Annotated in this window: 55 protein-coding genes (1 of these 55 running past the window's edge); 12 read left to right on the top strand and 43 right to left on the bottom strand. The window is 70.7% G+C overall.

Features of this window, described 5'->3' with window-relative positions:
- Positions 1-15, bottom strand: the beginning of a protein-coding gene (locus ACFO60_RS11645) for a LysR family transcriptional regulator (protein WP_380840036.1). The gene continues 963 nt to the left of window position 1, outside the view; the window shows 15 of its 978 coding nt (coding positions 1-15); its start codon is at positions 13-15; its stop codon lies beyond the left edge, outside the window.
- A gap of 71 nt (positions 16-86) precedes the next feature.
- Between ACFO60_RS11645 and ACFO60_RS11640 the strand changes: the two genes are divergently transcribed.
- The 3 genes from ACFO60_RS11640 (at position 87) to ACFO60_RS11630 (ending at position 3,629) form a co-directional block, all read left to right on the top strand.
- Positions 87-959 (top strand): dihydrodipicolinate synthase family protein, encoded by an 873-nt coding sequence (locus ACFO60_RS11640; RefSeq protein WP_380840035.1) that lies wholly within the window; start codon positions 87-89, stop codon positions 957-959.
- Positions 960-1,091: 132 nt separating this feature from the next.
- Complete coding sequence (locus ACFO60_RS11635; RefSeq protein ID WP_380840034.1) at positions 1,092-1,895, top strand: purine-nucleoside phosphorylase; 804 nt, start codon at positions 1,092-1,094, stop codon at positions 1,893-1,895.
- 96 nt (positions 1,896-1,991) lie between these two features.
- Positions 1,992-3,629, top strand: a complete 1,638-nt coding sequence (locus ACFO60_RS11630) for a phospho-sugar mutase (protein WP_380840033.1) — start codon at positions 1,992-1,994, stop codon at positions 3,627-3,629.
- A gap of 435 nt (positions 3,630-4,064) precedes the next feature.
- On the opposite strand, the gene ACFO60_RS11625 is transcribed toward ACFO60_RS11630, so the two are convergent.
- The 5 genes from ACFO60_RS11625 to ACFO60_RS11605 form a co-directional block, all read right to left on the bottom strand.
- Positions 4,065-4,685, bottom strand: a complete 621-nt coding sequence (locus ACFO60_RS11625; protein WP_380840032.1) for a PH domain-containing protein — start codon at positions 4,683-4,685, stop codon at positions 4,065-4,067.
- Positions 4,686-4,750: 65 nt separating this feature from the next.
- Entirely contained in the window at positions 4,751-5,830 is a 1,080-nt protein-coding gene (locus tag ACFO60_RS11620) for an adenosine deaminase (RefSeq protein ID WP_380840031.1), read from the bottom strand.
- 37 nt (positions 5,831-5,867) lie between these two features.
- Positions 5,868-6,221, bottom strand: coding sequence for a cupin domain-containing protein (locus ACFO60_RS11615; RefSeq protein ID WP_380840029.1), 354 nt, complete (start codon positions 6,219-6,221; stop codon positions 5,868-5,870).
- Between the two features lie 104 nt (positions 6,222-6,325).
- Positions 6,326-7,024 carry an AMIN-like domain-containing (lipo)protein gene (locus tag ACFO60_RS11610; RefSeq protein WP_380840027.1) on the bottom strand — a complete coding sequence of 233 codons (699 nt, stop codon included), beginning with the start codon at positions 7,022-7,024 and terminating at the stop codon, positions 6,326-6,328.
- Between the two features lie 215 nt (positions 7,025-7,239).
- Positions 7,240-8,691, bottom strand: a complete 1,452-nt coding sequence (locus ACFO60_RS11605) for an MFS transporter (protein ID WP_380840026.1) — start codon at positions 8,689-8,691, stop codon at positions 7,240-7,242.
- Between the two features lie 86 nt (positions 8,692-8,777).
- Here ACFO60_RS11605 and ACFO60_RS11600 point away from each other — a divergent pair, with 86 nt between their 5' ends.
- Complete coding sequence (locus ACFO60_RS11600; RefSeq protein ID WP_380840024.1) at positions 8,778-9,185, top strand: MarR family winged helix-turn-helix transcriptional regulator; 408 nt, start codon at positions 8,778-8,780, stop codon at positions 9,183-9,185.
- Between the two features lie 203 nt (positions 9,186-9,388).
- Here the strand turns inward: ACFO60_RS11600 and ACFO60_RS11595 are convergent, their stop codons facing one another.
- From ACFO60_RS11595 to ACFO60_RS11555, 9 genes are all read right to left on the bottom strand, one after another.
- Entirely contained in the window at positions 9,389-10,666 is a 1,278-nt protein-coding gene (locus ACFO60_RS11595) for a thymidine phosphorylase (RefSeq protein WP_380840022.1), read from the bottom strand.
- A 97-nt stretch (positions 10,667-10,763) separates the two neighbouring features.
- The gene (locus ACFO60_RS11590; RefSeq protein WP_380840020.1) at positions 10,764-11,183 is read right to left on the bottom strand and encodes a cytidine deaminase; all 420 of its coding nucleotides are present in this window, start codon (positions 11,181-11,183) and stop codon (positions 10,764-10,766) included.
- Positions 11,184-11,232: 49 nt separating this feature from the next.
- Positions 11,233-12,504 (bottom strand): ABC transporter permease, encoded by a 1,272-nt coding sequence (locus ACFO60_RS11585; protein ID WP_380840018.1) that lies wholly within the window; start codon positions 12,502-12,504, stop codon positions 11,233-11,235.
- On the bottom strand, positions 12,501-13,637 hold the full coding sequence (locus tag ACFO60_RS11580) for an ABC transporter permease (RefSeq protein ID WP_380840015.1): 1,137 nt from the start codon (positions 13,635-13,637) through the stop codon (positions 12,501-12,503). The genes ACFO60_RS11585 and ACFO60_RS11580 overlap by 4 nt, the downstream gene beginning before the upstream one ends.
- On the bottom strand, positions 13,634-15,370 hold the full coding sequence (locus ACFO60_RS11575) for an ABC transporter ATP-binding protein (RefSeq protein WP_380840297.1): 1,737 nt from the start codon (positions 15,368-15,370) through the stop codon (positions 13,634-13,636). The genes ACFO60_RS11580 and ACFO60_RS11575 overlap by 4 nt, the downstream gene beginning before the upstream one ends.
- Positions 15,371-15,599: 229 nt before the next feature.
- Positions 15,600-16,667, bottom strand: coding sequence for a BMP family lipoprotein (locus ACFO60_RS11570; RefSeq protein ID WP_380840013.1), 1,068 nt, complete (start codon positions 16,665-16,667; stop codon positions 15,600-15,602).
- Positions 16,668-16,891: 224 nt separating this feature from the next.
- Positions 16,892-18,133, bottom strand: a complete 1,242-nt coding sequence (locus ACFO60_RS11565) for a M20 family metallopeptidase (protein ID WP_380840012.1) — start codon at positions 18,131-18,133, stop codon at positions 16,892-16,894.
- Complete coding sequence (locus tag ACFO60_RS11560) at positions 18,120-19,301, bottom strand: glutamate--cysteine ligase (protein ID WP_380840010.1); 1,182 nt, start codon at positions 19,299-19,301, stop codon at positions 18,120-18,122. The genes ACFO60_RS11565 and ACFO60_RS11560 overlap by 14 nt, the downstream gene beginning before the upstream one ends.
- 213 nt (positions 19,302-19,514) lie before the next feature.
- Positions 19,515-19,724 (bottom strand): SCO4848 family membrane protein, encoded by a 210-nt coding sequence (locus ACFO60_RS11555; RefSeq protein WP_380840007.1) that lies wholly within the window; start codon positions 19,722-19,724, stop codon positions 19,515-19,517.
- Positions 19,725-19,835: 111 nt separating this feature from the next.
- On the opposite strand from ACFO60_RS11555, the gene ACFO60_RS11550 reads away from it, so the two are divergent.
- Entirely contained in the window at positions 19,836-20,963 is a 1,128-nt protein-coding gene (locus ACFO60_RS11550; RefSeq protein ID WP_380840005.1) for a D-alanyl-D-alanine carboxypeptidase family protein, read from the top strand.
- Between the two features lie 15 nt (positions 20,964-20,978).
- On the opposite strand, the gene ACFO60_RS11545 is transcribed toward ACFO60_RS11550, so the two are convergent.
- The 3 genes from ACFO60_RS11545 to ACFO60_RS11535 form a co-directional block, all read right to left on the bottom strand.
- A complete protein-coding gene (locus ACFO60_RS11545; RefSeq protein ID WP_380840003.1) occupies positions 20,979-21,920 on the bottom strand; it encodes a YihY/virulence factor BrkB family protein in 942 nt (313 codons plus the stop codon).
- Between the two features lie 270 nt (positions 21,921-22,190).
- On the bottom strand, positions 22,191-23,195 hold the full coding sequence (gene trpS / locus ACFO60_RS11540; protein WP_380840002.1) for a tryptophan--tRNA ligase: 1,005 nt from the start codon (positions 23,193-23,195) through the stop codon (positions 22,191-22,193).
- Positions 23,196-23,260: 65 nt separating this feature from the next.
- Positions 23,261-24,613 (bottom strand): hemolysin family protein, encoded by a 1,353-nt coding sequence (locus tag ACFO60_RS11535; RefSeq protein ID WP_380840000.1) that lies wholly within the window; start codon positions 24,611-24,613, stop codon positions 23,261-23,263.
- Between the two features lie 121 nt (positions 24,614-24,734).
- Here ACFO60_RS11535 and galE point away from each other — a divergent pair, with 121 nt between their 5' ends.
- Together galE and ACFO60_RS11525 are read left to right on the top strand one after the other, a co-directional pair.
- Positions 24,735-25,697 carry a UDP-glucose 4-epimerase GalE gene (galE, locus tag ACFO60_RS11530; protein WP_380839998.1) on the top strand — a complete coding sequence of 321 codons (963 nt, stop codon included), beginning with the start codon at positions 24,735-24,737 and terminating at the stop codon, positions 25,695-25,697.
- 95 nt (positions 25,698-25,792) lie between these two features.
- Complete coding sequence (locus ACFO60_RS11525) at positions 25,793-25,924, top strand: hypothetical protein (protein WP_380839996.1); 132 nt, start codon at positions 25,793-25,795, stop codon at positions 25,922-25,924.
- 15 nt (positions 25,925-25,939) lie between these two features.
- Here ACFO60_RS11525 and ACFO60_RS11520 read toward each other — a convergent pair whose 3' ends face one another.
- From ACFO60_RS11520 to ACFO60_RS11495, 6 genes are all read right to left on the bottom strand, one after another.
- The gene (locus ACFO60_RS11520) at positions 25,940-26,788 is read right to left on the bottom strand and encodes a COG1361 family protein (protein WP_380839994.1); all 849 of its coding nucleotides are present in this window, start codon (positions 26,786-26,788) and stop codon (positions 25,940-25,942) included.
- Positions 26,789-27,010: 222 nt separating this feature from the next.
- The gene (locus tag ACFO60_RS11515; RefSeq protein WP_380839992.1) at positions 27,011-29,014 is read right to left on the bottom strand and encodes a serine/threonine-protein kinase; all 2,004 of its coding nucleotides are present in this window, start codon (positions 29,012-29,014) and stop codon (positions 27,011-27,013) included.
- A gap of 170 nt (positions 29,015-29,184) precedes the next feature.
- The gene (locus ACFO60_RS11510) at positions 29,185-29,805 is read right to left on the bottom strand and encodes a TIGR04222 domain-containing membrane protein (protein ID WP_380839990.1); all 621 of its coding nucleotides are present in this window, start codon (positions 29,803-29,805) and stop codon (positions 29,185-29,187) included.
- 164 nt (positions 29,806-29,969) lie between these two features.
- Positions 29,970-31,187, bottom strand: a complete 1,218-nt coding sequence (locus tag ACFO60_RS11505; RefSeq protein WP_380839988.1) for an NADP-dependent isocitrate dehydrogenase — start codon at positions 31,185-31,187, stop codon at positions 29,970-29,972.
- A gap of 103 nt (positions 31,188-31,290) precedes the next feature.
- On the bottom strand, positions 31,291-31,572 hold the full coding sequence (locus ACFO60_RS11500; protein WP_380839986.1) for a DUF3017 domain-containing protein: 282 nt from the start codon (positions 31,570-31,572) through the stop codon (positions 31,291-31,293).
- Complete coding sequence (locus ACFO60_RS11495) at positions 31,559-32,680, bottom strand: citrate/2-methylcitrate synthase (protein WP_380839984.1); 1,122 nt, start codon at positions 32,678-32,680, stop codon at positions 31,559-31,561. Before ACFO60_RS11495 ends, ACFO60_RS11500 begins: the two co-directional genes overlap by 14 nt.
- 182 nt (positions 32,681-32,862) lie before the next feature.
- On the opposite strand from ACFO60_RS11495, the gene ACFO60_RS11490 reads away from it, so the two are divergent.
- Positions 32,863-33,513 (top strand): FHA domain-containing protein, encoded by a 651-nt coding sequence (locus ACFO60_RS11490; RefSeq protein WP_380839982.1) that lies wholly within the window; start codon positions 32,863-32,865, stop codon positions 33,511-33,513.
- 52 nt (positions 33,514-33,565) lie between these two features.
- Here the strand turns inward: ACFO60_RS11490 and ACFO60_RS11485 are convergent, their stop codons facing one another.
- From ACFO60_RS11485 to purN, 4 genes are all read right to left on the bottom strand, one after another.
- Positions 33,566-34,417 carry a bifunctional methylenetetrahydrofolate dehydrogenase/methenyltetrahydrofolate cyclohydrolase gene (locus ACFO60_RS11485; RefSeq protein WP_380839981.1) on the bottom strand — a complete coding sequence of 284 codons (852 nt, stop codon included), beginning with the start codon at positions 34,415-34,417 and terminating at the stop codon, positions 33,566-33,568.
- A 37-nt stretch (positions 34,418-34,454) separates the two neighbouring features.
- Complete coding sequence (locus tag ACFO60_RS11480) at positions 34,455-35,195, bottom strand: DUF899 domain-containing protein (RefSeq protein ID WP_380839979.1); 741 nt, start codon at positions 35,193-35,195, stop codon at positions 34,455-34,457.
- A 213-nt stretch (positions 35,196-35,408) separates the two neighbouring features.
- A complete protein-coding gene (gene purH / locus ACFO60_RS11475; protein WP_380839977.1) occupies positions 35,409-36,956 on the bottom strand; it encodes a bifunctional phosphoribosylaminoimidazolecarboxamide formyltransferase/IMP cyclohydrolase in 1,548 nt (515 codons plus the stop codon).
- On the bottom strand, positions 36,953-37,576 hold the full coding sequence (gene purN, locus ACFO60_RS11470) for a phosphoribosylglycinamide formyltransferase (RefSeq protein WP_380839975.1): 624 nt from the start codon (positions 37,574-37,576) through the stop codon (positions 36,953-36,955). The genes purH and purN overlap by 4 nt, the downstream gene beginning before the upstream one ends.
- 138 nt (positions 37,577-37,714) lie before the next feature.
- Between purN and ACFO60_RS11465 the strand changes: the two genes are divergently transcribed.
- Positions 37,715-38,122 (top strand): hypothetical protein, encoded by a 408-nt coding sequence (locus ACFO60_RS11465; RefSeq protein ID WP_380839974.1) that lies wholly within the window; start codon positions 37,715-37,717, stop codon positions 38,120-38,122.
- Between the two features lie 129 nt (positions 38,123-38,251).
- Positions 38,252-38,563 (top strand): ubiquitin carboxyl-terminal hydrolase 14, encoded by a 312-nt coding sequence (locus ACFO60_RS11460; RefSeq protein ID WP_380839972.1) that lies wholly within the window; start codon positions 38,252-38,254, stop codon positions 38,561-38,563.
- Between the two features lie 21 nt (positions 38,564-38,584).
- On the opposite strand, the gene ACFO60_RS11455 is transcribed toward ACFO60_RS11460, so the two are convergent.
- The 3 genes from ACFO60_RS11455 to sucC form a co-directional block, all read right to left on the bottom strand.
- Positions 38,585-40,303: a cell division protein PerM gene (locus ACFO60_RS11455; protein WP_417765081.1), complete on the bottom strand. Its 1,719-nt coding sequence runs from the start codon at positions 40,301-40,303 to the stop codon at positions 38,585-38,587.
- 450 nt (positions 40,304-40,753) lie between these two features.
- A complete protein-coding gene (gene sucD / locus ACFO60_RS11450; protein ID WP_380839968.1) occupies positions 40,754-41,641 on the bottom strand; it encodes a succinate--CoA ligase subunit alpha in 888 nt (295 codons plus the stop codon).
- A complete protein-coding gene (sucC, locus tag ACFO60_RS11445; protein ID WP_380839966.1) occupies positions 41,641-42,819 on the bottom strand; it encodes an ADP-forming succinate--CoA ligase subunit beta in 1,179 nt (392 codons plus the stop codon). The genes sucD and sucC overlap by 1 nt, the downstream gene beginning before the upstream one ends.
- A gap of 325 nt (positions 42,820-43,144) precedes the next feature.
- On the opposite strand from sucC, the gene ACFO60_RS11440 reads away from it, so the two are divergent.
- Positions 43,145-44,038, top strand: coding sequence for a hypothetical protein (locus ACFO60_RS11440; protein ID WP_380839963.1), 894 nt, complete (start codon positions 43,145-43,147; stop codon positions 44,036-44,038).
- Between the two features lie 270 nt (positions 44,039-44,308).
- Here the strand turns inward: ACFO60_RS11440 and pcrA are convergent, their stop codons facing one another.
- Positions 44,309-46,555, bottom strand: a complete 2,247-nt coding sequence (gene pcrA, locus ACFO60_RS11435; RefSeq protein WP_380840295.1) for a DNA helicase PcrA — start codon at positions 46,553-46,555, stop codon at positions 44,309-44,311.
- Between the two features lie 183 nt (positions 46,556-46,738).
- Between pcrA and ACFO60_RS11430 the strand changes: the two genes are divergently transcribed.
- Complete coding sequence (locus ACFO60_RS11430) at positions 46,739-47,470, top strand: PIG-L deacetylase family protein (protein ID WP_380840293.1); 732 nt, start codon at positions 46,739-46,741, stop codon at positions 47,468-47,470.
- Positions 47,471-47,475: 5 nt separating this feature from the next.
- On the opposite strand, the gene ACFO60_RS11425 is transcribed toward ACFO60_RS11430, so the two are convergent.
- The 11 genes from ACFO60_RS11425 to ACFO60_RS11375 all read right to left on the bottom strand — a co-directional run bounded on the left by ACFO60_RS11425 (position 47,476) and on the right by ACFO60_RS11375 (position 56,646).
- A complete protein-coding gene (locus ACFO60_RS11425) occupies positions 47,476-48,231 on the bottom strand; it encodes a CPBP family intramembrane glutamic endopeptidase (RefSeq protein ID WP_380839962.1) in 756 nt (251 codons plus the stop codon).
- Between the two features lie 50 nt (positions 48,232-48,281).
- Positions 48,282-48,977 (bottom strand): neutral zinc metallopeptidase, encoded by a 696-nt coding sequence (locus ACFO60_RS11420; RefSeq protein ID WP_380839960.1) that lies wholly within the window; start codon positions 48,975-48,977, stop codon positions 48,282-48,284.
- Between the two features lie 112 nt (positions 48,978-49,089).
- Entirely contained in the window at positions 49,090-49,722 is a 633-nt protein-coding gene (locus ACFO60_RS11415) for a response regulator (protein WP_380839958.1), read from the bottom strand.
- Between the two features lie 37 nt (positions 49,723-49,759).
- Positions 49,760-50,947, bottom strand: coding sequence for an ATP-binding protein (locus tag ACFO60_RS11410; protein WP_380839956.1), 1,188 nt, complete (start codon positions 50,945-50,947; stop codon positions 49,760-49,762).
- 38 nt (positions 50,948-50,985) lie between these two features.
- On the bottom strand, positions 50,986-51,498 hold the full coding sequence (locus ACFO60_RS11405; RefSeq protein ID WP_380839954.1) for a hypothetical protein: 513 nt from the start codon (positions 51,496-51,498) through the stop codon (positions 50,986-50,988).
- A gap of 116 nt (positions 51,499-51,614) precedes the next feature.
- Complete coding sequence (locus tag ACFO60_RS11400; protein ID WP_380839951.1) at positions 51,615-52,457, bottom strand: recombinase family protein; 843 nt, start codon at positions 52,455-52,457, stop codon at positions 51,615-51,617.
- Positions 52,458-52,532: 75 nt separating this feature from the next.
- A complete protein-coding gene (locus tag ACFO60_RS11395; RefSeq protein WP_380839949.1) occupies positions 52,533-52,916 on the bottom strand; it encodes a hypothetical protein in 384 nt (127 codons plus the stop codon).
- Between the two features lie 83 nt (positions 52,917-52,999).
- Positions 53,000-53,224, bottom strand: coding sequence for a hypothetical protein (locus ACFO60_RS11390; protein ID WP_380839947.1), 225 nt, complete (start codon positions 53,222-53,224; stop codon positions 53,000-53,002).
- Between the two features lie 856 nt (positions 53,225-54,080).
- Entirely contained in the window at positions 54,081-56,273 is a 2,193-nt protein-coding gene (locus ACFO60_RS11385) for a bifunctional DNA primase/polymerase (protein WP_380839944.1), read from the bottom strand.
- Positions 56,270-56,404, bottom strand: a complete 135-nt coding sequence (locus tag ACFO60_RS11380) for a hypothetical protein (RefSeq protein WP_380839943.1) — start codon at positions 56,402-56,404, stop codon at positions 56,270-56,272. Before ACFO60_RS11380 ends, ACFO60_RS11385 begins: the two co-directional genes overlap by 4 nt.
- Positions 56,401-56,646: a helix-turn-helix domain-containing protein gene (locus tag ACFO60_RS11375; RefSeq protein WP_380839940.1), complete on the bottom strand. Its 246-nt coding sequence runs from the start codon at positions 56,644-56,646 to the stop codon at positions 56,401-56,403. Before ACFO60_RS11375 ends, ACFO60_RS11380 begins: the two co-directional genes overlap by 4 nt.
- Between the last annotated feature and the right edge of the window lie 179 nt (positions 56,647-56,825).

The following is a 56,825-nucleotide window of genomic DNA, read 5'->3' as shown; positions in this document are numbered from 1 at the left end:
GCGGACATCAAGCATAAGCTCAGCTTACGTATGCCTCCAGGAATCCAAACTGGTGCTTCGTCTTCGCTCAAGCGACGATGATCTCCATGATGCTCAGCGGTCTCTATGTTCCATTGATCACTCCGTTCGAGGCCTCCGGCGAGGTGGCCTTCGGCGCGCTCGAGTCGCTCGCGCGGCGGCTGCTCGCGGACGGTGCCACGGGCCTGGTCGCGCTCGGCACCACGGGGGAACCCGGCGCGCTCACGGACGCGGAGAAGCAGACCGTGGTCGAGGTGGTGGCCCGGGTCTGCCAGGAGCGCTCCGCGCCGCTCGTGGTGGGCGCCGCCACGGCCGAGGCACTGCGGCGGCTGGGCGACCACCCGGAGGTCGTCGCCGCGCTGACGGTCGTGCCCCCGTTCGTCCGCCCCGGCGAGGAGGGCGTTCTCGCGCACTTCGCCCACCTCGCCGAGCTGAGCCCGGTCCCTCTCATCGCCTACGACATTCCGCACCGCACGGGCCAGTACCTGCCGGCCGGGGCGCTGCGGAGGCTCGCCGCGATCCCCGGCATCGCCGGGCTGAAGTTCTCGCCCGGCGCGATCAACGACGACGCCATCGAGCTGCTGGCCGATCCGCCTTCCGGCTTCGCGATCCTCGGCGGCGACGACGCGTACATCTCGCCGCTGCTGGCGCTCGGCGCGCACGGCGGCATCACAGCCTCGGCGCTGGTCGCCACCGCCGACTTCGCGCGGCTCATCGCGGCGTGGCGGGCCGGTGACGTGCCGGAGGCGCGCGCACTCGGGCACCGTCTGGCCCTGCTCTCGCTCCGGCTGTTCGCGGAGCCGAACCCCACGGTGATCAAGGCCGTGCTGCACGCGCGGGGCGACATCCCCACCCCTGCCGTGCGGCTGCCGCTGCTCGCCGCCTCCCCGGACACGGTGGCGGCGGCGCTGGAGTCTCAGACCGAGTCGAAGGCCGCCTGACACCCGCAGGACCGCTGAGCATCAACCCGAGTCACCGGCATGTCCGCCGGCGGGAGGTTCGCCGGTGAAGTGGTGAGATGCACCCCTGGGCCGTGTACTGAAGGGAGCCATCCGGTTGTAGCCTCGGTGAGCGTGAGCAACGACGCTTATTCACTGGCCGCGGAGGCCGCAGGGACGCTGAAGGCCCTCACCGGCGTGGAGTCCTTCGATGTCGCGCTGGTCATGGGGTCCGGGTGGGTTCCGGCCGCCGACGCCATCGGGACGACGATCGCCGAACACGCGGTGACCGACCTGCCGGGGTTCGCCGCGCCGGCCGTGGCCGGGCACTCAGGGAAGATCCGGGCGGTGGAGACCGAGTCGGGCCGGAAGGCCCTCATCTTCCTCGGCCGCACCCACTTGTACGAGGGCCGGGGCGTGGAGCCCGTGGTGCACGGGGTGCGGACGGCCGTCGCGGCCGGGGCGAGCACGGTGGTGCTGACCAACGCGGCCGGCGGGCTGCGGCCCGAGACGCAGGACGTCGGCGACCCGGTGCTGATCAGCGACCACATCAACCTGACCGGCGCCAACCCCATCACCGGCGCGACCTTCATCGACCTGACCGAGGTCTACTCCAAGCGGCTGCGCGCGCTGGCCCGCGAGGCCGACCCGTCGCTCGCCGAGGGCGTCTACGTCGCCTTCCGGGGGCCGACGTACGAGACGCCGGCCGAGATTCGCATGCTGCGCACGCTGGGCGGCGACCTGGTCGGCATGTCCACCGTCCTTGAGGCCATCGCCGCGCGCGAAGCCGGGGCCGAGGTGCTCGGCATCTCGCTGGTGACCAACCCCGGCGCGGGGCTGGCCGGCGAGCCGCTGAACCACGAGGAGGTCCTTGAGGTCGGCAGGGCCACGGCGGCCCGCATGGGCGTCCTGCTGGCCAAGGTCGTCAACAAGCTTTAGCACGCCGAGGCCGGCCCGGTGGCGGTGTCGTCGCGGGGGGTCGGGTACAGCTCCGCGTTAGAGGTATCTGAGCAGAATGCGAAACAAAGGGCTGTGATGTCTGATCTCGTGCGGCGGGCGGAAGAGTGGCTGGCGCAGGATCCCGATCCTGAGACCCGGGACGAGCTGGGAAGGATCCTCGACGCCGGCGACGCCGCGGCGCTCATGGACAGGTTCGGGGCCAAGCTGGAGTTCGGCACGGCCGGGCTGCGCGGCGAGCTCGGCGCGGGGCCCAACCGCATGAACCGCGTGACCGTCATGCGGGCGGCGGCCGGGCTGGCCAGGCGGCTCGGGCCCGGCAAGCACGTGGTGATCGGGTACGACGCCCGGCACAACTCGGACGTCTTCGCCCGCGACTCGGCGGCGGTGCTGAACGGAGCGGGCCTGCGCGTCTCGCTGATGGCGCACCACTGGCCGACGCCCGTGCTGGCCTTCGCCGTACGGCATCTCGGCGCCGACGCGGGCGTCATGGTCACGGCCTCGCACAACCCGCCCCGGGACAACGGCTACAAGGTCTACTGGGGGGACGGCGCCCAGATCGTCCCGCCGCTGGACGCGGAGATCTCGGCGGCGATCGACGCGACCGGGCCGGTGGACCGGCTGCCGCTCGGCGACGAGTGGGAGACGCTGAGCGACGCGGCCATCGTCGAGCCGTACCTGGCGGCCGTGACCGCGCTGCCGACCGGGGACGACCGCGACCTGCGCATCGTCTACACGCCGATGCACGGCGTGGGCGGAGAGATCCTGCTGCGGGCCCTCGCCGCCGCCGGGTTCGCACCGCCCGCCGTGGTGGACGCCCAGTTCACGCCGGACCCCGACTTCCCGACGGTGGCCTTCCCCAACCCGGAGGAGCCGGGTGCGATGGACCTGTCGTTGCGGCTCGCCGAGAAGGTCGGCGCCGACCTGGTGATCGCCAACGACCCGGACGCCGACCGCTGCGCCGTGGGCGTGCCCACGCGGGACGGCGGCTTCCGCATGCTGACCGGCGACGAGGTCGGCGGCCTGCTGGGCGAGTACGTCATCGAGCACACCTCGGCGCCCGGCCGCCTGGTGGCCGAGTCGATCGTGTCCTCATCCCTGCTCGGCAAGATCGCCAAGGCGCACGGGGTGCGGCACGCCGAGACGCTGACCGGCTTCAAGTGGATCGTGAAGGCCGGGGACGGGCTGGTCTACGGGTACGAGGAGGCGCTCGGCCACAGCGTCGGCTCCGACCTCGGCCTGCCCGTGCGCGACAAGGACGGCATCGGCGCGGCCCTCACCGTCGCCGGGATGGCGGCGGCCGCCAAGCGCGAGGGCCGGACGCTGCTGGACCTGCTGGACGAGCAGGCGGAGCGTTATGGCCTGCACGCCACGGCGCAGGCGTCTTTCCGGGTCGCCGACCTTTCTCTGATCACCGCGGCGATGGAACGGCTGCGTTCCCACCCGCCGCAGGCGCTCGGCGGCCGGGCCGTGCGCTCGGTGGACGACCTGAGCGCGGGCGTGGACGGCCTGCCGCCCACGGAAGGGCTGCGCTATCGCCTCGACGGCGACGCCCGCGTGGTGGTCCGCCCCTCGGGCACCGAGCCGAAGCTGAAGTGCTACCTGGAGGTCGTCGTCCCGGTCACCGAGCCGGGCGCGGTCCCTGCCGCCAGGACGAAGGCCGCCGATGACCTGGAGTCCCTCAAAGCCGACCTCACCACCGCCCTCGGCCTCTGAACAGGCGAATCAAGCGGCTGAGTCAGCGCGTACGAGCTGTCGGCACCCTTCCGGGGTGGGGTGACCGGTGCTCCGCCGCACCGAGGCGCCGGAACCGCCGTACCACGACCCGCCGCCTCGGCGCCTGACAAGGCAGGCGACTGGCGGGAGGGAAGGGTGATGGCCGTGGAGAGGCGACGCGGTCCGCTGGGCGCGCGAGGGGGGACAGAGCTGCCGACGAGGCAGGAGACGAGCAGGGGCAGAAGGACTACCGCCCCATCCGCGCCGAACTCGGGACAGAGCTGCCGACGAGACAGGAGACGAGCAGGGGCAGAAGGACTACCGCCCCATCCGCGCCGAACTCGGGACAGGGCTTGCCGACGAATCAGGAGACGAGCAGGGGCAGGAGGACTACCGCTCCGTCCGCGGCTAACTGGGGCAGGGCTTGCCGATGAGTCAGGAGACGATGAGGGCGGCTATCACGAGGATGAGGGCGGCGGCCAGGACGCCGAGGGCCGAGGGGGACCAGGTGGCGGTGGCGGGCTGCTTCTCGCCGGTGGCGCGGGCCTTCTTCTCTGCCAGCTCGGTGAGCTGCTGAGCGACCCAGTCGGCGTGCGTGCGGCCGGCCATGGCCTCGGCGGCCGACTGCTCGGCCTTGGAGACCTGGGGCTGGGTGGCAGGGTAGCGCCCGGCCTTGGCGGGCACGCCGGCGGAGCCGCGCCGTACGGCCTTGGCCCGTTCGCGTGCCGACGCCTGGGGCGTCCAGCAGCGCACGCTGTCGTCGCCCGACTCGATGATGATCGCGTGCGAGACGTGGATGCCGTCCACGGCCTTCCACGGTACGAAGTGGTTGCGCAGCGGGTTGCGCACGAGGATGCCGTCCTCCCTGGCGAGGATCGCGGGGCGCAGGCAGCCGACGAAGACGGCGGCCGTGAGCACCGCGAGCACCGCGCCCGCGACCAGCGCGGTCGGGATCGTGCCGTGGGCGACCAGATCGGCCGTGTTGAGCGCGGCGAAAACAATCCACACCCAGCCGAGCACCCAGGCGATCTTGGACCGGAAGATCTGTGGCTTCACCGCTCGCTCACCGCTACCTCTCCGTTCAGCAGGCGGTCACCACGCTAACGCCTCCCGCGCACTGCTCACGCCTGCCACTTGAGCTGCGCGAAGCCCGGCTTGATGACACCGTTGATCAGCGCCAGCCGTTCGTCGAACGGGATGAACGCCGACTTCATGGCGTTGACCGTGAACCACTGCAGATCGTCCCACCCGTAGTCGAAGGTTTCGACGAGGTTGGCGAATTCCTGGGACACACTGGTGTCACTCATCAACCTGTTGTCGGTGTTGACGGTGACCCGGAAGTACAGGCGGCGCAGCAGGCCGATCGGGTGCTCGGCGAGCGAGGAGGCCGCACCCGTCTGCAGGTTCGACGTCGGGGCCATCTCCAGCGGGATGCGCTTGTCGCGCACGTAGGCGGCGAGACGGCCGAGCTTGGCGGTGCCGTCCTCGGCGACCTGGATGTCGTCGATGATGCGCACGCCGTGGCCGAGCCGGTCGGCGCCGCACCACTGGATGGCCTGCCAGATGGACGGGAGCCCGAACGCCTCGCCGGCGTGGATGGTGAAGTGGGCGTTCTCCCGCTGGAGGTACTCGAAGGCGTCCAGATGGCGGGTGGGAGGGTACCCCGCCTCGGCGCCGGCGATGTCGAAGCCGGCCACGCCGACGTCGCGGTAGCGCACGGCCAGCTCGGCGATCTCCATGGACCTCGCCTGGTGGCGCATCGCGGTGAGCAGCGTGCCGACGCGGATGCCACGTCCTTCGGAGCCGCGCCGGAAGCCTTCGAGGACCGCCTCGACCACCTCGTCGAGGGTGAGCCCGTTGGAGGTGTGCTGCTCCGGCGCGAACCGGACCTCGGCGTAGACGACGCCGTCGTCCGCGAGGTCCTCCGCGCACTCGGCGGCGACCCGCGCCAGGGACTCGCGCGTCTGCATGACGCCGACGGTGTGGTCGAAGGTCTCCAGGTAACGTTCCAGCGACCCGGAGTCGGACGCCTCGCGGAACCAGGTGCGCAGGTTGTCGGCGTCCCCGCTCGGCAGCCTGTCGTAGCCGGTCTCGCGGGCCAGGTCGATGATCGTCTGCGGCCGCAGGCCACCGTCGAGGTGGTCGTGGAGGAGGACCTTGGGGGCCTTGCGGATGCCGTCTCGTGTGGGCTGCTGAGTCATCGCAACATCCTAGGCAGTCGTGCGCCGGAGCCCTGGCTCATTCGTCACGGTTCACGGTTTCCGGTGAGAAGGCGGGCAGGCAGACGGCGACGTACTCGGCGCCCTCCGGGCCCACGGTGTAGCGGATCTTCTCGCCGGGGAGGGTCGTGATCGCCTCGCCGGCGCGCACCTCGGTCGTGCCCTCTTCGTGCTCGACGACGACGGTGCCGCGCAGCACGAGGGTGTACTCGGTGAACTCGGGGGTCTGGGCCGGTTCCTCCCAGCCCGCGGGAGCCGCCATGTGGGCGATGGACACCTGGTCGTCGCCGGTGTTGACCCGCCCGACGTACTCGTCGATGACCTTGCCGCCCGGGACGGGGATGCGGGTCGCGCCCGCGATTTTGCGTACCACATCGGCCAGTCTAGGAGCCGCTCATGAGAAGTATGTCCCGGTTCTCCCAAATCGGCCGCTCCCGGACACCCCGGCAGCCGCAGGGAATGGGCCGGTCGGCGGGTTCAGTGGGCGATGTCGATGACCAGGCGGGTGGGTTCCGACTGCTCCGTGACGCGGAACCCGGCCCGCTCGCGGAGCGCCAAGGCCACGGTGACGACGCCCTCGAAGTCGCCGGTGCGCGCGATGCCGACGAGGTTGGGCAGGCCGGGCCGCAGGACGGGCCTCCTGGGGTAGGTCGGCTTGCCGTCCTCGGTGTGGGCGTTCGCGGGCTTGAGCGTCACCTGCAGGAACGCCCCGCCCTTGAGGTCGACGAGCTTGCCCGAGCCGTCTTCGTACAATTTGCGCACCCAGTCGACGCTGTAGCCCGTCTTCGCGCCCTGGAGGTCGATGACCACCCGGTCGAAACCGGCATGCCCTGCGAACCGCACCCCCTTGACCAGGGGCGGGCGTTCGGGGTCGCGGGCCACCGCGACCCGCCTGGTGCTCGTGGGCAGGGGCGGGTCGCTCGGGCCGGCGGTCGGCGTCCGGGTGACCCACGGCGAGGACGGCGCCGCGCTGCCCTGGCCGGACGGCGTTCCGGCGGGCGAGGGCGCCCCGGAGGACGTGTCGGGCTCCGGAGAGGCGGCCGTGGGGCCGGAAACGGCCGGCGACGCGGAGGACGCCGCGGGGGTGCCGCTCACGGAGGCGCCCGAGCCGGGCGCCGTGCCGCAGGCGGCCGCGAGCAGGGCCAGAGGGACGAGGGCGGCTGCGACTCTCTTCATGGCCTCGGCCCCCTCCACTCGTTCCTATCTCTATTTGACCCGACAATGCCTCACAGGTCCGCCGGGAAACTCGTTAAGCCGAAAATGTGTCCGATGTGTCCCCGTGAGCACACCGGCGGGACGCGGCCGAGGGAGGCGCCGGCACATGAGGAAGCCCTCGGCGCGCGCACGCGCCGAGGGCTGGAGGCGGTCGGCGGAAGGCCGGCCGTCGCGGGTCAGGCGTTTTCGAGGACGGGCAGCTCGTCGCCCTCGCGAGTCGCCGGCTCCGCGGCCGGGGAGGTCGCGCGGCGGGCGAACAGGCCGGTCAGGGCGATGCCCAGCCCGACGAGGGCGATGACGGCGCAGACCACGAACGAGGACCGGATCGCCGGCATGGTGACCGCGCCCCCGTTGGCGGTCACCACGGCGGTCACGATGGCGAGCACGAGGGCCCCGCCGACCTGGCCGGAGGTGTTCAGCAGGCCGGAGGCCAGGCCCTGCTCGTCGTCGGGCACGCCCGCGGTGGCCTGGATGTTCAGCGAGGGGAACATGAGCGCGAACGCGACACCCAGCAGCAGCATCCCCGGGATGATCATCGTGACCAGGCTCGGGTGCTCCCCGGCGCCGAGGAAGAGGCCGTATCCGCCGACCAGGGCCACCGACCCGATGGCGATCAGGCGGGCGGTGCCGAACCGGTCGGCGAAGTCGCCCATCTTGGTGGAGGTGAGCGCGACCAGCAGGCCCGCGGGCAGGAAGGCCAGCGCGGTGTGCAGGGCGGACCAGCCCAGGAGGTTCTGGAAGTACTGCATGGCGACGAACTGGAAGCTGACGTAGGAGCCGAACAGGATCACCAGGCCGAGGTTGGCCCGCACGAGCGGCCCGGAGCGCAGGATGGACAGCCGGACCAGCGGGTGCCTCACCCGCAGCTCGGTGACGATGAACACCGCGAGCAGCGCGGCGGCCACGGCGAGGGTGCCGAGCGTCCGCGCCGAGCTCCAGCCGGCCTCCGGCGCCTGGACGACGGCGAAGACGAACAGCAGCATCGAGAAGGTGATGGTGGCGGCCCCGACGAGATCGTGGCCTCCGTGGCCGCGCTCCTCGCCCGAGTGGCGCGGCAGGAGCTTGAAGCCCGCCGCGAGCGCGATGATCGCGACCGGCACCGGCATCAGGAACGTCCAGCGCCAGCCGAGCTCGGTCAGGAACCCGGACAGGACCAGGCCGAGAGAGAAGCCGCTCGCGCCGCAGGCGGTGAAGATGCTCAGCGCCCTGTTGCGCGCCGGGCCCTCGGCGAAGGTGGTGGTGATGATCGACAGCGCGGCAGGCGCGGTGAACGCGGCGCTGATGCCCTTGATGAACCGGGCGACGATGAGCAGGGAGCCGTTGTCCACCAGGCCGCCGAGCAGCGAGGCGACGGCGAAGACGGCGAGGGCCGTGAGGAAGACCCTGCGGCGGCCGAGCAGGTCGGCGGTGCGCCCGCCGAGCAGGAGCAGTCCGCCGTAGCCGAGGACGTACCCGCTGACGACCCACTGGAGGGTCGAGGTGGACAGGCCGAGGTCGGCCTGGATGGAAGGCAGGGCCACTCCCACCATCGAGACATCGAGGGCATCGAGGAAGATGACGGCGCTGAGCACGGTCAGCGCTCCCCAGAGGCGCGCATCCCAACGCTGGTCATGTGAGGTGAGGGACATGGGACCCGACAGTACATGCACATGCATTCAATGCACAAGCAATAAATTCGCGTGCATTTAATGACCTCGCATGCTATGGTCAGGCCATGGACGACGACGTCGACGGCGATGTCGTGAGCTCATGGCGTGGGCTGCTGGCCTGCCATGCCACGACGTGGTGCGCGCTCGAGCGAGAACTCGGCGACAAGCATGGGCTGGGCGTCAGCGACTTCGAGGTCCTCGACCGCATGGCCGAGTCCGACCACGGCAAGTACCGCGTCCAGGAGCTCGCCGACGCCGTGCACCTCAGTCAGAGCGCTCTGTCGCGCCTGATCTCGCGGCTGGAGAAGGCGGGCCTGGTCTGCCGGAACATGTGCCAGGACGACCGGCGCGGCGTGTTCGTGCAGATCACCGAGGCGGGCGTCGAACGCCACCGCCAGGCGGTGCCCACCCACCGCGCCGTCCTCAACCAGTCGCTCACCCGGCAACCGATCCCTCACGACCTCCCCCGCTGACCGCGGGGAAGCCGAGGGGGCCGCTCGGACGGCGCAAAAGGCGATCACGCCGCTCAGGCGGCGCAAAAGGCGATCACGCCGCTCGGACGGCACCAAGGCGATCACGCCGCTCAGGCGGCGCCCAGGCGGTCGAGCGGTGACCCGGACGGGCCACCACGGGACCCGGCCGGATCAGCACCCGGCCGCCGCCCCGGCCAGGCCGGTCAGGCGGTGATGCGGTCGATGACCAGCGGCAGGAGCGGTTCGGCGAGGGCGCCGGTGACGGTGTAGGCGCCCTCCAGGGCCTCCAGGGCGCGGGCGAAGCGCGCGGGGTCGTCGGCGTGCAGCGTCATCAGCGACTGCCCCTCGCGGACGGCGTCGCCCGGCTTGGCGTGCAGGGTGATCCCCGCGCCGAAGGACACCGCGTCCTCCTTGCGAGCCCTTCCCGCGCCGAGACGCCAGGCCGCGAGCCCGACCCCGTAGGCGTCGAGGGTGGCGAGGACGCCGGAGGACGGCGCCGTCACCTCCAGGGTCTCGGCGGCCGTGGGCAGGGCGGCGTCCGGGTCGCCTCCCTGCGCGCCGATCATGCGCCGCCAGGCGTCCATGGCCGACCCGTCCGTGAGCGCGTCCGCCGGGTCCTTGCCGGTCACCCCGGCCGCGGCCAGCATCTCGCGGGCCAGGAGCACGGTCAGTTCGACCACGTCGGCCGGGCCACCCCCGGCGAGGACCTCCACCGACTCCTGGACCTCCAGCGCGTTGCCGACGGCGCGGCCGAGCGGGCGGTCCATCGCGGTCAGCAGCGCCACCGTGGTGACCCCGTGGTCGGTGCCGAGGTCGACCATCGTGCGGGCCAGCTCGCGGGCCGTCTCGACGCTCTTCATGAACGCGCCCGACCCGACCTTGACGTCGAGGACGAGCGCGCCGGTGCCCTCGGCGATCTTCTTGGACATGATGGACGACGCGATCAGCGGGATCGACTCGACGGTGCCGGTGACGTCGCGCAGCGCGTACAGCTTCTTGTCGGCGGGCGCGAGCCCGTCGCCGGCGGCGCACACGACCGCGCCGGCCTGCCGCAGGACGGCGAGCATCTCGTCGTTGGACAGCGACGCCCGCCAGCCGGGGATGGACTCCAGCTTGTCCAGGGTGCCGCCGGTGTGACCCAGCCCGCGCCCGGACAACTGCGGGACGTACGCCCCACAGGCGGCCACCAGCGGCGCCAACGGCAGCGTGATCTTGTCGCCCACGCCGCCGGTCGAGTGCTTGTCCGTGGTGGGCCGGTCGAGCCCGGACCAGTCCATGCGGGATCCCGACCGGATCATCGCCTCGGTCCACCGGCCGATCTCCCGCCGGTCCATCCCGTTGAGCAGGATCGCCATGGCGAGGGCCGACATCTGCTCGTCGGCGACCTCGCCGCGCGTGTAGGCGTCGACCACCCAGGCGATCTGATCGGCGGACAGCTCGCGGCGCTCCCGCTTGGTGACGATGACGTCGATCGCGTCCATGAAGGTCAGGCTCCCCGGAATGGTGATGGATCCGCCGGCGGCGACCCGGCCGCGGAGGCCGGGCGCCGCGCGCGGCGACGGTGGTGGCGGGCGGAGGTCAGGCGCCGCGGGACAGGTCGTCGGGGCCGAAGGCGTGCGGCAGCACCTCCGCCATCCGCCACGGCCCGTCGGGGGTCTCCACCAGCAGCTCGGGGCCGCCGTGCTCGAACAGCAGCTGGCGGCAGCGCCCGCACGGCATCAGCAGCTCGCCGTGGCCGTCCACGCAGGTGAAGGCCACCAGCCGGCCGCCGCCCGAGGAGTGCAGCGCCGACACAAGGCCGCACTCGGCGCACAGCCCGAGCCCGTAGGAGGCGTTCTCGACGTTGCACCCGGTGACGACGCGGCCGTCGTCCACGAGCGCGGCGGCGCCCACGGGGAACTTGGAGTAGGGCGCGTACGCGTTGGCCATCGCCTCGGTGGCGGCCTCGCGCAGCGCGTCCCAGTCGACGTGGGCGGTGGTGGTCTCGGTGTCGCTCACTTGGTGGTTCCCCCGTGGTGCTGATGGCGTCGATCGGGCCGCGGCGGCCTCACGTGGCCTGGCCCTTGCGGTACGGCAGGCCGTCGGCCGCCGGCATGCGCAGCCGCTGGGAGGCCAGCGACAGCACCAGCAGCGTCGTGAGGTGCGGTGTGAAGGAGGTGAACTGCTCGGGCACGGTGGTGGTGACGGCGAACACCGCGAAGACCAGGACGGCGAAGACGCCGCTGATCAGCGCCGCGCGGTTGCGGTGCTGCCGGACCAGCTGGTAGACGGCGAAGGCGGCGAGCAGCAGCGCGACCACGAGCAGCAGCGCGTGGACGGAGGTGCCGCCCTGGCGCAGTTGGAGGGCGTCGGTGTACCCGAACAGCAGCGCGCCGCCCGCCAGGCCACCGGGCCGCCAGTTGCCGAAGATCATGGCGGCCAGGCCGATGAAGCCGCGACCGCCGGTCTGGCCCTCGCGGTAGATGCCGGCGGCCACGATCGACAGGAACGCGCCGCCGAGCCCGGCCAGCGCGCCGGAGACCACGACGGCGAGGTACTTGTACAGGTACACGTTCACGCCGAGCGACTCGGCCGCCACCGGGCTCTCGCCGCACGAGCGCAGGCGCAGCCCGAAGGCCGTGCGCCAGAGCAGGTAGAAGCTGAGCGGCACGAGCAGGATGGCGAGGATGGTGAACAGCGACACGTTCTGCGTCACGCCGTAGAGCACGCCGGCCAGGTCCGACAGTAGGAACACGTGCGTGTTCGCCAGGTCGCGCAACGGCGCGCCGATGCCGGGAACGCTGATGGCCTCGATGGGCGGGATGCGCGGAGACTGCGTCTCGCCGCCGCCCTTCATGCCGACGAACACCAGCTTGGACAGGTACTGGGTGACGCCCTGGCCGAGCAGGGTGATCGCGACGCCGGAGATGATGTGGTCGACGCCGAAGGTGACGGTCGCGATGGCGTGCAGCAGGCCGCCCAGCGCCCCGCCGACGGCCCCCGCGACGACTCCGGCCCAGGGTGTGCCGAAGGTGATCGCGCCCCACGCTCCGCACCAGGTGCCGAGGATCATCATGCCTTCGAGGCCGATGTTGACCACGCCGGACCGCTCGGACCACAGTCCGCCGAGCGCGGCCAGGCCGATGGGCACGGCCAGGCCGATGGCGGCGCCGATGGTGCCGCCCGAGGTGATGTCGTTGGCGCCGGTGACGACCCGGGCGAGCGACATCATGATCAGCAGGGCCAGGACGCCCAGCAGGGCGATCTGCCAGTTCAGTTTGAACCGGCGGGCGGCCGGGGGCGCGGACGGCGCCTTCGCCGACACGTCGGTGACCGTCATGCGGCCGCTCCTTGGGCCTGCGCGGGGGTTCCGGTGGAGAGCTGCCGGCTGACCCGGCGTTGCTCGGCCGCCGCGCGGTATCGGTGGACCAGCTCGTAGGCGATGATGACCGAGAGCACGATGGTGCCCTGCATGATCGTCACGATCTCCTTGGGGATGCCGTTGAAGTCGAGGATGTCGTTGGAGTTGTCCAGGAAACTCCACAGCAGGGCGCCCACGGCGATGCCGACCGGGTTGTTGCGTCCCATCAGGGCGATCGCGATGCCGGTGAAGCCCAGCCCCGCGGGGAAGTCCAGGCTGTAGGAGTACGACGCGCCGAGCAGCTGCGGGATGCCGACCAGCCCGGCGACCGCGCCGGACAGGATCATCGTGTACAGCACCATCTTCTTGACGTTGATGCCGCTGGCGACGGCCGCCGTCTCCGATCCGCCGGTGGCCCGCAGGTCGAAGCCGAAGCGGGTGCGGTTCAGCAGGACGTGGTAGGCCACGCCGAGCACGGCCGCCACGATGATCATCCCGAACACCTTGGCCTGGGTTCCGGCGATGAGCGCGATGCCGGGGAAGTGCCCGGACGGGCCGATGGGCTTGGTGCCGATGTTGTTGCCGCTCAGGACGGCCAGCCGCTCGGGGGTGAGCAGCCAGGCGCCGAGGCCGGTGGCGATGGCGTTCAGCATGATCGTGGAGATGACCTCGCTGACGCCGCGCGCGGTCTTCAGCACGGCGGCGATCGAGGCCCACAGTCCGCCGACCAGCACCGCGACCAGCATGATCACGCCGATCTGCAGCGGCCCCGGCAGGGTCAGCGCGCCGCCGACCGCCGCGGCGATCAGCGCGGCCAGGCGGTACTGGCCGTCCACGCCGATGTTGAACAGGTTCATCCGGAACCCGATCGCGACGGCGAGCGCGGAGATGTAGTAGGTGGTGGCCCCGTTGAGGATGGTCACCTGCACCTGCGGGTTGGCGCTGAAGTCCAGCAGCAGCCCGAACGTCGGGAGCGGCTGGTTGCCGTTCAGCAGCAGGATGATCGAGGTGATGACGCCGGCGAAGACGATGGCCAGGACGGGGGCGGCCAGGGCGAGGACGCCGCCGAGCCTGACCCTGCCGAGAAGCCTGTCGGTGAAGGACGAACTCATGCTTCCTCCCCCGCCTCGGCCGCTGCCGAGCCGGGTCGCTCAAGGGGCGCGTCGGTGGGGCCGCCCGTCGCGGGCGGCCCGTCCACGGCGCCGGCCGTCACCGGACCCTGCGTACCCGCCGCCGCCGGGCTCTCCGCGACAGCGCCGGCGACGGCCCCGGCCGCCACCGGGCTCTCGGCGCCGGCCGCGGCGCCGGTCATCGCCGAGCCGAGCCGCTCCGGCGTCACGCCGCCGGGGTCCACGTCGGCCACCATGCGGCCGCGCAGGATGACCTTCAAAGAGTCCGACAGGCCGATCAGCTCGTCCAGGTCGGCCGAGATCAGCAGGACGGCCAGGCCCCTGGCGCGCGCGGCGCGCAGGTGGTCCCAGATGGCCGCCTGCGCGCCCACGTCCACGCCCCGCGTGGGGTGGGAGGCGATCAGGACGACCGGGTCGCCGCTCATCTCGCGGCCGACGATCAGCTTCTGCTGGTTGCCGCCGGACAGGGCCAGCGCGTCCACGTCGATGCCGGGCGTGCGCACGTCGTACGCCTTGACGATGCGCTCGGTGTCGGCGCGGGCGCCGGCCCGGTCGATCCACGGCCCCTTGACGTTGGGCCTGCGGGTCTGGTGGCCGAGGATGCGGTTCTCCCAGAGCGGGGAGCCCAGCAGCAGGCCGTGCCGGTGGCGGTCCTCGGGGACGTACCCGATGCCGCCCTCGCGCCTGCGCAGGGTCGGCCAGCCGGAGATGTCGGCGCCGCCGAGGGCGATCGTCCCCTCGGCGGGGCGCATGCCCATGATGGCCTCGACCAGTTCGGCCTGCCCGTTGCCCTCGACGCCCGCGATGCCGAGCACCTCGCCCTTGTGGATGTCGAAGGAGACGTCCTCGACGACCGTCCGCCCGTCGGCGCTGCGCACCGTCAGGCCGCGCACGGACAGCGCCACCTCGTCGGTGACCGTCGACTCGCGCGTCTCGGGGCTCGGCAGTTCGCTGCCCACCATCAGCTCGGCGAGTTGCCTGGCGGTGACGTCCTTGGGGTCGACGCTCGCCACGGTGGTGCCGCGCCGGATGACCGTGATGGCGTCGGCCACCCGGAGCACCTCGTCCAGCTTGTGGGAGATGAAGATGATGGTCAGGCCCTCGCGGACCAGCCCGCGCAGGTTGTCGAACAGCTCGTCGACCTCCTGGGGCACCAGCACGGCGGTCGGCTCGTCCAGGATGAGGATGCGCGCGCCGCGGTAGAGGACCTTGAGGATCTCGACCCGCTGCCGCGCGCCCACACCCAGGTCCTCGACCAGGACGTCGGGCGACACGCCGAGGCCGTAGGCGTCGGAGATCTTCTTGATCTTCCGGCGGGCGGCGGAGAAGTCGATGGCGATGCCGCCCTTGCGCGGCTCGCTGCCGAGCACGATGTTCTCAAGGACGGTGAGGTTGTCCGCGAGCATGAAGTGCTGGTGGACCATGCCGATGCCGGCCCCGATGGCGTCCGCCGGGTTGCGGAACGAGATGGGCGACCCGTTGACGCGGATCACGCCTTCGTCCGGCCGCTGCATGCCGTATAGGATCTTCATGAGCGTGGACTTGCCCGCGCCGTTCTCACCGACGATGGCGTGCACGTGCCCACGGAGCACGCTCAGGCGGATGTCACGGTTGGCGACGACGCCGGGGAACCTCTTGGTGATTCCCTCCAGCTCGACGGCGGGTTCGGTGGCGGTAGCCGAAGAAGTCGAGGTGCTGATGGCGGCCTCCTCCATGCGGACGGCCTCGGTGGCGCGACCGGCGTGCCCGGGGGCACGGCGGCGCGCCTTGTCGGCGGGGTCTGACGGGGTTCTCGTACTCGCGGCGCGCGCCGGGGCGGCGGGGAGCCTGGCCGACACGCTGGCAGGCCCCCGGACGGAACCGCGGGCCTGGGCAGAACGGTGAACCGACAGTAGCCCAAGGGGCCCGGTGCTCTGGCCGCCGGACCCCTCGCGCTTCAGCGGATCACTCGGCCGGAACCTTGATCTCGCCGTCGATGATCTTCTTCTTGTACTCGTCCAGCTTGAGCTTGATGTCGTCGACCTGACCACCGGTCGTCGAGTAGTCGACGCCGCCGGCCTTGAGGTCGTAGGTCGTCGGGCCGGCCTTGACCGTGCCGTCCACGAAGCTCTTGAGGAAGTCGAACACCGCGACGTCGACCTTCTTGAGCATGGAGGTCATGATCACGCCGCGGACGCTCTCGTCGGCCGTGAGGGCCTGGTCGGAGTCGACGCCGATGGCGAGGGCCTTGGACTCCTTGGCCGCCTCGAAGACGCCGCCGCCCGAGCCGCCCGCCGCCTGGTAGACGACGTCGGCCCCGGCGTCGTACATGCCCTGCGCCGCGGTCTTGCCCTTGGCCGGGTCGTTGAACCCGCCGAAGTCCGGCGGCTGGGTGAGGTACTTGACGTCGATCTTGATGTCCGGCTTCACGGCCTGCGCGCCCTTGGTGAAGCCGACCTCGAACTTCTTGATCAGCGGGACCTGCACGCCGCCGACGAAACCGATGTGCTCCTTCTTGGTCTTCAGCGCCGCGGCGGCGCCCACCAGGAACGAGCCCTCGTTCTCGGCGAAGACCAGGTTGGAGATGTTCGGGCCCTGGGCGGCGTCGTCGACGATGGCGAACTTGGTGTCGGGGAACTCGCCCGCGACCTTCTTGATCGCCTCGGAGTAGGCGAAGCCGACCGCGATGACCGGGTTGTAGCCGCTCTGGGCGAGCAGGCGGAGCCGCTGCTCCTTCTGGGCGCCGGTCTCGCCGGACCCGGCCTCGAGCTCCTTGACCTCGCCCAGCTTGAGCTCCGACGTGGCCTTCTCCAGGCCGGCGGCGGCGGCGTCGTTGAACGACTGGTCACCACGCCCGCCGATGTCGTAGGCCAGGCCGACCTTGGCGCCACTCGGCGCCGCGGCGGAGGACGCGCTCGACGCGCCGGGCGTCGCCGTGTCCGTGCCGCTGCTGCCCCCGCATGCCGCGACGGCCATGAGCATGGCGCTCACCGCGGTCGTGGCGGCCAACTTGCTTGCGTGATTGCGGAGCAAGATGACTCCTTCCGTGTTCTTCGCCGTCCAACTTGTGTGCACGCGCGAAGCAGACCGCACGGCAACCCTGCACGGAAGATAGTTGTTTGACCGGTGTTGGCCAAACCGCCGCCCGGCTCCGAAATAGGTCCGTTATGCAGCTCACGCCACCCTGTGACCTGCGAAACCGCGAGATAGGGGGACGGCGAGCCCCCTTTCGGACATCGCCGTCGGGCCTCGGACCGTCAGGCGGTCACGGGCTGAGCGTCGGATCGCTCGGCGGAGGCGGTGCAGCCGTCCCAGAGCGAGGTGAGGGCCGTGGCCGCCATGACGCGCACGCCGACGCCGATGCAGCGCTCGTCCACGTCGAAGGTGCCCTGGTGGATGTCCATCTGCCGGGTCTCCCCCGGCGCGCGCACCCCGAGCCGGGCGTAGGCCCCGGGGACCGACTCCAGGTACCACCCGAAGTCCTCGCCGCCGAGCGACTGCGGCGTCGGGACGGTGGACTCAAGGCCGAGCACCTGGTGGGCCGCCTCGCGCAGCATGTGCACGCTCTTGGCCTCGTTGATGGTCGGCGGGACGCCGCGCAGGTAGTTCATCTCGGCCTCCACCCCGTAGGCGATGGCGACGGAGTCCAGCAGCGACTTGAACAGGTCGGGGGCCTCGTGCCAGGCCTGCTCGTCCAGGCAGCGGATCGTGCCCTCGGCCACGCCGTCGTCGGGGATGGCGTTGGCGACCGAGCCCGCCTGGACCCTGCCCCAGACCAGCGACAACGACGAGCGCGGGTCGACGCGCCGGCTGAGGGCGGCCGGCAGCTCGGTGACGATCTTGGCGAGGGCGAATACGAGATCGGCGGTCAGGTGGGGGCGGGCGGTGTGGCCGCCGGGGCCGGCGACGCGGACGCTGACCTTGTCGCAGGCGCCGGTGATCGGGCCGACGCGCAGGCCGAGCTTGCCGACCTCCACGCGGGGGTCGCAGTGCAGGCCGAAGATGCGGTCGACGCCGCTGATGCCGCCGGCCTCCAGCACCTTGAGCGCGCCGCCGGGCATGACCTCCTCGGCGGGCTGGAAGATCAGGCGCACCCGTCCGGGCAGCAGCCCGGCCGCCGCCTGCTCGGCCAGGAACAGCCCCGTGCCGAGGACGATCGCGGTGTGCACGTCGTGGCCGCACGCGTGGCACACGCCCGGGACGGTCGAGCGGTAGGGGACGTCCTTCTCGTCGGGGAGCGGCAGGGCGTCGATGTCGGCGCGCAGCGCGACGGTGGTGCCGTCCCCGCTGCCGATGTCGCAGATCAGGCCGGTTCCCCGGGCCAGCGGAGTCGGGACGAGCCCGGCGGCGGCGAGCCGCTCGGCAATGCGCTCGGTCGTCCTGTGCTCGACGAACCCCAGCTCGGGGTGGGCGTGCAGATCACGCCGGAACCCGATCAGAGAGTCGTTGTGAGCGCCCAGGAACGCGTCGAGCTCGCCCCTTAGATCACTTGCCGGCATGGCCCATCGCCCCGTTCGACGTTCGCAGGTTGGTGGTGACGAAGCGGTCCTCCGCGAGCTCGACGATCGTCGCGTCGACGATGTCGTCGAGGGTGCCGCCTCCGGTCAGGATCGCACGCTGACGCTCGCAGGAATTGCCCTGCTCCACCACATCGGTGATGGTGGCGAGCTCCTCCGGGCAGCCGAGCCGCTCGGCGACCGGCGCCAGCTCGCGCGTCAGCTCGTAAAGCATGTCGCGCATCGGCGCGGTCGAGCCGTGGTCGTCGGTGATGACGAAGGCGTCCAGCCCATAGCGGGTGGCCCGCCACTTGTTGTCGCGCACGACCCATGGCGCGGGGTGCGGAAGGCGGTACCCGCGGTCGAGCTGCTGGTCGAACTGCTGTATGAGGCACTGCGACAACGCCGCCACCATCCCGACCTCCCGGAGGGTCGGTATACCGTCGAACATTCGAATCTCAATCGTGCCGAAGTCGGGATGCGGCCGGATGTCCCACCACACCTCTTTGATGCTCTTGATGGTCCCCGCGCGCTTGAGGGTGTCCATGTACTCTTCGAATTCGGCCCAGTTCGCCAGCATCTGCGGTGGTCCCGCTGTCGGCAGGGACCCGAAGACGATGGCCCTGCTGGAGGCCAGCCCGGTGTCTTGGCCGCCCCAGTAAGGGCTGGAGGCCGTCAGCGCGAGGAAATGCGGCAGGTAGGCCGCAAGTGCGTTGACGATGGGGATGACTTTATCCCTTTCCCGCACCCCCACGTGGACATGTACGCCAAATGTTTGGATCCGCCATGCCAGCCACTGCATCTCTTCGACCAGCTCGGTGTACCTCTGGACGGGCGCGTAGACCGCGTCGCGCCAGTCGCTGATGGCGTGCGTGCCCGTGCAGGCCAGCGCCATCCCTCGCGCGTCGACCACCTGGCGGAGGCGGTCGATGGTGGTCCGCAGGTCGCGCACGGCCTCCGACACCGTGTGGCAGACATCGGTGATCACTTCGAGCTGGGACTGCATCAGCTCGTGCATGACCTTCGGACGAGGGGTCTCACTCAGCTCGGGGACCGCGTCGAGCACCTGGCGCGCGTCCTGGCGGAGGCGGCGAGTGTGCTTGTCGACAAGCTGGAGTTCCCATTCGACGCCCAGTGTCGGGCCGCGCGAAGGATTGAACTCGATTGGCACAGCGCGCCTCCATGAGCAAAGGTCCCATGGCCGAGTTTCCGCCACGCGACGGATCCGGCCAACCCTACGGTCACCCCAGTACGCCCGGACTTACGGCTTTCCGCACTTGGTCGCCAAACCGGAGAAGGCACCCACTCATGCATGGTCAACCGCAAAACGGTCGTTAACCGTCTCTGCCCACGAAGGGGGTCTTATATGCGGGCATACACCGGCTCAGCGATCGGCGGGGCGCCAGGAACGCCAGGCGCGCCAGCCGACGACGCCGACCGCCGCCGCGAGCACCAGGTTGACGACGATCAGTATGCCGTGCACCACATAGAAGGCCGTGGGATGCCCGTCGGCGAGGTTGAAGCCGAGCATGACCCACTCGAGGACCATGAAGGCGGCCAGGACCAGCAGAAAGCCGGCCGTACGTCGTGTCATCTTCACCGCCTCCATGGTACCTCTACGGTTACTGACCAGGCACACTCGCGATCTTTGTCGTGTCTTGCCCCACTTGAAAAGCGACAAAGCTACTCTGAGTTCCCTATGGGGATGAAGTACGTATCAGCAGTCAGCGCGCTCGCGCTCGCAGGGGGGCTCACGCTCGTCACCCCTGCTCAGGCGCGTTCGGCGTCCGACGACACCGCGCCCGTCGGCGGCGGCCTCCTCGGGCGGCGAGGCGTGGTCGTCGATCCGGCGGCCAAGGCGCTGCCCAAGACCGACGCCTCGGCGTTCGTGGTGGCCGACGCCGACACCGGCGAGGTGCTGGCCGCCAAGGACCCGCACGGGCGCTATCTGCCCGCCAGCACCCTGAAGATGCTCACGGCCGTCACGCTCATCCCCCGGCTCGACAAGACCAAGTTGATCAAACCGAGCGCCGAGGCGTGCAACGTCGAGGGCAGCGCCGTCGGGCTCACCCCGCACAAGATCTACCGGGTGCGCGACCTGCTGCGCGCGCTGATGATGGTGTCCGGCAACGACGCCGCCGTGGCGCTCGCCGAGGCCAACGGCGGCCTCGCCCGCACCCTCGCCGACATGAACGCCGAGGCCAAGCGGCTCCAGGCGCTGGACACCGTCGCCAAGACGCCGAACGGCCTGGACAAGCCGGGCCAGAGCAGCTCGGCCTACGATTTGGCGCTCATCGCGCGCTCCGGCCTCGCCAACGCCGACTTCCGCGAGTACGTCGGCACCAAGGTGGCGAACTTCCCCGCCCCCGGCGGCAAGCACTACGAGATGGCCAACCACAACCGGCTGCTCGGCCGCTACCCCGGCATGATGGGCGTGAAGAACGGCTGGACGACCAAGGCCCTCGGCAGCTTCGTCGGAGCGGCCAAGCGCGGCGGCCACACCGTCATCGTCTCGGTCATGCACCACGAGGGGTCGTTCTGGGAGGAGGTCAAGCAGCTGCTCGACTGGGGGTTCGCCTCCCGGGGCCACGTGGCGGCGGTCGGCACCCTGGTCTCCCCCGTCCCCACGGTGAAGCCCACCAAGCCGGTCGGCGGCCCGCCCGCCGCCGCCCCTCCGGCCCCGCCCAAGCCCGCCGCGGCCGCGCAGGACTCCCCCCTGGTCGGCATCGGCGCGGGGGCCGTGGCCGCCGGTCTGCTCGGCGGCGTCGTGTGGGTCGTCTACGGAGTGCGCCGCCGTTCCCGGGCCCGGCGCGACGACGGCTTCGAGGTGTGAGCGGTCGACGGCCGCTCACTCGTACCCGCCGGCTGGAGCGGGGGTCGGCGCGGGAGGCGGGGCGCCGTTGGCGGTGGCGGTCCAGGCGGCCACGTACAGCGCCCAGCGGGCGGACAGGTTGAGCCACAGCAGGAGGCCGACGATCACCGCGAAGGTGCCGTAGATCGGGTTGCTCAGGGTGTGCCCGAGCAGCAGCGTGGCGACCTGCTTGAGCACCCCGAAACCGGCCGCGCCGAGCAGCGCCCCCTTGAGCATGGTCGCGACGGGCTTGCCGACCTTGCCCAGCCAGCCGAGGATCACCAGAAAGACCAGCATGTCCGCGGCGACGCTGATGAGCACGCCGGCCGTGCGCACGAGCGCCGCGGCCATCACCGAGTCGGCCAGCCCGAGCCATCCGAGTATCGTGCTGGTGGCCTGGACGGCGAACCCGCCGACCAGCACCGAGACCACGATCGTCAGGCCCATCAGCAGCAGGGCCACCAGGTCGCGCAGCTTGCCGACGAACCAGTTCATCGGCGGCTCACAGCTCACGCAGATCTCGTGCACCGCGTCCCGCAGGGCGTCCACGACGCCGAGGCCCGCGTAGAGCAGGCCCAGCAGGCCGATGACGCCCGCGCTCTGGCGGGCCGTGGCCAGGTCCTGGACGCGCAGCCGGCCGGCGAGGCCCGGGAGTTGCTGGTCGATGGCCTTCACCAGCGTGGTCAGCGCGTCCGGGCGCACCGTGAGCACGTACCCGAACAGGGCGAACCCCAGGGCCAGCAGCGGGAAGAACGACAGGAAGGCGAAGTAGGTCACCGCGCCCGCCAGCCGGTCGCCGCGCTGGCTCTGGTAGCGGTGGAACGTGCGGATCAGATGGTCGAGCCACGGCCAGCGCACGCGATAACGCTCGGTCCTGACGCTGCCCCACCGCTTGACGGCCTCGATGGTGCGCAGGATCAAGGCCCACGTGCTTTCCATGAGGAGCACCTACCCCGCAGGCGTGCCGTATGCGAACCGGCCGGAGACGACGATCTTCGCAGATCTTCGCATCCTTGCCGGTGGAACGCATGCGGCCACCCGCCGGTGAGACGCGTCCGGCCACCCGCCGATGAAGCGCTTTCGGCTACCGGCCGGCGAGGCGCGACCGGCCACTGAGGCGCTACCGGCCGGCGAGGCGCGACCGGCCGGTGAGGCGCGTGCGACCGCCGGCCGTACGAGGTGGCCGGGGCCGGGGCCGGAAGGCGGCGGTCAGAGCTTGGGGAGGAAGCCGATGCGCTCGCGGACGACCTCCATGGTCTCGCGGGCCACGGCCGCGGCGCGCGCGGCGCCCACCGCGAGCAGGCGGTCGAGCTCGGCCTCGTCGGCCAGGAGCTTCTCTGTGCGCTCGCGGATCGGCGCGAAGGCGTCGACGACCACCTCGGCGACGTCCTTCTTGAAGGCGCCGTAGCCGAGCCCGGCGTAGCGGGCCGAAAGCTCGGGGATCGGCGTGCCGCTCAGCACCGACTGGATGCGCAGCAGGTTGGTGACGCCCGGCTTGTTCTCGGGGTCGGCGACGACCTCGGAGCCGGTGTCGGTCACCGCGCGCATGACCTTCTTGCGCAGCGGCCCCGGCTCCTCCAGGACCTCGAGGATGCCCTGCGGACTGGAGGACGACTTGGACATCTTCGCCAGAGGATCCTGCAGGTCGGCGATCTTCTCGACCTCCTTCAGGATGTAGGGCGCGGGGACGTTGAAGGTCTCGCCGTACCTGCTGTTGAAGCGCTGGGCGAGGTCGCGGGTGAGTTCGAGGTGCTGCTTCTGGTCGCCGCCGACCGGTACGAAGTCGGCCTGGTACATCAGGATGTCGGCCGCCTGCAGGATCGGGTAGGTGAACAGGCCCACCCCGGCCGAGCTCTCGCCGTATTTGGCCGACTTGTCCTTGAACTGGGTCATGCGGGCGGCTTCGCCCATGCCCGTGTTGCACATGAGGATCCAGGCGAGCTCGCTGTGCTCGCGGATCTGGCTCTGCACGAACAGCGTGCTGCGCTCGGGGTCGAGGCCGGCGCCGAACAGCTGGGCGGCGGAGACGCGCGTGCGGCGGCGCAGGTCGGCGGCCGACGGGTTCACCGTGATCGCGTGCAGGTCGGCGATGAAGTAGAACGCGTCATGCGTCTCTTGCATGTCGACCCACTGGCGCACGGCGCCGAGGAAGTTGCCGAGGTGGAAGGACTCGGCGGTGGGCTGGATGCCGGAGAGCACGCGAGGTCTGGCCATAGCACTCAATTGTGTCAGGAGTCGGGGACCGTCCGCGACTCGCACAAGGGTGTGGCCTGGGTCGATCAGCCGGGATCCGGGGCCGCCTCCGGGTCGTCCGCCGCGATCGCGACGATCTTCCGCAGAACACGGACGCGGGCGACCCGGCGGCCGTCCATCTCGGTGACGACCAGGGTGCAGGAGGGCCTGTCCACCCGCTCGCCCACCTCCGGCAGGTGGCCGAGCGCGGCCATGACGTAGCCGCCGAGCGTCTCGTAGGGCCCCTCATCCAGCCGGATGCCCGTCTCGGCGGCGAAGTCCTCCAGGTTGACCAGGCCGTCGATCTCCATCTCGCCCGCGACCAGGCGCACGGCCTCTCCGTCGGCGTCGTACTCGTCGCGGATGTCGCCGGTGAGCTGCTCGACCAGGTCTTCCAGCGTGACGATGCCGGCGGTGCCCCCGTACTCGTCGACGACGATGGCCAGGTGGTGGCCGGCGTTGCGCATCTCGGTCAGCGTGGGCAGCACCCGCTTGGTCGCCGGCAGCAGCTTGACGGGCCTGATCGGCACCAGCTCGCCGATCGGCTCGATGCTCCCGGTGAGCACCGGATCGAGCAGATCGCGGACGTGGACGAACCCCACGATGTCGTCATAGGAGTCGCGGTAGACCGGGAACCGGGAGTGCGGCATCGCCGCCGCCAGGATCGCCGCCTCGGCCAGAGGGGTGTCCAGCGCCATGAACTCCACCTCGGTGCGCGGCAGCATCACTTCCCGGAGATGGCGCTTGCCGGCGGTGAACACCTCGTCGATCAGGTCGCGCTCGTCCTTGGTGAGCTCCTGGTGGCCGACGACCATGTCCCGCAGTTCCTCGGTCGTCATCTCGGCGCGGTCGGCCTGCGGGTTCCCACCGAGCAGCCTCACCACTCCGTCGGTGGACTTCGACAGCAGCCAGATCACCGGGCGCGACAGCGAGGCCAGCCGGTCCAGGAACGGCGCGACCACCATGGACAGCTCCTCGGCGCGTTGCAGCGCGAGGCGTTTGGGCGCCAGCTCGCCGAGGACCAGCGTCACGTAGGAGATCGCGAGGGTGACCGCCACCAGCGACAGCGGCCTGACGGCGCCCGCCGGCAGCCCGGACCGGGCGATGAGCGGCTGCAACTGGCCGGCCAGCGTGTCGGCGCCGACGGCGGCCGACAGCACGGTGGCCACCGTGACCCCGATCTGCACCGCGGACAGGAAGCGGTTGGGGTCGCGGGCCAGGCCGGCGACGCGCGCGCCTCGCCGCCCCTCCTCGGCCAGGCGGCGGATCTGGCTTTCGCGCAAGGAGACCAGGGCCATCTCGGCCGCGGCGAAGAATCCGCCGATCAGGACGAAGACCAGGACCAGGACGATGTTCGCGGCGACGTTGTGCACGTCGATGTCCGTTCGGGTGAGGATCACACGATGATCTGGTCAGCGTACCCGCCACCACTTCTCCCGCGACCGCCCAGATGCGCGTAAGCTAGACAGCAGACCTACAAAATCAAACACGATCGCACACGATCAAACGGAGGCAGGGCAAGTGAAGCTGCTGGTAACCGGAGGCGCCGGCTACGTCGGGAGCGCCGTGGCCGCACAGCTCGTCGAGGCGGGCCACGAGGTCACCGTGCTGGACGACCTATCCACGGGTCACGCCGACGCGGTGCCCCCCGGGGCTTCGTTCGCCCAGGCCTCCCTCACCGACGCGGCAGGCGTCCTCGACCCCTCCTTCGACGGCGTGCTGCACTTCGCGGCCCGCTCGCTCGTCGGCGAATCGGTGCAGAAGCCGTCCCTGTACTGGTCCAACAACCTCGGCGGCACCCTCGCGCTGCTGGAGGCCATGCGGACGCACGGCGTGCGCCGCATCGTCTTCTCCTCCACCGCGGCGACGTACGGCGAGCCCGAGAGCACCCCGATCACCGAGGCCGACCCGACGCGCCCCACCAACCCCTACGGCGCCTCCAAGCTGGCGGTGGACACCGCGCTGACCGCCTTCGCCGGCCTGCACGACCTCGGCGCCGTCAGCCTGCGCTACTTCAACGTGGCCGGCGCCTACACCGGCGCGGACGGGCGCGTGTACGCCGAGCGCCACGCGGTGGAGACCCACCTCATCCCCAACGTGCTCGCCGTCGCGCTCGGCCGGCGCGACGCGGTGAGCGTCTTCGGCACCGACTACCCCACCCCCGACGGCACCTGCGTGCGCGACTACGTCCACATCGCCGACCTCGCGCGCGCCCACCTTCTGGCGCTGGACGCCTGCCGGCCCGGCGACCACATGATCTACAACCTGGGCAGCGGCGCGGGGTTCTCGGTCCAGGAGGTCATCTCGGTGTGCCGGGAGGTCACCGGCCACCCCATCCCCACGGTGATCGGCGAGCGCCGTCCCGGCGACCCGGCGGTGCTGGTGGCCTCCTCCGAGCGCATCCAGCGCGAGCTGGGCTGGAAGGCCGAGCACGCCGACCTGCGCGCCATCGTCGCCGACGCCTGGGCGGCCCTCACCCGCTGAGCGCGAAGTGGAATCACGTTCTGCGAAAGTGGTGTCTCGCTCCGTCATCTTGTGGTGAGATCTTCCCTGTGAGGAAAGCCGGAAGCTTTTCACCTTTGACGCTCAAGGCGGCGCTCGCCGGTCTCATCCTGGTCAGCGCCACCACCGCCGCGGCCGGCGCGGTCTTCGCGACGACCTATCCAGGGGGACACCCGGCAGGCCCCGCCTGCCCCGCGCACGCGCGGTGAGAGAGATCCGGGCGATCAGCCGTGGCGCCGCGAGACGCGCACGCGGGCCAGGTTGTTGGCCGGCCGCCGGTCTCCGACGTGCGCGGAGTACACCGTGGCCTGCGGCCCGACGTCTCGCGCGTGGCCACGGGGCATCTGGAAGACCAGGTCGAACGTCTCGTGCGCCCCTGACTTGATCGGCCCGAGCGAGCAGCCCAGTTTCCCGTGCCGCTCGGCGCACCGCGCGCCCCGGGCCGACAGGAACCGCGCGCCGTTCCCGGCGAAGGAGACGCGCACGTCGCGCACCTCCCGGGGCCCGCTGTTGCGCACCGTCGCCCTGACCGGGAACCGCTCCCCCGGTTCGGCGCTCGTGGCGGCGGGCGACAGCCGCACGGCCAGGTCGGCGCCCTCGTCGACCTTCGTGACGAGCTCCGCGCGGTTGTCGGCCTCGTTGCCGTCGACCACCTCCGACGACAGACCGGCCGAGACGCGCAGCGGGCCGCGGGCGCCGGACCTGACCAGCCCGAGGACGGTCACGGCCCCCGAGTCGCCGGCCTGGATGTCCGTCGGAGAGGGGCACACCACCTCGTTCTTCGACGTCCCGGGGCGGCAGGAGGCCACGTTGACGGCGGCGATGTCCACCTCCGCCGGCAGGCGGATCGTCAGCACGGGCAGCACGGCCTCGCCCGGCCCGGCGTTGCGCACCTTCACCTCGTACGACAACCACTGGCCGGGCTGCGCGACCCGCGGCGAGGCGGCGACGCGCACCGACAGGTCCGCCCCTCCCCACCGCCCGGCCGGGCGTGCCGGCGCGGCGTTCACCGCCAACGGAGCGGCGACGAAGAAGACCAGACCGGCGGCGACTCCCGCCGTGAACAGACCCATTGACGTGCGACCCCCAAGCGTTCGGCACCAATTCAACGCCGCGGGGGCCGCGTCCCGCTCGCCCGACACGCGTCCCTCCGGTCCGGCGAACCCCACGGAACCGCAAAGCCTTGTCACGGCGTCCCACCGAGGCATCTACACCCGCTCTGACCTGGGCAGATGCCATGAAATACCGGCCGGTGGCCCTGCATGGCAGGCGACCGGCGAGCCGCGCCGCGGCTCCTAGCCGCAGGAGGCGGGGGCCGGCCTGGTGGTCTCGGGGATGAAGGCGACCTTGGAGAAGTACCTCTTCAGCAGCGACTGGGCCGTGCGGTCGGCGTACATCTGGGAGATCGCGCCGCGCACCGCCTGGCAGGCCCGCACGTCGCCCTTCTTCACCGCCACGGCGTAACGCTCGTCGGTCAGCCGCGCGCCCAGCACCTTGTAGCGGATGTTCTCGCGGTCGGCGAACCCCGCCAGAAGCAGGTCGTCCCCGGGAACGGCGTCCACCTTGCCCTGCCGCAGCAGGTCCATGCACGCGGCGTAGGTCGGGGCCGACTCGATCTGGACGCGCACGACGTCCTGCACGAGCCCGGTGGTCACGCTGGCCCCCGGAGCGCACATCTTGTGCCCCGCGAGGTCGGACAGCTTCTCGAACGGATCTCCGTCCCGCACGAGCACGTCCACGTGGCCGATGTAGTACGGCCCGGCGAACGTCACCGCGTCCTTGCGACCGGCGGAGATCGAGTAGCTGGCGATGACCAGGTCGGCCCCGCCGGAGGCCAGCACGGACGCCCGCTCGCCCAAGGCCACGGCCTTGAAGGAGATGCCACTCGCCGGCACCCCGAGCTGCTTGGCGATGTAGGTTCCGACCTCCACCTCGAACCCGCGCCACCCGTCCTGGCCGTGCAGGGCGATGCCGGGCACCAGGTCGCGTACGGCGATGGTGAGCTTGCCGGTCTCGGCCGCCTTGTCGACGACCGAAGAGAAGGACCGGGCAGGGGACGGGCTCGGCGACGGACTGCGCGCGGGCGTCGCGGTGGCCGGCGGCCCGCCGCCGATCGTGGACGACGGCCGCGGCCCGGAGCCGCCGAAGCCCAGGCCGAGGCTCGGCCCCCACTGCCGCACGGCCAGCGCGCCGCCCCCGGCCAGCACCAGGACCGCCGCGGCCGCCGCCACCCAGCGCCCCCTGCGCGGCCGTCCCGAGGCCGTCACACCGCTCGTGGGGACGCCGCCCACCGGTGACGGCACCGCCCCGCCCGTGCCCGCCATCGCGAACCGGGCGACCTGACCGGCCGGCACGCCGCCGTGCTGGGCGAGGGCGCCGTGCCAGGCCGTGGGCGCGCCGCCGGGGCCCGCCGCCCAGGGGTTCTCGCCGGTCTCCCTGCCCGCCAGTTCGGCGCCCTCGCTCAGCACGGCGGTGGACGCGCCGGTCGCGTCGGTGTGCCCGAGCAGCCGCAGCAGCACGCGGTCGGCCGTCGGGCGGGAGCGCGGATCTTTGCTGAGGCAGGCGCGGACGACGCCGCGCAGCGGCTCTGGCATGGCGCTCAGGTCGGCCTCGTGGTTGAGCACGCGGTTGAGGACGACGGCGATGGAGGTGCCGCCGAAGGGCGCCGCGCCCGTGGCGGCGAAGGCGATGGTCGAGCCCCACGCGAACACGTCGGCGGGCGGCCCCACCTCTCCCCCGGAGATCTGCTCGGGGGCCATGTACGCGGGCGTGCCGACGGCCCTGCTGGTGATCGTGCCGGTCGAGTCGAGGATGCGCGCGATGCCGAAGTCGACCACGCGCGGCCCGTCGACGGCCATGAGCACGTTGTCGGGCTTGAAGTCGCGGTGCACGATGCCGGCGCGGTGGATGGCGGTGAGCGCGGTGGCGGTGCCGACCGCGAGGCGCTCCAGCGCGCCCGCCTTGAACGGCCCGCCGGCTTCGACGGCCGCGCGCAGCGACCTGCCCTCGATGTACTCGCTGGCGATGAACGGAGTGTCCCCGTCGAGGTCGGCGGCGATCACGCGGGCCGTGCAGAACGAGGCGACGCGCTGGGCGGCCTTCAGCTCTCGCGCGAAGCGCGACCTGGCCGTGAGGTCGCCGGTGAACTTCACGTGCAGCAGCTTGATCGCCGCCCGCTCGCCGGTGCCGTCCTGGCCGAGGTAGACCACACCCTGGCCGCCCTCCCCGAGGCGGCCGGTCAGTCTGTAGGGGCCTATCTGCTCGGGATCTCCCCGTCCGAGCGGCCCGAGCTCCGGCATTCCCGTCCTCTGGTCTTGTCAGGTTCCGACCATGAGAACTTTACGGCCCTTCGACGGCTTCCCCGACAGCCGATACCACGCCGTGACCTCACCCCGCCTCAGGACACGCCGCGCCCCGCCGCGTCCACTCCCGTCGTCCTCCAGGGCCGGCGCGGCCGAGGCGGCGGAGATCAGCAGCCGCCGTCGCCGCCACCTCCCCCGCCTCCCCCGCCGTCGCAGGAGCCGCCGCCGTCCCAGCCCCCGGCGGAGGCCGGGCCGTATCCGATGCCGGCGTCGATCGAGCGGTCGAGAGGACCGGACGGGGAACGCCATCTGCGGGATCGGCCCGTCCCGATGTCCGCGCGCTCCTGTATGGCGAAGCTGTTGCGCAGCCCGACGTCGCCGATGGCCGTCATGCCGAGGACGGCGACGTTTCGCAGGGTGCCGCCGTCGCGGACTTCGGTCGCCAGGGCGCGCGACGACCGGCGGCCGCGGATGGAGGGGGTGCCCTTGCGCCGGGTCACCAGGCCGAGGTCGCGCAGGGCTTCGGCGATCGCGTCGACGGCCGGGGACCCCGCCACCACCGAGACCGCGTGACCGAGGTGCCGGCCCGCCTCGGGGACGGCGCCGATGACGGCGGCCTCCACCGGATCGCGGGATTCACGGCGCAGGATCGCCACCCGGTGCATTCCAGGGTGGATCTCGGCGCGCCCGTCCTCGCAGAGGGCGACCAGGGCCACCATGGCGACGCGGCGCGCCCCTCCGCACAAGTAGGCGGTCTCGTACAGGTCAAGATCGGTACGGGTGTCCACGTGCCCCCCTCATCCGAATGATGGCCCGATGATGCGCCACGGCAGGGCGCCCATCTGTGTCAAATGAGACCCGCGCGCCGGCCGCGGATGAGGCGAAGGACATCTGGCCCCTACCCGGACGGCGACGCCGCAGGTAGAGGCCAGAATCGTCTGGGCCGGGCCGCCTAGGCCGACATCTTCTTCTTGAGGTTCTCGTCCAGGGCCGCCAGGAAGTCCTGCGTGGTCAGCCACTTGGCGTCGGCGCCCACGATGAGGGCCAGGTCCTTGGTCATCTGGCCGCTCTCGACGGTCTCGATGCAGACCTGCTCCAGCGCCTCGGCGAACGCGGTCACCTCGGGGGTGTTGTCGAGCTTGCCGCGGTGGGCCAGGCCCCGGGTCCAGGCGAAGATCGAGGCGATCGGGTTGGTGGAGGTCGGGTTGCCCTTCTGGTGCTGCCGGTAGTGGCGCGTGACCGTGCCGTGCGCGGCCTCCGCCTCCACGGTGCGGCCGTCGGGGGTCATCAGGACCGAGGTCATCAGGCCGAGCGAGCCGAAGCCCTGGGCGACCGTGTCGGACTGCACGTCGCCGTCGTAGTTCTTGGCCGCCCAGACGTAGCCGCCCTCCCACTTCATCGCGGCGGCGACCATGTCGTCGATCAGCCGGTGCTCGTAGGTGATGCCGGCGGCCTCGAAGTCGGCCTTGAACTCGGTCTCGTAGATCTCGGCGAAGAGGTCCTTGAACCGGCCGTCGTAGGCCTTCAGGATCGTGTTCTTCGTCGACAGGTAGACCGGGTAGTTGCGGGCCAGGCCGTAGCGCATCGAGGCGCGGGCGAAGTCGCGGATCGACTCGTCGAGGTTGTACATGGCCAGCGCGACGCCGGGACCGGGGAAGTCGTAGACCTCGAACTCGAGGGGCTCCGAGCCGTCCTTGGGGGTGAAGGTCAGGGTCAGCTTGCCCTCGCCCGGCACCTTCAGGTCGGTGGCGCGGTACTGGTCGCCGAACGCGTGACGGCCGACGACGATCGGCTTGGTCCAGCCCGGGACGAGCCTCGGCACGTTGGACATGATGATCGGCTCGCGGAAGATCACGCCGCCGAGGATGTTGCGGATCGTGCCGTTCGGCGACTTCCACATCTTCTTGAGGCCGAACTCCTCGACCCTCGCCTCGTCGGGCGTGATGGTGGCGCACTTGACGCCGACGCCGTACTGCTTGATGGCGTTGGCCGCGTCGACCGTCACCTGGTCGTCCGTCGCGTCGCGGTGCTCGATCCCCAGGTCGTAGTACTTGAGGTCGACGTCGAGGTAGGGCAGGATCAGCTGGTCCTTGATGAACTTCCAGATGATCCGGGTCATCTCGTCGCCGTCGAGTTCGACGACGGGACCCGCTACCTTGATCTTGGGCATGCTAGAGGTTCCCCTTCTTACACTTCTTACGACTAGGCTGACCAAACCGGTCTTTCTACGCACGCAATCGTCGTGAGGCTACCCGACCGGGTGTGCCGGGTCGCTATCTGCCCGTCATCCACTGCACGGCGACGCTGGCGGCTACCCCGGCGAGCATGCAGCCGAGGACGCCATAGGTGACGACGTCGGTGCGCCGCCGGCGCACCGCGAGAAGGTTCTCGTCGCCACCGGGGACGACCAGTCGCAGCACGGCGCCCAGCAGGAGCGAGCCGGCCACGACCAATGAGCCCGCCCAAGCGGGCAGGCCCATCGCGATCGCCCCGAAGCCGATGGCCGCGCCCGCCAGGACCAGCAGGTACGGCCCCCAGCCCTTACCTCTCGTCAATCGCCACCCACTTCTGGTCGCGCTCCCCGATGTACTCGCTGTCGGGACGGATCAACCGGTTGTCGGCGTGCTGCTCGATCACGTGGGCCGTCCAGCCGGACATCCGGCTCACCGAGAAGACCGGGGTGAACAGGTCCGTCGGGATGCCGAGGTAGTGGTAGACCGTCGCGGCGTAGAAGTCGACGTTGGGATACAGCCCCTTCTCGGCGAAGACGACCTCCTCCATCTCCTTCGACATCCGATAGTAGGTGTCGTCCCCGCCGGCCTCGCCCAGCTCGCGCGACATCTTGCGCAGGTGCGTCGCGCGCGGGTCCTCGGTCTTGTACACGCGGTGGCCGAAGCCCATGATCTTCTCGCCGCGGCCCAGCTTGTCGCGCACCGCCCGCGCCACCCCGTCGGACGGGATGCTCTCGAGCGTGCGCATCACCTGCTCGTTCGCGCCGCCGTGCAGGGGGCCCTTGAGCGTGCCGATGGCGGCCACGATCGCCGAGTGCATGTCCGACAGCGTCGCCGCGCACACGCGGGCGGCGAAGGTCGAGGCGTTCATGGTGTGGTCGGCGTGCAGGACCAGGCAGGCGTCGAAGATGTCGACCGCGCGCTGGTCGGGGACGCGACCGGTGATCTGCAGCAGGAAGTTCGCCGCGATGCTCAGCTCCGGATCGGGCTCGCGCAGAGGAGCGCCGGTGCGGGCCGCGTGGTAGCGCGCGACGAGGATCGGCTGCTGCGCCGTCAGGCGTGCCGCCTTGCGGCAGTTGGCCTCCGGCTCGTTGGACTCCTTGTCGGGGTCCTCCGCGCTCGTCAGCGACACCAGCGTCCGCAGCGCCTCCATGGGGCCCTGCTTCTCGGCGATCTCGGCGACGTTGGCCTCGACGAGGGCGCCGAGCGTGCGGCCCCTGACGAGCTCGGCTCCGTAGTCGGCCAGCTGCTGACGCGTGGGGAGCGTGCCATGTTGCAGCAGGTGCGCGGTCTCTTCGAAGCTCGTGCGGCCGGCCAGCTCGTGGATGTCGTAGCCGCGGTAGAAGAGGCGACCGGCTTTGCCGTCGATGTCGCTCAGCGCTGTGGACGCGGCGACGACATCGGCGAGGCCTTTGGTGGGGTTGTCCGCCATGTGTTGTTTCCTCCGCTTATCTTCGCTCGAAGTCTACCTGTGAGCTGGTAAAACCAGCCGCGGAGGTCCAGACCAATTTCTGCATTGATTCTCGTTATGGCAAAGGAGATTCCCCAACCCCTCGTTTGGGTAAGCCGGAGCTGTAGCGGAAGTAACGGCGGGCTACCTGGGGAGGAACTGCCGTGGAGGGGCCGTTCATACGCGTCGAGGACACCGGTGAGGTCGTCCCACTGCGCCCCGAGATCACGACGATCGGCCGAGGCCGAGGCGTCGATGTCAGGCTGGCCGATCCGAGCGTGTCACGACTCCACGCCGAGTTCGTCCGCCGCGGACCTTACCTGTATGTCGTTGACCTGGGCCTGTCCCGCAACGGCACCCGGGTGAACGGCAGGCCGATCGCCCGGAGGGTGCTCGACGACGGCGACGTCGTCTCCTTCGGCGCGGCGCGCTGCCGGGTGGGCGGCATCCCGAGGGAGGACTTCGCGCCGGAGGTCGAGCTGCGCCGTGCGGCCGCACCCGAGCTGACCAGGCGAGAGGTCGACGTCCTGACCTCCCTGTGCAGGCCCGCGCTGTCGGACGAGGCGTTCGTCGCGCCGGCCACCGCCCGCGAGATCGCCGACGACCTGGTGGTGACCGAGGCCGCCGTCAAGCAGCACCTGCTGCGCCTGTACCAGAAGTTCCGCATTCCCGAGGGCATCAACCGGCGCACGAGGCTGGCGAACGAGGTCGTCGCCCTCGGCCTGGTGCGCCCCACGCCCGTGGTGCCCCCGCAGCGCACGTCCGGCCCCGGCGAGTCCCCACCCCCGCAGACCGCCAACCGCCGAGCCTCGTAACCCTAGGCCCGCCGGGGGCCTCCCGGCGTCGGGCTGTACTACATCGGGCGGTTCAGCGGGGGTGGCGCTCGGCGGCCTCGACGACGTTGGTGATGAGCATCGCGCGGGTCATCGGGCCGACGCCGCCCGGGTTGGGCGCCACGAACCCGGCGACCTCGCGGACCTCCGGCGCGACGTCGCCGGCCAGTTTGCCGTCGACGCGTGAGACGCCCACGTCCAGCACGGCGGCGCCGGGCTTCACCATGCCGGGTGTGATCAGGCCGGGGACGCCCGCTGCCGCCACCACGATGTCGGCCTCGCGCACCCGCGCCGGGAGGTCGTGGGTGCCGGTGTGGCACAGGGTAACGGTGGCGTTCTCGGTGCGGCGGGTCAGCAGGAGGCCCAGCGGACGGCCCACGGTGATGCCGCGGCCGATGACGGTGACGTCGGCGCCCTTGATCGGCACCCCGTACTCCTGCAGGAGCGCCACGATGCCCCGGGGCGTGCACGGCAGCGGGGCGTCGACCATGTGCACGAGCCGGCCGAGGTTGACCGGGTGCAGGCCGTCGGCGTCCTTGCCCGGGTCCATGCGCTCGATCAGCGACTGGGTGTCGAGGTGGCGGGGCAGCGGGAGCTGGACGATGTACCCCGTGCAGGCGGGGTCGGCGTTCAGCTCGTCGATGGCGGCCTCCACCTCGGCCTGCGAGGCGGTCTCGGGGAGATCTTTGCGGATCGAGGCGATGCCGACCTCGGCACAGTCGCGGTGCTTGCCGGCGACGTAGATCTGGCTGCCCGGATCGTCGCCGACGAGGATCGTGCCGAGGCCGGGGGTGACGCCCCGCGCGGCGAGCCTGCTCACCCGCTGGGCCAGCTCTGCCTTGATCTTCGCCGCGGTGGCCTTGCCGTCGAGAATCTGCGCGCTCACAACTCGCCATCTTCCCATGCCGGGCGCGGGGAAGGTGTCAGTGGTGGTGCGAGCAGCAGGCGCCGGGCTCGCCGTCGTAGCTGTCGTGGTGGGGGAATTCGCTGACGTGCTTCTGCCGGCCGAGGGGCGTGAAGTCGAGGTAGTTGTAGGTGTTCAGCAGCACCTCGGGGCCCCGGCCGTAGGTCGAGTAGGTGTGGAACACGCGCTCGCCGTCACGCAGGAACACGCTCAGGCCGTGCCCGTCCTGCCCGTTCTGGGCGAAGAAGTGCAGGCCCTTGCCCTCCAGGGTGGCCTTGTCCATGTAGTTGTACTCGACCGGGGCGACCGCCTCGTCGTTGCTGGCGTGGAAGTCGTAGTTGAAGTCGCCGCCGTGGGAGGAGTACCACGGCACGGTCCAGCCCATGCGGTGCCGGAACCGCTCGATGGAGGCGAGCGGCGCGCGGGACACCAGGGCGAGAGTGGTGTCGCACCCGTGCAGGTGGCGCAGGTCCGCGATGTGGTCGACCAGGAACGAGCAGCTCGTGCACCCCTGGTCCGCGTCGGGCACCCACATGAAGTGGTAGATGATCAGCTGGCGGCGCCCTTCGAACAGGTCGGCGAGGCCGGTCTCGCCGTCCGGGCCCTGGAAGACGTACGGCTTGCCGATCTCGACCATGGGCAGCGCCCGGCGCTCGGCGTTGAGCGCGTCCCGCGCCCGGGTCAGCTCCTTCTCCCTCACCAGCAGCTCTTTGCGCGCCTTCAACCACTCTTCGCGCGACACGATCGGAGGTGACTCCACCGGTCCTCCCTGAGATGCGACGACTGACCGGTGTCCACGGTAGACCGGGCCACGCCGGTCGTCCCGCCGTCCGGCGAACCTCAGGGGTCGGGGTGTGGTCGCTCCGCACGCGCGCCGCGCGGCTCCCCTCACAGAGGGAACCGCGCGGCGCGGTGGCGCGCGTTGGACGGCGGGCCGTGCGGGCCCGCCGGGCGGAGAACCGGCCGGCGCCGGTCAGTGGAAGAAGTGGCGGGTGCCGGTGAAGTACAGCGTGATGCCGGCCTTGGCGGCGGCCTCGACCACCTCTTCGTCCCTGATGGACCCGCCGGGCTCGACGACGGCCTTCACGCCGGCGTCGATGAGCACCTGGAGACCGTCCGCGAACGGGAAGTAGGCGTCGGAGGCCGCCACGGCGCCCTCGGCGCGGTCTCCGGCGCGCGACACCGCCAGGCGGGCGGAGTCGACCCGGTTGACCTGCCCCATGCCGACGCCGACGGTCGCCCGGCCCGAGGCGAGCAGGATGGCGTTGGACTTGACCGAGCGGCACGCCTTCCAGGCGAACGCCAGGTCGGCCAGCACCTCGGGCGAGGCCGCCGAGCCGGCCTTGAGCTCCCAGGCGGCCGGGTCGTCGCCGGGCGCGTCCACCCGGTCGACCGTCTGGACGAGCAGGCCGCCGTCGATGCGGCGGTACTCGGCGGGGTTGGCCGGGCCGGCGGAGCAGCGCAGCAGCCGGAGGTTCTTCTTCTTGGTCAGCACGGCCAGCGCGGCCTCGGTGAACGACGGCGCGACCACGACCTCGGTGAAGATCGGCGCGATCTGCTCGGCGAGCTCCTCGGTCACCTCGCCGTTCACCGCGATGACCCCGCCGTAGGCGGACACCGGGTCGCAGGCGTGCGCCTTGCGGTGCGCCTCGGCCACGTCGTCGCCCACGGCCACGCCGCACGGGTTGGCGTGCTTGATGATCGCGACGGCGGGGTCGGCGAAGTCCCACGCAGCGCGCCAGGCGGCGTCGGCGTCCACGTAGTTGTTGTACGACATCTCTTTGCCGTGCAACTGCTCGGCGTTGGCCAGGCCGTCCTGCCCGCCGGAGTAGAGCGCGGCCCCCTGGTGGGGGTTCTCGCCGTACCTCAGCACGGCCCGGCGCTGCCAGGCCGCGCCCATGAAGGACGGCCAGGCGGTGTCCTCCTCGGGGGCGTAGACGCCCGCGAACCACGAGGCCACCATCGTGTCGTACGCGGCGGTGTGGGCGTAGGCGACGGCGGCGAGGCGACGGCGCTCGGGCTCGGTGAAGCCGCCCTGCTCGACGGCGCTCAGCACCTCGCCGTAGCGCGCCGGGTCGGTCACCACGGCGACCGTGCCGTGGTTCTTCGCCGCCGCGCGGATCATCGCCGGGCCGCCGATGTCGATCTGCTCGACGCATTCCTCCTCGGAGGCCCCCGAGGCGACCGTCTGCTGGAAGGGGTACAGGTTGACCACGACGAGCTGGAACGGCTCGATCTCCAGCTCTTCGAGCTGCTTGACGTGGGAGGGGTTGGACCCGTCGGCCAGCAGGCCGGCGTGCACGCGCGGGTGCAGGGTCTTGACCCGTCCGCCCAGGCACTCGGGGAAGCCGGTCAGCGACTCCACCGGAGTCACCGGCACGCCGAACGAGGCGATCTTCGACGCCGTGCCCCCCGTGGACACGATCTCGACGCCGGCGGCGTCCAGGGCCCGGGCCAGGTCCTCCAGGCCGGACTTGTCGTATACCGTGATCAGCGCGCGCCGGATGGCGATGCGGGTCACTTCGTGCTCCTCCCTGTGTCCAGGCGGTCCGGAATTCCCGGACTGCCCGGAGGTTGCGACTGGTTCGGACGGTCTCGGTCGCCCAGGCGGACGTGGCGGCCGGTGACCGTCCAGCCGTCCCGGGCCATGCGGCCCACGACCTCGACGAGCAGGCGGCGCTCGACGATCTTGATGCGCTCGTGGAGCGAGCCCTCGTCGTCCCCGTCGTGGACGGCCACCGCCTCCTGGGCGATCACGGGACCGGTGTCCACGCCGGCGTCGACCAGGTGCACGGTGCAGCCGGTCACCCGGACGCCGTAGGCGAGGGCGTCGGGGACGGCGTGCGCGCCGGGGAAGGACGGCAGCAGGGCGGGATGGGTGTTGACCACCGAGAACCCGCCGAGGACCTCCGGGCCGAGGATCTTCATGAATCCCGCGGAGACGACGAGGTCCGGCTCGTGGGCGGCGATCGCCGCGCGCAGAGCCTGGTCCCAGCCCGATCGGGTGGGGTGGTCGGCCAGTTTGACGACGAAGGCGGGCAGGCCGGCGCGCCGGGCGCGGGCGAGGCCCTCGATGCCGTCTCGGTCGGCGCCGACCGCGACGATACGGGCTCCGTATGCGTCATCAGTGGCGGCGTCCATGAGGGCCTGTAGGTTGGTCCCGGAACCGGAGACGAGGACCACGAGCCGAGCCGACAGGGCTGCACTCCTTCGAAGGTGACGTTGTAGGTATGGCGTCAGCGTATCGGCCCGTCCGTTCCGCGACGCAGAGGAGGTCACGTGCAACCACCCGCGGTGACGTCGGAGAGCGAGCTCGGGCGCCGGGCGCTGCTGCTCTCCATCGGCGCCCTGGCGCTCACTTTCGTGGTGCCGATGTTCGGCCTGGCCCTGGGCGTATTCTCGGCCGTCGTGTGCTTCCGGACGTGGCGGTCGCTGTCCGGCAAGCAGCGGCCCGTCGTGCTCGCCGTGGTGGGGATGCTGCTCTCGCTCGTGTCCCTGTGCCTGGCCGCCGCGGTGCTGTGGGTGCAGATGTACTTCGACACGCCGCTGACGGCGTACAACGAGTGCATGAAGGGCGCGGGCACGTCGACCTCGCAGCAGGGGTGCGTCGTCGAGCTCGAGCGGGCCGTCGAGAGCCGGCTGCCGTTCATGCCGAAGGGGAGCGTAAAGCTTCCCTTCCCTCCGTGACGCCGTCCGCAAGGCCCGACATGTCGCCGTCTATCGTGAGACATGTAGCCAGTTTTTCCGGGCGCTCTTCTCGAGCGTCCGGGACGGGACGCTCGCGTGTCCACGCGTTCCTCTGATCCGAGGAGAACAGTGAACGACTGCACCCACCTCAGCTTCGTCAAGGACATCGAGCCGAACACTCCTCAGGGTTGCGAAGAGTGCCTGGCCTCCGGCGGACGCTGGGTCCACCTGCGCACGTGCCTGACCTGCGGGCACGTCGGCTGCTGTGACTCCTCCCCCAACCGCCACGCCAGCCGCCACTACGCGGACGTCACGCATCCGATCGCCGAGTCGTTCGAGCCCGGTGAGAACTGGGCCTGGTGCTACGCCGACGAACTGCTGTTCGAGCCGTCCCCGAGCGGCAAGGGCGACCGCTCGCACACCACGCGCTTCCGTCTCTGACGGGGCCGGGCTTCACGAGGGTCAGGAGTCGCGGTCCCACGCGTAGGGGTCGACGTAGATGATGTGGCCGCCGCGGTCGTCCGACTCGTCAACGATGTCGCGGCGCGGCGGCCGCGGCTCCTCGCGCCTGGCGCCGCGCGCCTTGCTCGCGGCGGCCCCGGCGCCGGGGCCGCCTCCGCCTGTGGCCCCCTTGCCGGAGCGCGGGGCCTTCGCCGCGGGCCCGCCTGACAGGACGGGGTCGAAGGGCTCCGCGGCCGCCGAGGCGTGCTCGTCCGACCAGTCGGCCCTGATCACCGGGATCGGCTGGGTGTCGGCCTCCGTGGCGTCCATCCAGTGGCCCGGCAGCTCGCCGGTGACCACCGGCGCGGCCAGTTTGACCTTGCCGGCCACCTTGGCGATGGCGTCCCCCGCCCTGCGGACCGGCGCGGCCTCGACCCGGGCGCCGTGGAACACCAGCCACCAGTTGGCCAGCCCCGCCGAGATGCCCGCCGCCACGCCGACCTCCAGGGTCACCGAGAGCGCCACCTCCCAGGCCGAGGGGCCGACGGCGGACAGACGGGCGCCCCCGAGCGGACCGCCCGCGAGCGCCGCCAGCAGCCCCGCCGACAGGCCGGCGCCCAGGCCGCAGACGAAGCCCCAGAGCGGCGCCGACTCGAAGTGCGGGGTCGGGGAGATGCGCGCCACCATCACGCCGGCGACCGCGCCCGCGATGAACGGGACAGCGAGCACACCCATGATCCACGGCGACATGGTGCCGGAGTCGGGCAGCGCGCCGAGGAGGGGCAGCGCCGGCACCGCGCCCAGCTGCACGCCCGTGGGCGCGACCAGCGTGCCCGTGCCGAGGGCGAACCCCGGCCCGCTGATGTAGGCCAGGCCCCAGATGACGAAGTTGAACAGGTAGAGCGTCTCGACCAGCAGCAGGAGCGCCCCTCCGACGAAGCCGGGCGCCAGCAGCTCCGACAGCCGCCGGATCTGCCCGAAGTCGGCCACGATCGCCGCGAGCACGAGCACGAGCCCCGCCGCCATCAGGATCGACAGCGCGACGGCCGTGCCGACGACGACCGACCGCGCGCGCTCGGGCAGCAGGCGGAGCATGGAGCGCCACGGGCCGATCGTGCGGGCGGTCGCCAGCGAGCCGGCGACGAAGGCCAGCACGAGGTGGCTCAGCAGGGCCTCGCCGACGAACGGCTGGGTGAGGTTGTTCTGGGCGGCCAGCGCGATCACCCCTGCCAGCAGGGCGTACGGCGCGGCCAGCGAGATGCCGGCCTGGGCGATCAGCACGAGCTGGGCGCGGCGGCGGGCGTTGGCCAGGTCCTTGGTGCTGCCCTTGGGCAGCCGGGCGGGCAGCCGCAGCCGCAGGTCGGCGTCCCGCGCCATCCACATCGCGGCGCGGTACAGCAGGGCGGCGGGCAGCACCGTCAGGCCGAGGGGCAGCAGGCCGACGCGGCCGCCCGGGATGGCGAAACCCGCGTGGTGGGCGGCCAGCCAGACCTGGCAGGCGGCGCGGAACACCCCGGGGAGGCCCTGCCCGAACGCGCCGCGGGGCGCGGCGATCCACCCGATCAAGGTGAGCGTGGTCAGGACGGCGAGGCCGACGCCGAGGGTCCAGGCGGCGGCGAGCATCCCTGAGACGGGCAGCGGACGGCGCGCCTCGTCGTCGTCGCCACCGCTTCCCGCCAGGGGGATGCGGTTGAGGACGGTGCGGGGGGCCGCCCGGAGCTGGTCGAAAAGGGCCGTCACAGTCATCGATGTTCTCAGCATGTCCCGCCCGCACGGGCCTACCGCGCCCGCGTGTCGCCCCCTTTGTCCCCGGGACGATCAGCGGATCGCGCGCGACGTGCACCGCGGCGACCGGCCACCCGCGTCGCTACACGTGCTGAGGGCGACGAAAGAGGGACGCCCGGCCGGTGGCCGGGCGTCCCTGGGTCTCACCCATCGCGCTCACGCGGTACCCGAGATCCCGGAGGTACCGGGACCCCGCACGTGTCGGGACCCCCAGGCGCCGGGACCCCTCAGATACGGGGATCCCGGAGGTACCGGGTTCCGGAACCCCGCAGGCACCGGGACCCCTCAGATAAGGGATCCCGGAGATGCCGGGTTCCGGGATCCCGCAGGCACCGGGATCCTGGAGGTACCGGGATCCGCGGCAGCGCGGTCAGCGGTGGCGCGGTCAGCGGTGGCGCGGTCGTGTCAGCGGGAGCGCATGATGTCGCGCATGAGACGGGCGGTCTCGCTGGGGGTCTTGCCGACCCGCACGCCGACCTTCTCCAGCGCTTCCTTCTTCGCCTGCGCCGTGCCCGCCGAACCCGACACGATCGCCCCGGCGTGGCCCATCGTCTTGCCCTCGGGCGCGGTGAACCCCGCCACATAGGCGACCACCGGCTTGGTCACGTGCTGCTCGATGTAGGCCGCCGCACGCTCCTCGGCGTCGCCGCCGATCTCGCCGATCATCACGATCGCCTCGGTCTCCGGATCGGCCTGGAAGGCCTCCAGCGCGTCGATGTGCGTCGTGCCGATCACCGGGTCGCCGCCGATGCCCACCGCCGTGGAGAACCCGATGTCACGCAACTCGTACATCAGCTGGTAGGTCAGCGTCCCCGACTTGCTCACCAGGCCGATGCGACCCGAGGAGGTGATGTCGGCCGGGATGATGCCCGCGTTGGAGGCGCCGGGCGAGGCGATGCCGGGGCAGTTCGGGCCGATGATGCGGGTCTTGCCGCCCTTGGCGATGGCGTACGCCCAGAACTCGGTGGAGTCGTGGACCGGCACGCCCTCGGTGATGACGACGGCGAGCGGGATCTCGGCGTCGATGGCCTCCTTGACGGCGGTCTTGGTGCCCGCCGGCGGCACGAAGATGACGGTGACGTCGGCGCCGGTGGCGGCCACGGCCTCGGCCACGGTCGCGAAGACCGGAAGCTCCACGCCGTCGAAGTCGACGGTGGTGCCCGCCTTGCGGGGGTTGGTACCGCCGACGACCTTCGCACCGGCCTTCAGCATGCGCCGGGTGTGCTTGGAGCCCTCGGAACCCGTGATGCCCTGGACGATGATCTTGCTGTTCTCGGTCAGCCAGATTGCCATTACGCACCTACCGCAGCGAGCTCGGCGGCGCGCTTGGCCGCTTCGTCCATAGTGTCCACGAGTTCGACGCGGGGCAGGCCCGCGTCGCTGAGAATCTGCCGCCCGAGGGTGGCGTTGTTGCCGTCCAGCCGGACGACCAGCGGGTGGGTGACCGACTCACCGCGCTCGGAGAGCAGCTTGAACGCCGAGACGATGCCGTTGGCGACGGCGTCGCAGGCGGTGATGCCGCCGAAGACGTTCACGAAGACCGACTTGACGGCCGGGTCGGACAGCACGATCTCAAGGCCGTTGGCCATGACCTCGGCCGAGGCCCCGCCGCCGATGTCGAGGAAGTTCGCCGGACGCTGGCCGCCAAACTGCTCGCCGGCGTAGGCGACGACGTCGAGGGTCGACATGACCAGGCCGGCGCCGTTGCCGATGATGCCCACGGAGCCGTCGAGCTTGACGTAGTTGAGGTCCTTCTCTTTCGCCCGGGCCTCCAGCGGGTCCTCGGCGGCCTTGTCGGCGTAGGACCCGTGCTCGCCCTGACGGAAGTCGGCGTTGTCGTCGAGGCTGACCTTGCCGTCGAGCGCCTTCACCTGGCCGTCGTCGGTCAGGATCATCGGGTTGACCTCGACCAGCGTGGCGTCCTCGTCCACGAAGACGGCCCAGAGCTTCTCGATGATCTCGGCGGCGCCGTCCAGCGCGACCTCGGGGAGACCGCCCGCCTGGGCGATCTCGCGAGCGCGCGCGCGGTCGACGCCGGTCAGCGGGGAGACCGGGATCTGGGCGACCTTGTCGGGCGAGGTGTGCGCGACCTCTTCGATCTCCATGCCGCCCGCGGCGGAGCAGATGGCGAGGAAGGTGCGGTTCGCGCGGTCGAGCAGGAAGGAGAAGTAGTACTCCTCGGCGATCGCACTGGCCTCTTCGACGAGGACCTTGTGGACCGTGTGCCCCTTGATGTCCATACCGAGGATGCCGGTGGCCTTGCTCTCGGCGTCGGCGGCGTCGTCGGCGACCTTGACGCCTCCCGCCTTGCCGCGGCCCCCGGTCTTGACCTGGGCCTTGACGACCACACGGCCGGTCAGCCGCTCGGCTGCCGCCCGTGCCTCCTCCACGGTGTGCGCGACGACGCCGCGCGGCACCGGGATGCCATACTCCGCGAAGAGCTCCTTCGCCTGATGTTCGAACAGGTCCACGAGGGTCCGTCCTTGCTTGTCCGGCTGTCTTCTTCTCTACGTTGAGGCCAGACCTCAAGGCACCCGCGATCCGCCGGAAGCCTGGCCTGAGAAGCCTAGCCGCCACCAGGACGTGGAGCGCTCGCCGGGGGGCCATTACCTCCACGCCTCGGGTAATGAGATACGCCACTTTTCCCAAGATTCCCGCATATCCGGCAGTGGCTCTGCATCACCATGCTTACCCACATTTCGGTGCATGTCGTGATTTCACCGTGATCTTGACTTACGAGAATGCCGAGGTCTCTCGACGACGGGGCGAGGGCATATAACGGGAGGAACCCCCCAAATGAGGCGATTGATCGCCCTGGTAGCGACCGCCGCGGTCGCACCCGCGCTCACGCTGGCCGCGACTCCGGCCACCGCGCGATCGGCGCCCGCCGCCGCCGCGAAGGCGGCGCCCGCCACTCCGAAGCCCGTCCCGGGCAGCCCTGCCGACGCCCTGCGCCTGCAGTTCGCGAAGAAGAGCAGCGTACGGGTCGACGAGTACACGCGCATGGGCATCGACGGCGAGGACCTGTTCGCGTACCGGCAGACGGGCAGCCTGCGTTTCGGCAAGTCCGGCGTCGACGCCTACAGCCTTAAGACCACTCTCAAGGGCGACGCCGGCGACGGTGACACCACCGTCCGCACCGTCGTGATCGACGGCAAGATGTACCTGAAGAGCGCGCTGTACGACGAGCTGCTGCCCGCCGGCCGCACCTGGGTGCGCGTCGCGAAGGCCGCGCCCTACAGCAACTCGGTCGACATCCTCCAGCCGAAGACCCTGAAGGCCCTCCTCGCGACCACGAAGGCCGAGAGCCCCGGCGGCAAGGTCGGCGGCGCCAGGACCACGCTGCTCCGCGGCTCGATCGCCCTGTCCGCGCTCGCCAGGACCACTCCGAGCCTCGCGTCCCTGGCCACGGCGCGGAAGGGCCCAAAGATCATGGTGCCGTGGAAGCTGTGGGTCGGCGGCGACCGGCTGCCCCGCCGGTTCCAGACGAAGATCTCGCTGCCCGTCGGTCCGGGCATGGGCGACGTGTACATCGCCAACGACAACCGCTACGCATCCTGGGGCGGCAAGGCCGTCATCGCGGCGCCCCCGGCCGATCTGGTCATCGACGAGAAGGACCTCGGCGAAGACCTCCCGGTGATCCCCGACCTGACCACCAGGATCACCGGCATGGCCACGCGTGAGAACTGACCCCCGCCGCCGCCGATGAAGTGATCGGCTACGACGATCTCGGCTCCGACGTCCCGGACGGCTTCACCACGACGGTCCCGAGCGCGGCCTCTCGCGAACGCCGAACCGGAGAACCGGAGAACCGAAGGGACCGACCAGCACGAAGGCCCGGTGAGCACCGCCTGCTCACCGGGCCTCACGTTCTCGGGCCCTCACCCGTTGCGAGACTCACCCGTTCTCGCGCCCCGCTCCGGCCGCGGCCGGAGCGGGGATCGTCTGGATGCGGGGGGTTCAGAGCTTCTCGATGGGGGCGTAGGCGAGCAGGAGGGTCTTCTCGCCGCCCGAACCGAAGTCGACCTTCACCTTCGTCTTCTCGGCCATGCCGTCCACGGAGACCACGGTGCCGAGCCCGAACTGGTCGTGCGTCACGCGGTCGCCGGGGCTGAGGTTCGGGATCACCCTGCCGCCGGTCTTGCGCGACGCCGCCGCGGTGCGGCTCTCGGCGCGGGTCTCGCGCTTGGTGGCGGCGCCCCAGGCGTTCTTGGCCGGGTCGCCGCGCCAGTCGACCAGGTCGCCCGGCACCTCGGCCAGGAACCGCGACGCCGGGTTGAACGCCGGCGACCCCCACGAGCTGCGGACGGCGGCGCGCGAGATGTAGAGCCGCTGCTGGGCGCGGGTGATGCCGACATAGGCCAGGCGGCGTTCCTCCTCCAGCTCGCGGGGCTCGCCCAGGGAACGCATGTGCGGGAAGACGCCGTCCTCGAGGCCGGTGAGGAAGACCACGGGGAACTCGAGCCCCTTCGCGGTGTGCAGGGTCATCAGCGTGACGACGCCCTGGTGGTCCTCCCCCTCGGGGATCTGGTCGGCGTCGGCGACCAGGGAGACCTGCTCGAGGAAGTCGACCAGGGTGCCGTCGGGATTGGCCTCCTCGAACTCCTGGGCGACGGAGATGAGCTCGTTGAGGTTCTCGAGCCGGCTCTCGTCCTGCGGGTCGCCCGAGGTTTCCAGCTCGGTGCGGTAGCCGGTGCCGGCCAGGACCTCCTCGGCCAGCTCGGAGATCGGCAGCTCCTTGCCGCGGAGATCCTCCAGCAGGGCGACGAACTCCTTGATGGCGTTGAGCGACCGGGTGGCCAGGCCCGGCGCGTCCTCCGCCCGGCTCAGCGCCTCGTAGAAGGGGATGCGCTCGCGGATGGAGAAGGCCTCCACCATCGCCTCGGCGCGGTCGCCGATGCCGCGCTTGGGGACGTTCAGGACGCGGCGCAGCGAGACGGTGTCGCTGGGGTTGGCGAGCACGCGGAGGTAGGCCAGCAGGTCGCGGACCTCCTTGCGCTCGTAGAACCGCACGCCGCCGACGACCTTGTACGGCAGGCCGGTGCGGATGAAGATCTCTTCGAACACGCGGGAGGCGGCGTTGGTGCGGTAGAAGACGGCGACCTGGCCGGGCGTCACGTCGTCCTCGTCGGCGAGGCGGTCGACCTCCTGGGCGACGAACATGGCCTCGTCGTGCTCGTTGTCGGCCACGTACCCGACGATCTTGGGACCTGCGCCCTGGTCGGACCAGAGGTTCTTGGGCTTGCGGCTCTCGTTGCGCGAGATCACGGCGTTGGCGGCCGACAGGATGGTCTGCGTGGAGCGGTAGTTCTGCTCCAGCAAGATCGTGCGGGCGTTGGGATAGTCGCGCTCGAACTCGAGGATGTTGCGGATGGTGGCGCCGCGGAAGGCGTAGATCGACTGGTCGGCGTCGCCGACCACGCACAGCTCGGCGGGCTCGACCGAGCCCTCGCGCACCAGATCGCCGTCGGCGGTGCGCAGCTCGGGGTGGCCGACCAGCTCTCTGATCAGGATGTACTGGGCGTGGTTGGTGTCCTGGTACTCGTCGACCATCACGTGGCGGAAGCGGCGCCTGTAGTGCTCGGCCACGTCGGGGAAGAGCTGGAACAGGGTGACCGTCAGCATGATGATGTCGTCGAAGTCCATCGCGCCGGCCTCGGTGAGCCTGCGCTGATAGGAGGCGTAGGCCTCGGCGAGCGTGCGTTCGAGATGGGTCTGGGCCTTGCCCGCCGCCGTCTCGTAGTCGATCAGCTCGTTCTTGAGGTTGCTCACCTGCGCGGAGAACGAGCGCGGCGGGTAGCGCTTGGGGTCGAGGTCGAGCTCGCGGCACACCATCGCCATCAGCCGCTGGGAGTCGGCCTGGTCGTAGATCGAGAAGCTGGAGGTGAAGCCCAGCCGCTTGGCCTCCCTGCGCAGAATGCGGACGCAGGCGCTGTGGAAGGTCATCACCCACATGGCCTTGGACCTCGGGCCGATGAGCCGGTCGACCCGCTCTTTCATCTCTCTGGCGGCCTTGTTGGTGAAGGTGATCGCCAGGATCTCCTGAGGCTGCGCGTCCCGCTCGGACAGCAGGTAGGCGATGCGGTGGGTGAGCACGCGCGTCTTCCCCGACCCCGCCCCGGCGACGATCAGCAGCGGGCTGCCCTCGTGGACGACGGCGTCCCGCTGCTGCGGGTTGAGCCCGTCGAGCAAAGGATGATCAACAATGGGGTTCACGGCTCGGGTCGACACGCCCCTAGATTATGGCCGCCCACCGACAATGGGCACCGCTTCGGCTCCACTCAGGCCGCCGGACGGGTTTCCCGCCGCACGACATCCGCACGTCACGCGCCGGTCGGAAATATCACGGCCGCGCCGCTTGTTCAGCGCCCAGTGGAACCAAGGAGGACGATCGTGACCGCACTTGACGACGCCGAGATCGGCACGGTTCTGGTGGTGACCGCGCACCCCGACGACGTCGACTTCGGAGCGGCGGGCACCATCGCCGGCTTCACCGACAAGGGTATCCGCGTCGTGTACTGCGTCGTCACCGACGGTGACGCCGGAGGGTTCGACCGCGAGCTCGACAACGGCGGGATGGCCGCGCTGCGGCGCACCGAGCAGACCGAGGCGGCCAAGGTGGTCGGCGTCGAGGATCTGCGCTTCCTCGGCTACAAGGACGGCACGGTGGAGCCGACCCTGCCCCTGCGCCGCGACATCGCCCGGGTGATCCGCCAGGTGCGCCCCGACCGGGTCATCACCTCCCACCCCGAGCGCAACTACCTGCGCATGGGGCCGAGCCACCCCGACCACCGCGCCGTCGGCGGCGCGACGCTCGACGCGGTCTACCCCGACGCGCGCAACCCGTACGCCTTCCCCGAGCTGCTCGCCGAGGAGGGGCTTGCGGCGTGGAGCGCGCGCGAGGTGTGGCTGACCGGCGGCCAGGCCAACAACCACTACGTGGACGTCACCGCCACGCTCGACCGCAAGTTCCAGGCGCTGCGGGCGCACGTCAGCCAGACCTCCCACATGGACGACGCGCTCGAAGGCTTCGTCAAGGGCTGGCTCGCGATGAACGCCAAGGCCGCCGGCCTGCCGGAGGGCGCCTACGCCGAGGCGTTCCAGGTCGTCCCCACCGCCTGAACCCCTCACCGGCCGCCGCGACGCCCCCGGCGATCGAGGCGGCGGGTGGCGCGGGCGGCGAGGAATCCGAGGGTGTTGGTGGCCAGGTGCAGCATCGCGGGCGCCGCCAGCCCGCCGCGCCCGCGCAGTTCGAGGAAGAACGCCCCCGCGGCCGCGGTGAACACCACCGAGCCCGCCACCAGCGGCACGGCGCTCCTCCCGCCCGCCCGGTGCTCCACCCCCGCGTCGGCGGGCTGGACGAGGTGCCCGAGGGCGGGGTTGGCGTCCGCCATGTCCAGGGACGGCAGGATGTGCCAGAGCCCGAACAGGGCCGACGAGCCCGTGACGGCCGCGAACGGCCCGTGTGAACGGCGCAGCGCGGCGGGCAGCACGCCTCTGAACGCGATCTCCTCCAGCAGCACGGTGCCGAACGGCACCTGGAGCAGGACCTCCTCGGCCAGGCGGGCGCGGGACAGGCCGAGCGCCCGCTGGTCGCGGAAGTAACGCCGCGTCGGCGGCAGCAGGACACCCGCCGTGTACACCGCCGCCACGGCCGCGGCCAGGGACCCGCCGATGCGCGCGCCACGGCGCGCGTCCGCGAAGCCCAGCTCGGACCAGGACAGCCCGCCGCGCCGCGCCAGGAGCACGAGCGCGCCGGAGGCGGCGGCCGAGGTCAGCGGCGCCAGGCGCCGGGCGAGGCGGTTGTTGAGCACGTTGGCCGCCACCAGCACGCCGACCGCGGGCGCGAGGACACGATGAGCCGGAACGGCGTCGCCGTCCATGACCACCACCTCTCTGGCCGATGCCGCTCAGGCCACGTTACGGACGGGCGTCAGCAGGCGTTGACGCCGTCGTTGAATCCCTTGGCGAAGAACTGCTGGCGTTGGACCGGGGTGCCGTGGGCGTCCTCGCGCCACCAGATGTCGGTGGGGTCGCCGGCCGCCGCGAGATTGGCCAGCAGCTCTTCGTCGTCGCCGCTCTCGGCCTCCAGCTGCCCGCCGTCGATCAGGCCCTTCAGCGCGCCCCCGGCGTAGCAGTCGGCCTGCAGCTCGCGCTGGATGTTGAGGCTGAAGTCGCTCATGAGCTGCGCCTGCACGGCGTGGCCGATCTCGTGCGGGATGATCACGTACACCGCGCCGTCCCCCAGCTTGTCGTACAAGGAGCCCATCCACTGCTCGTCGTAGGCGACGAAGTGCCCGACGGGGCAGTAGAAGGCGTTCTCGGGCACCGACGGCTGGCCGCCGCAGTCGGGGCCGTTCTGGCCGGAGTAGGCCTCGAACCTGGTCAGCGGGCGGTAGGTGCGCCCGGCGGTCTCGAAGGTCTGCTGCCAGTAGCGCTCGGTGAGGGTGCGCGCGAGCTCGACGTCCTCTTCGAAGGTCTGGCCGACCGACGACGGGCTTGCGGACCCGGAACGGGTTGCGGCGGTGGGGTCGGGCGCGGAGTGCCCGTCTTTCGGTGATGGCGCGAAGGAGCAGCTCGTGGCCAGCACGGCCGCGAGCACGAGCGTCAGTGTTGCGCGAGGGGTCACACGTCCATCCTGGCCGACCCGTCATGCCATCGCGAACGATTCCGCGCGGGCCGGCGACGGCGGGGCGGGACGGACCAGGACCGGTCGCGGCCGGCGGCGGCCGGCCGGCGGCTCAGACGAGGCGCCGGGCGGTGGCCCAGCGGGAGAGCTCGTGCCGATTGGACAGCTGGAGTTTGCGCAGGACGGAGGAGACGTGGGTCTCGACCGTCTTCACCGAGATGAACAGCTCCTTCGCGATCTCCTTGTAGGCGTACCCGCGCGCGATGAGCCTCAGCACCTCGCGCTCGCGCGTCGTCAGGGAGTCGAGCTCGGGGTCGATGGAGGGCGCCTCGGTGGAGGAGAAGGCGTCCAGGACGAAGCCGGCCAGGCGGGGCGAGAACACCGCGTCGCCCTCCGACACCCGGACGATCGCGTCCGTGAGCTCCCTGCCGCTGATCGTCTTGGTGACGTACCCCCGGGCCCCGCCGCGGATGACGCCGATGACGTCCTCCGCGGCGTCCGACACCGACAGCGCCAGGAAGCGGACCGGCGACCCCGACCCGAGGACCCGGCGCAGGACCTCCTGCCCACCGCCGCCGGGCATGTGCACGTCGAGCAGGACGACGTCGGGCTTGAGCGTCTCGATGGCGCCGACCGCGGACTCGACGTCCTCGGCCTCGCCGATCACCTCGATCTGCGGGCCGAGCTCGGCGCGCACCCCCGACCGGAAGAGCCGGTGATCGTCCACGATCAGTACCTTGACCATATTCACGGCTTCCTCACCCCTGGGGGCAGATGGCGGATCACGACTGCTCCCGTTTCATCGTCAGCATCACCTCGGTGCCCTCGCCCGGCTCGGTCTTGACCCGGGCGGCGCCGCCGTGCCGCTCCATCCGGCCGATGATCGACTGGCGGATGCCCATGCGGTCGTCGGGCACTTCGTCCATATTGAAACCCTTACCGCGGTCTCTGACGAACACGGTGACCTCTCCGGGCTCGACCTCGGTGTAAACGGAGACCACCGGCGCCTCGGAGTACTTGGCCGCGTTCACCATCGCCTGCCGCACGGCCTGCAGCATCGCGCGCAGCCCGTCGTCCAGGTCGCAGTCGCCCACGCAGACGATCTCGATCGGCAGGCCGTGCTCGTCCTCGATCTCGGCGGCCACCCGGCGCACGGCGGCGGCCATGGTGGCGTCGGCGTCGGCCTTGGGCTGGTACAGCCAGTTGCGCAGCTCGCGCTCCTGGGAGCGGGCCAGGCGGGTCACCTCGAACGGGTCCTGCGCGTTGCGCTGGATCAGCGTCAGCGTGTGCAGCACCGAGTCGTGGACGTGCGCCGCCATCTCGGCGCGCTCCTCCTGCCGGATGCGCTCGCGCCGCTCTTTCTGCAGCTCCTTCCACAGGCCGGTCAGCCAGGGGGCCGTGATCAGCGCGAGGCCGCCGACGACGACGGCGGTGAACACCAGGCCGGGACGCGCCTCGGCGAGCTTGCCCTGCGCGGCCAGGAAGCCGATCGCGCCGGTGATCACGAGCAGCAACCCGATGCCGGTGCGGATCCACGAGCGCCGCACCTGGCGGACGGCGTCGGTCATCCAGCGCTGGCGGCGGCTCGGATCGGCCTGCTGGAACAGGATCAGCGTGCCGATGCCGCCGACCGCGATCGACCAGGTGCCGACGCCTCCGGTGGAGGCGCCGGTGAGCCAGCCGAAGGAGGTCAGCGCGATGCCGAGCACGGAGTACGCGGCCACCTGCCCCCAGTCGCGGCTCGGCGCCTCGCCTTCGTGCGGCTCCTGCGGGGTGAACATCCACAGCGCGGCGTAGGCGATGACGCCCAGCCCGTCAAGGACACTGAGCAGCACGAAGGCGAGCCTCAGCACGACCGGGTCGAGCTTCAGCTGGGCGGCGGCACCCTGGGCGACGCCCGCCACGAGCCGCCCGCGCAGCGGACGGAACAAGCGGGGGTATGCCTCGGGGGTGGTGGGGGTCTCGGACATCTCCCGAGCATCGTCACACGTCGAGGGGCAAGAACGCATCAGGGCGCTCCCTGAGATCTCCCCCTAGTCTGTGTATCCGGGAGCGGCAAAACACCAGTGATCCGCAGGCGTGGCCACTTGGCGTTGTCGACCACGGCCACCCGAACATCCAGCAGGTCAAGCACCTCACTGCGCCTGTGGGCAGGCAGCCGGGCCAGCCGCCGCCGCGCTCGGGCAACCAGCTCGCTGATCCGCTCGGGTTCGATCCGGCTCGCCTCGATCTCTGCCTTGCGCGACCTCAGCTCGTCCAGCTCGGCAGTGATGCGCTCGGTCGCGGCCTTCACCGCCTCGGCGGGCAGTCCGGCCTTCGCGTACTCAATCACCGTCTCGTTGAGGCTGCGCTCCAGCTTGGTGATCTGGGCCGCCACCCGCTCGGCCTCATCGGTCCCTGCTGGCGCTGGCCGCAGGCTCAGGTAATCGGACGCCATGGCCTCCAGCCGCTCGGGATCGCCCAGCAGCTCAGTCAGCGCTGCCCACACGCGAGCCTCGGTCGGCTCCACCTTGAGATTCACGCATCCGCACTTGGCTCGGCCCTGAGCGTTCCACCGCCTGCCCCTGCACTTGTAGATGCCGTCACGAGCGATGCCCCCGTAAGCCTGCCCGCACGGCGAGACCATCCGCCCCTGGTTCAGGGGAACGCACCTCGTTCGCCCGTCACCATGCTGTTGCGGCTGAGCGCACGCTGGAGAGCCTGCCACCTGGCCTCGCTCACGATCGGCTCGACCTGGATGCGCACCGGGTCGCCGTACTTGCCGCTGCCGCCCCAGGTCAGCTCGCCCTTCAAGCTGGGGTTGCGCAGAATGTCCCGCAGGTTGTCCTGGTGGAACGGCTTGCCGTTGCGCTGCCGGTAGCCCTGGGCGTTCAGCCGGATCGTGGCCTGCCCCCTGGTCAAGCCCTCATCGACGACCCAGCCCAGCACGGCGCGCAGCATCGCCGCCTCGCCCTGATGTATCACCACGCGGTTGGTTCGCCCCTGGCCCTCCAGCGTGTAGCCGTACGGCAGCGACGACGCTGAGCTTGGCCACTGCCCCCGCCGTGCCTTCGCGTGAAGCCCTCTGGCCATCTGCTCAACGACCATGTCCCGGTCCAGCTCCGCGACGGCCAGCATCTGGGTTCGCATGAAACGCCCCTGGCTGGTGGTCGTGTCGAGCTGCATCTCAGTGATGGCCAGGCCGACGCCTAGCTCCCCCAGCTCGAAGGATAGGTTCAGGCCGACTCGCACGCTCCGGGCGAATCGCTTCGTGTTCATGACAACCACCACGTCGAACAGCCCGGCTCGGGCGTCCCGCATCAGCCGGAGCCACTCCGGGCGGTCCTCGCGGGTGCCCGTGAACCCCTCCTCCCGGTACACGCGGGCCACGCGCCAGCCCTGCCGCTCGGCGTATTTCCGGCAGATGCGCTCCTGGTCCTCCAGGCTCGTGTTGTCGACTTGGTGTTCGGTGCTCACTCGGGCGTAGATCGCTGCGCGCATTAGCTGCTCCTGGGGGATAGCACGGCACCCCCGGTTGCCGCGTGGGCTCCGGGGGTGCCGTTGTGGGGGTGGGGGTCAGGCACTGACGTTCTCGGGGCTGCTGGGAGCAGCCGCAGCCGCCTTGGCGGCCTTGGCCTGGGCGCGAGCCACCGCCTTGGCGGCCTTGGCCTGGGCGCGAGCCACCGCCTTGTCGCCCTTCTCCTTGAACCGCTTGCCCTGGTTGTCGAGCATCGTCGCGAGCTTGTTGCGCAGGGCGTCGCTCGCCTTGCCCGCCTCGGCCAGCGCCTTGGCTCGGGTCAGCTCCTTGGCCTCGACCTTCTTGGCGAGGTTGGAGCAGTGACGCGCGTCGTGCCCGGGGCGGAACTTGCCCTTGCTGTTCTCGCCACAGCCGCACAGGCAGGGGGTGGGCTCGGTCGACTTCTTGGCGGGGGCGGCGGGGGCGGTGGTCTTGGCGGTCATTGCGAGCTCCTCTTGTCGGGGCGTTTCCGGCCTACGTGAAAATCAAATCATTCGCGAATAGCCCTGCATAAGATTTGCTTTAATCACGGCCTTGTCACGAGGTTGAAGATTCCGGCGTCAACGAACACACGACCGAACCCGGCGTATTCGCTGGGCAGTTCAACGAGCCACTCCCCGCGCTCGTCGGTCGCCTCGAATGGGGGGCAGCAGCCGAATAGCTCCTGCAGGGCTTCGCGGACGCCTTCGACGTCGCTTACTGGAATTCGGGTATAGCCCCAGGAGACCCGAACCCGCCTCTTTTCTGTCATATATCCAGCGAAACACCGTGATTTACCCGCCACAATTACTCCCGTAATAGGGCCTACTGCCCGGGGTGTGCCACCCCCCATGCCAGGGGTGAGCCCGGAGAGCCCCCGGGGGTTTTCGGAACGCCCCTGGCTCACCCCCTGGCTCACCCCCGGGCTCACCCCCCTGACCGGCCAGGGCGTGGTCTCCGTGGGCCACCGCTCGCCGTGCCCCCGTGGGTGTCTCCCGGGGTGTCTCCACCCCCGTCTCCCGTGCCTGCCCACGCAATTTCCGGAAAGGCACCAGGAGACGGGTAGAAGACACCCCGGGAGACACCCGCCTAGACCTTTTCGCGATAGCCTCCCCGACTCGTCAGCCCAGCGCTGCCTAACCTTGTAGCTCACCATTTACTGCCTCCTGGGCGTGGGCCGAGTACGTGACTCGTTGTCACGTACTGCGGGGGTAGTGCGGGCTAGGTATGGCAGATAGTGCGGCCTATATGTGGCGGATAGTGTGGCCGCATGCGTTGACCGGGTGTCACGTATTGCGGCCGAGTATGTGCCACCCGGTCACGCCCGGCGCTTGTCCGGACACCTGCACGTGCAGGTGTCCGGGTGTCCGGCATATGCCGGGCAGTGTCCGGACAACGGGTTTCCATGGGCCAGCCAGCACTTTTGATTTCTAATTACCTATTACGCCGTGCCCGCCGCTACCCCCACGCACCCCACGCTCCTATAGAGAGCGTGGGGGTGTGGAGTGGGCTGCACGTGGGGGGCCACGTGGGGGTGTGGACCCCCTCCGGCCTGCTGCGGCGTACTCCACGAGGGGTCACGTAGTACTCCACGCGTGGGCCCCTGTGGGGTGGAGTAGCCGCGTGGACTATTCGGGGTCGCTTTCATCGGCCTGAGACTTGATCGTGTAGACGATGGCCTTACCGGGGGACTCGTCGAATTCGAGGAGATCCGGGAGGTTCTCGCGGAGCCGTACCAGAGCCTGGCCGACCGCCTTAGCGTCCTTGAACGACTTGCGCTCGGGACGGTGCTTGTCCATCCAGGCGGTAATAGCCTTGACGGTCGCCTTGCCCGGCTCCATCGACGCGATGGCGTCATAAAGCATCTGCTGCCCGCCTGGCAACCTGGGCACGTCCTTAGCCGTCCGCTTACCGGCCACCCCGCCGACCGACACCTCGTAATACATCGGCTTGACGAGGCTCTTGGGGTCCTCGCTCCATACTTCGCGCGTAGTGCTGAATTCGTGCGGCGCGATCTCCGACCCGCTGAATTCCCAATTGAGAGTCACCCGCGTCCGCATGGTGGCCTCGGCATCAATCTCGCTCTTGTAGATGTTGGCGACCGCCAGCACGCGCCCCCATTCCTGGAGACCAACACCGGTCATTTGGTCGGTGCCGGACGCGCTGCCCTTCTTGAAGTGGTGCAGGATCGCCAGGGCGGCATTCCCGTTCGACACGACCACCTGAATTTCGCGCAGGGTCTCGCCCATCTCGGCAAGGTTGGTGCCGTTAGCCGCCCCCTGGCTCAGATAGAACGGGTCGATCACGACCAGCGCAGGCTTAACCTGGGTCATCCAGTCACGCACCAGCTTGAGGTGTTCGGCCTTGGTGATCTGCACTGGAACCGTGCAGAGCTGGATCGGCAACCCGGCAGGGTCGATGCCCTTGTGCCGCGCGATGGCCCTGATTCGGCGAATGGTGTTCCGCTTGCCGCCCTCACCGATGATGTAGATCACCGGACCCGTCTTGCACTGGAACTCGCCAAGCCACTTGCCGCCAGCCGACACCGACACGGCCAGGTCCAGACCCGACCAGGTCTTACCCGCCTTCTTCTGCGCGGCGATGACCCCGTAGGCGTCCTCGGGCCACAGACCCTCGATGAGCCACTGCGGGTCGTCCATCTCGTCGACCTCGGCCATGACGTCGGCCAGGCTGCCGATCGCGGGGTGGTAATCCGACTCGTCGGTCCGGCCTGCCAGGGTGTCGGCGGCCTTCTTGTCGGCGAGCTTGTTGAGCAGCTTGTCCCGGTACTTGTGCTCGAACTCGGCGTTGTCCTCCAGGGCCGCGATGACCTCAGCCGGGTCGGTACCCTCAGCCAGCTTGTCGAGCAGTTCCTTAACGCCCTGCTCTTTCTTGGCCTGCTCCCGGTTCCAGACCGACCGCGCGATCTTCTTGACCTCACGCTCCGTCAGGGGCGGGTTGCAACGGACGTCGTTGGTGGCCTTGAGGAGAGCGTGGAAGTCCTGGAACTTGGTGAACGACTTGGCGTAGTGGCCTGCGACCTTGGTCAGCCACTCGTCACGGCCACCCTGCTCTGCCCCTTCCTCAAGGAGATCGACCAGGGGGGTGCGATCGCCGTCCGGGGTGTCCCCGGACTTGCTGACGGCAAGCTTCTCGATCGCCTCCGGAAGGTACTCCGGAGCAGGGGCGGGCGTACGGTGCTCCTGGATCCGGTACGGCTTTCTCGTCTTCGGGTGGATCGACGTCGGCGCGACCAGGTACGACCCCTCGCCAGCCTTGACGTCGAGCTTCTCGCCCAGCGCCTCGTTCAGCGAGCGGAACTTGCCCTCGGGATCCTTGAAGATGATGTGCAGGCCACCGCTGCCCGTCTCGTGAACACGGGTCGGCGGGAGGTCCCCGTACTTCTCCTTGAGCGCAGCGAGCGACGCCCTGCCCTCGTCGCCGTCAGGGTCCAGGGCCACGAACCCAGGCAGCGCCATTCCGATGTTGGGAACCGTGTCATCGACGCCGTTGCCACCCCACCACTCCTTGACGACCTCGGGGTCGTAAGTCGCGTCGTGTGCGCCGTGGCCCTGCTCGCCGCACTCGCCCTTGCAGACGCCGTAGAGCGGGTCGTCCATGCCGTGAGGAGACTTGATCAACGGCTCCTTGCCGTTCGGCTTGAGCCGGAACACGGGGAACCCGTCGGCGACCAGCTCCAACGCCGCAGCGGTGGCCTCCTCACTGGAGAGTTTGGCTGGCCTTGACGGCACGTCACCCTGGGTGTTTCCCTGGTGGTGGAGATCGTTCTTAGGGGCGGGGTCGCGGGGTGTGGCAGTCACGCGGCTTCGCCCTCCTCCATGTCCGGGGCCTGCTCGGCCTCGTCGGCCTGCGGGTCGAACAGCAGCCGCATCAGGCGCTTGGCCCTGTCCGCGTCCGGCATGAAGGTCCACTGGATCTCGTCGGCGTTCACAGCTCGACCTCGTCGCAGATGTCCTCGACCGAGCAGCCGAGGCCCTTGGCCAGGCGCTCGATGTTGAGCCGACTCGGAACGCGGCGGCCCTTGGCCCACCAGGTGATCTGGTTTCTGTAGTTGGCCTCAGACCGCCTACCGTCGCCACCAAACGAACGGGCTAGCGCGCCCCTGCTGACGCCGGACTGCTCCAACAAGGTGGTGAACTTCGACGGGCTGAAAACGAGAGTCGTCGTTGGCACGACAGTCCTCCGGTGTCTTCACGGAGGAGGGGGTTGGCTGCCCGCCTTGCTGCTAGGGCGTGTCTGACAATTCGCGGTGGCGGAGCCAGAGCATCAGGCAGCCGATGGTGGCGCCGGCTAGGTAGCGGCTGGCGAGTTTGTCGAAGCGGGTGGCGATGGCTCGCCACTGCTTGAGCTTG

The organism is Sphaerisporangium dianthi (assembly GCF_042654065.1).
Classification (GTDB): Bacteria; Actinomycetota; Actinomycetes; order Streptosporangiales; family Streptosporangiaceae; genus Sphaerisporangium; species Sphaerisporangium dianthi.
This window is presented reverse-complemented; position numbering and strand designations above follow the sequence as displayed.

Bases quoted from the DNA above. Each gene is read 5' to 3' on its own strand.
- ACFO60_RS11425 (WP_380839962.1), bottom strand. From the start codon at position 48,231: ATGGACGGCGACGCCGTTCCGGCTCATCGTGTCCTCGCGCCCGCGGTC.
- ACFO60_RS11600 (WP_380840024.1), top strand. From the start codon at position 8,778: ATGGACGACGACGTCGACGGCGATGTCGTGAGCTCATGGCGTGGGCTG.
- ACFO60_RS11400 (WP_380839951.1), bottom strand. From the start codon at position 52,457: ATGCGCGCAGCGATCTACGCCCGAGTGAGCACCGAACACCAAGTCGAC.
- ACFO60_RS11580 (WP_380840015.1), bottom strand. From the start codon at position 13,637: ATGAGTTCGTCCTTCACCGACAGGCTTCTCGGCAGGGTCAGGCTCGGC.
- ACFO60_RS11605 (WP_380840026.1), bottom strand. From the start codon at position 8,691: ATGTCCCTCACCTCACATGACCAGCGTTGGGATGCGCGCCTCTGGGGA.
- ACFO60_RS11550 (WP_380840005.1), top strand. From the start codon at position 19,836: ATGAAGTACGTATCAGCAGTCAGCGCGCTCGCGCTCGCAGGGGGGCTC.
- ACFO60_RS11585 (WP_380840018.1), bottom strand. From the start codon at position 12,504: ATGACGGTCACCGACGTGTCGGCGAAGGCGCCGTCCGCGCCCCCGGCC.
- ACFO60_RS11575 (WP_380840297.1), bottom strand. From the start codon at position 15,370: ATGGAGGAGGCCGCCATCAGCACCTCGACTTCTTCGGCTACCGCCACC.
- ACFO60_RS11415 (WP_380839958.1), bottom strand. From the start codon at position 49,722: ATGGTCAAGGTACTGATCGTGGACGATCACCGGCTCTTCCGGTCGGGG.
- ACFO60_RS11630 (WP_380840033.1), top strand. From the start codon at position 1,992: ATGTCTGATCTCGTGCGGCGGGCGGAAGAGTGGCTGGCGCAGGATCCC.
- ACFO60_RS11440 (WP_380839963.1), top strand. From the start codon at position 43,145: ATGAGGCGATTGATCGCCCTGGTAGCGACCGCCGCGGTCGCACCCGCG.
- ACFO60_RS11620 (WP_380840031.1), bottom strand. From the start codon at position 5,830: ATGACTCAGCAGCCCACACGAGACGGCATCCGCAAGGCCCCCAAGGTC.
- purN (WP_380839975.1), bottom strand. From the start codon at position 37,576: ATGGACGCCGCCACTGATGACGCATACGGAGCCCGTATCGTCGCGGTC.
- ACFO60_RS11640 (WP_380840035.1), top strand. From the start codon at position 87: ATGATGCTCAGCGGTCTCTATGTTCCATTGATCACTCCGTTCGAGGCC.
- ACFO60_RS11505 (WP_380839988.1), bottom strand. From the start codon at position 31,187: ATGCCCAAGATCAAGGTAGCGGGTCCCGTCGTCGAACTCGACGGCGAC.
- ACFO60_RS11565 (WP_380840012.1), bottom strand. From the start codon at position 18,133: ATGCCGGCAAGTGATCTAAGGGGCGAGCTCGACGCGTTCCTGGGCGCT.
- ACFO60_RS11390 (WP_380839947.1), bottom strand. From the start codon at position 53,224: ATGACAGAAAAGAGGCGGGTTCGGGTCTCCTGGGGCTATACCCGAATT.
- ACFO60_RS11495 (WP_380839984.1), bottom strand. From the start codon at position 32,680: ATGGCGGACAACCCCACCAAAGGCCTCGCCGATGTCGTCGCCGCGTCC.
- ACFO60_RS11520 (WP_380839994.1), bottom strand. From the start codon at position 26,788: ATGGGTCTGTTCACGGCGGGAGTCGCCGCCGGTCTGGTCTTCTTCGTC.
- trpS (WP_380840002.1), bottom strand. From the start codon at position 23,195: ATGGCCAGACCTCGCGTGCTCTCCGGCATCCAGCCCACCGCCGAGTCC.
- ACFO60_RS11545 (WP_380840003.1), bottom strand. From the start codon at position 21,920: ATGGAAAGCACGTGGGCCTTGATCCTGCGCACCATCGAGGCCGTCAAG.
- ACFO60_RS11410 (WP_380839956.1), bottom strand. From the start codon at position 50,947: ATGTCCGAGACCCCCACCACCCCCGAGGCATACCCCCGCTTGTTCCGT.
- ACFO60_RS11595 (WP_380840022.1), bottom strand. From the start codon at position 10,666: ATGGACGCGATCGACGTCATCGTCACCAAGCGGGAGCGCCGCGAGCTG.
- ACFO60_RS11395 (WP_380839949.1), bottom strand. From the start codon at position 52,916: ATGACCGCCAAGACCACCGCCCCCGCCGCCCCCGCCAAGAAGTCGACC.
- sucD (WP_380839968.1), bottom strand. From the start codon at position 41,641: ATGGCAATCTGGCTGACCGAGAACAGCAAGATCATCGTCCAGGGCATC.
- ACFO60_RS11610 (WP_380840027.1), bottom strand. From the start codon at position 7,024: ATGAAGAGAGTCGCAGCCGCCCTCGTCCCTCTGGCCCTGCTCGCGGCC.
- ACFO60_RS11515 (WP_380839992.1), bottom strand. From the start codon at position 29,014: ATGCCGGAGCTCGGGCCGCTCGGACGGGGAGATCCCGAGCAGATAGGC.
- ACFO60_RS11555 (WP_380840007.1), bottom strand. From the start codon at position 19,724: ATGACACGACGTACGGCCGGCTTTCTGCTGGTCCTGGCCGCCTTCATG.